The organism is Brevundimonas sediminis (assembly GCF_048799765.1).
GTDB lineage: Bacteria > Pseudomonadota > Alphaproteobacteria > Caulobacterales > Caulobacteraceae > Brevundimonas.
Genome location: NZ_JBLYQK010000001.1, coordinates 217,876 through 273,312 on the forward strand (window position 1 = coordinate 217,876; position 55,437 = coordinate 273,312).

General features: G+C 69.4%; 52 protein-coding genes and 1 tRNA gene (2 of these 53 cut by a window edge). 23 read left to right on the forward strand and 30 right to left on the reverse strand.

Going from position 1 to position 55,437, the window contains the following annotated elements; all coding sequences use genetic code 11:
- The 5 genes from ACLQ7T_RS01170 to ACLQ7T_RS01190 all read right to left on the reverse strand — a co-directional run.
- Positions 1–576 carry the 5' portion of a LytTR family DNA-binding domain-containing protein gene (locus tag ACLQ7T_RS01170; RefSeq protein ID WP_420477741.1) on the reverse strand. 267 nt of this gene lie to the left of the window's left edge, so 576 of the gene's 843 nt are visible here — the first part of the coding sequence; the start codon lies at positions 574–576; its stop codon lies beyond the left edge, outside the window.
- A complete protein-coding gene (locus tag ACLQ7T_RS01175; RefSeq protein WP_420477742.1) occupies positions 576–1,247 on the reverse strand; it encodes a DUF2306 domain-containing protein in 672 nt (223 codons plus the stop codon). The genes ACLQ7T_RS01170 and ACLQ7T_RS01175 overlap by 1 nt, the downstream gene beginning before the upstream one ends.
- Before the next feature lie 84 nt (positions 1,248–1,331).
- Positions 1,332–2,417 (reverse strand): serine hydrolase domain-containing protein, encoded by a 1,086-nt coding sequence (locus ACLQ7T_RS01180; protein ID WP_420477743.1) that lies wholly within the window; start codon positions 2,415–2,417, stop codon positions 1,332–1,334.
- Between the two features lie 60 nt (positions 2,418–2,477).
- On the reverse strand, positions 2,478–3,284 hold the full coding sequence (locus tag ACLQ7T_RS01185; RefSeq protein WP_420477744.1) for an AraC family transcriptional regulator: 807 nt from the start codon (positions 3,282–3,284) through the stop codon (positions 2,478–2,480).
- Between the two features lie 10 nt (positions 3,285–3,294).
- Positions 3,295–4,050, reverse strand: coding sequence for an SDR family NAD(P)-dependent oxidoreductase (locus tag ACLQ7T_RS01190; protein WP_420477745.1), 756 nt, complete (start codon positions 4,048–4,050; stop codon positions 3,295–3,297).
- Between the two features lie 67 nt (positions 4,051–4,117).
- On the opposite strand from ACLQ7T_RS01190, the gene ACLQ7T_RS01195 reads away from it, so the two are divergent.
- Both ACLQ7T_RS01195 and ACLQ7T_RS01200 read left to right on the forward strand, forming a co-directional pair.
- Positions 4,118–4,375, forward strand: a complete 258-nt coding sequence (locus ACLQ7T_RS01195) for a CopG family ribbon-helix-helix protein (protein ID WP_420477746.1) — start codon at positions 4,118–4,120, stop codon at positions 4,373–4,375.
- Positions 4,372–4,689 (forward strand): type II toxin-antitoxin system RelE/ParE family toxin, encoded by a 318-nt coding sequence (locus tag ACLQ7T_RS01200; protein ID WP_420477747.1) that lies wholly within the window; start codon positions 4,372–4,374, stop codon positions 4,687–4,689. The genes ACLQ7T_RS01195 and ACLQ7T_RS01200 overlap by 4 nt, the downstream gene beginning before the upstream one ends.
- On the opposite strand, the gene ACLQ7T_RS01205 is transcribed toward ACLQ7T_RS01200, so the two are convergent.
- The 4 genes from ACLQ7T_RS01205 to radA are packed head-to-tail and all read right to left on the reverse strand — an operon-like array spanning position 4,683 to position 8,565.
- On the reverse strand, positions 4,683–5,027 hold the full coding sequence (locus ACLQ7T_RS01205; protein ID WP_420477748.1) for a VOC family protein: 345 nt from the start codon (positions 5,025–5,027) through the stop codon (positions 4,683–4,685). The genes ACLQ7T_RS01200 and ACLQ7T_RS01205 overlap by 7 nt on opposite strands.
- A 6-nt stretch (positions 5,028–5,033) precedes the next feature.
- A complete protein-coding gene (gene purF / locus ACLQ7T_RS01210) occupies positions 5,034–6,548 on the reverse strand; it encodes an amidophosphoribosyltransferase (protein WP_420477749.1) in 1,515 nt (504 codons plus the stop codon).
- A 28-nt stretch (positions 6,549–6,576) separates the two neighbouring features.
- Complete coding sequence (locus ACLQ7T_RS01215; protein ID WP_420477750.1) at positions 6,577–7,173, reverse strand: CvpA family protein; 597 nt, start codon at positions 7,171–7,173, stop codon at positions 6,577–6,579.
- Between the two features lie 27 nt (positions 7,174–7,200).
- Positions 7,201–8,565, reverse strand: coding sequence for a DNA repair protein RadA (gene radA / locus ACLQ7T_RS01220; RefSeq protein ID WP_420477751.1), 1,365 nt, complete (start codon positions 8,563–8,565; stop codon positions 7,201–7,203).
- 70 nt (positions 8,566–8,635) lie between these two features.
- On the opposite strand from radA, the gene ACLQ7T_RS01225 reads away from it, so the two are divergent.
- Positions 8,636–8,983: a hypothetical protein gene (locus ACLQ7T_RS01225; protein ID WP_420477752.1), complete on the forward strand. Its 348-nt coding sequence runs from the start codon at positions 8,636–8,638 to the stop codon at positions 8,981–8,983.
- A 3-nt stretch (positions 8,984–8,986) separates the two neighbouring features.
- Here the strand turns inward: ACLQ7T_RS01225 and alr are convergent, their stop codons facing one another.
- Both alr and ACLQ7T_RS01235 read right to left on the reverse strand, forming a co-directional pair.
- Complete coding sequence (alr, locus tag ACLQ7T_RS01230) at positions 8,987–10,024, reverse strand: alanine racemase (RefSeq protein WP_420477753.1); 1,038 nt, start codon at positions 10,022–10,024, stop codon at positions 8,987–8,989.
- 47 nt (positions 10,025–10,071) lie between these two features.
- Positions 10,072–11,154 carry an ABC transporter ATP-binding protein gene (locus ACLQ7T_RS01235; RefSeq protein WP_420477754.1) on the reverse strand — a complete coding sequence of 361 codons (1,083 nt, stop codon included), beginning with the start codon at positions 11,152–11,154 and terminating at the stop codon, positions 10,072–10,074.
- A gap of 167 nt (positions 11,155–11,321) precedes the next feature.
- Here ACLQ7T_RS01235 and ACLQ7T_RS01240 point away from each other — a divergent pair, with 167 nt between their 5' ends.
- On the forward strand, positions 11,322–11,861 hold the full coding sequence (locus ACLQ7T_RS01240) for a biliverdin-producing heme oxygenase (RefSeq protein ID WP_420477755.1): 540 nt from the start codon (positions 11,322–11,324) through the stop codon (positions 11,859–11,861).
- Between the two features lie 11 nt (positions 11,862–11,872).
- Positions 11,873–14,017 carry a histidine kinase dimerization/phosphoacceptor domain -containing protein gene (locus ACLQ7T_RS01245; protein ID WP_420477756.1) on the forward strand — a complete coding sequence of 715 codons (2,145 nt, stop codon included), beginning with the start codon at positions 11,873–11,875 and terminating at the stop codon, positions 14,015–14,017.
- On the opposite strand, the gene ACLQ7T_RS01250 is transcribed toward ACLQ7T_RS01245, so the two are convergent.
- Positions 14,018–16,069, reverse strand: a complete 2,052-nt coding sequence (locus tag ACLQ7T_RS01250; RefSeq protein WP_420477757.1) for a DEAD/DEAH box helicase — start codon at positions 16,067–16,069, stop codon at positions 14,018–14,020. It abuts the gene before it with no gap.
- A gap of 192 nt (positions 16,070–16,261) precedes the next feature.
- Here ACLQ7T_RS01250 and ACLQ7T_RS01255 point away from each other — a divergent pair, with 192 nt between their 5' ends.
- Positions 16,262–18,277 (forward strand): pre-peptidase C-terminal domain-containing protein, encoded by a 2,016-nt coding sequence (locus ACLQ7T_RS01255; RefSeq protein ID WP_420477758.1) that lies wholly within the window; start codon positions 16,262–16,264, stop codon positions 18,275–18,277.
- A gap of 12 nt (positions 18,278–18,289) precedes the next feature.
- Here ACLQ7T_RS01255 and ACLQ7T_RS01260 read toward each other — a convergent pair.
- The 3 genes from ACLQ7T_RS01260 to ACLQ7T_RS01270 form a co-directional block, all read right to left on the reverse strand.
- Positions 18,290–18,364, reverse strand: a tRNA-Val gene (locus tag ACLQ7T_RS01260).
- Between the two features lie 74 nt (positions 18,365–18,438).
- Positions 18,439–19,728: a dicarboxylate/amino acid:cation symporter gene (locus ACLQ7T_RS01265; protein ID WP_420469774.1), complete on the reverse strand. Its 1,290-nt coding sequence runs from the start codon at positions 19,726–19,728 to the stop codon at positions 18,439–18,441.
- Positions 19,729–19,820: 92 nt separating this feature from the next.
- Entirely contained in the window at positions 19,821–20,573 is a 753-nt protein-coding gene (locus tag ACLQ7T_RS01270; protein WP_420477759.1) for an SDR family oxidoreductase, read from the reverse strand.
- A 105-nt stretch (positions 20,574–20,678) separates the two neighbouring features.
- On the opposite strand from ACLQ7T_RS01270, the gene ACLQ7T_RS01275 reads away from it, so the two are divergent.
- Positions 20,679–21,086 (forward strand): winged helix-turn-helix transcriptional regulator, encoded by a 408-nt coding sequence (locus ACLQ7T_RS01275; protein ID WP_420477760.1) that lies wholly within the window; start codon positions 20,679–20,681, stop codon positions 21,084–21,086.
- Here ACLQ7T_RS01275 and ACLQ7T_RS01280 read toward each other — a convergent pair.
- A complete protein-coding gene (locus tag ACLQ7T_RS01280) occupies positions 21,053–21,766 on the reverse strand; it encodes an HAD-IA family hydrolase (protein ID WP_420477761.1) in 714 nt (237 codons plus the stop codon). The two genes, ACLQ7T_RS01275 and ACLQ7T_RS01280, sit on opposite strands and share 34 nt — an antisense overlap.
- A 67-nt stretch (positions 21,767–21,833) precedes the next feature.
- On the opposite strand from ACLQ7T_RS01280, the gene glmU reads away from it, so the two are divergent.
- Positions 21,834–23,183, forward strand: coding sequence for a bifunctional UDP-N-acetylglucosamine diphosphorylase/glucosamine-1-phosphate N-acetyltransferase GlmU (gene glmU / locus ACLQ7T_RS01285; RefSeq protein WP_420477762.1), 1,350 nt, complete (start codon positions 21,834–21,836; stop codon positions 23,181–23,183).
- 77 nt (positions 23,184–23,260) lie between these two features.
- The gene (gene rpiA / locus ACLQ7T_RS01290; RefSeq protein ID WP_420477763.1) at positions 23,261–23,944 is read left to right on the forward strand and encodes a ribose-5-phosphate isomerase RpiA; all 684 of its coding nucleotides are present in this window, start codon (positions 23,261–23,263) and stop codon (positions 23,942–23,944) included.
- Here the strand turns inward: rpiA and ACLQ7T_RS01295 are convergent.
- Positions 23,941–24,933, reverse strand: a complete 993-nt coding sequence (locus tag ACLQ7T_RS01295) for a hypothetical protein (RefSeq protein ID WP_420477764.1) — start codon at positions 24,931–24,933, stop codon at positions 23,941–23,943. The two genes, rpiA and ACLQ7T_RS01295, sit on opposite strands and share 4 nt — an antisense overlap.
- A gap of 147 nt (positions 24,934–25,080) precedes the next feature.
- Here ACLQ7T_RS01295 and gor point away from each other — a divergent pair, with 147 nt between their 5' ends.
- A complete protein-coding gene (gene gor, locus ACLQ7T_RS01300; protein ID WP_420477765.1) occupies positions 25,081–26,478 on the forward strand; it encodes a glutathione-disulfide reductase in 1,398 nt (465 codons plus the stop codon).
- Positions 26,479–26,693: 215 nt separating this feature from the next.
- Positions 26,694–28,067 (forward strand): class II 3-deoxy-7-phosphoheptulonate synthase, encoded by a 1,374-nt coding sequence (locus ACLQ7T_RS01305; protein ID WP_420477766.1) that lies wholly within the window; start codon positions 26,694–26,696, stop codon positions 28,065–28,067.
- On the opposite strand, the gene ACLQ7T_RS01310 is transcribed toward ACLQ7T_RS01305, so the two are convergent.
- A complete protein-coding gene (locus tag ACLQ7T_RS01310; RefSeq protein ID WP_420477767.1) occupies positions 28,030–29,277 on the reverse strand; it encodes an FAD-dependent oxidoreductase in 1,248 nt (415 codons plus the stop codon). The genes ACLQ7T_RS01305 and ACLQ7T_RS01310 overlap by 38 nt on opposite strands.
- Positions 29,278–29,411: 134 nt before the next feature.
- Between ACLQ7T_RS01310 and ACLQ7T_RS01315 the strand changes: the two genes are divergently transcribed.
- A complete protein-coding gene (locus ACLQ7T_RS01315; protein ID WP_420469763.1) occupies positions 29,412–29,996 on the forward strand; it encodes a prephenate dehydratase domain-containing protein in 585 nt (194 codons plus the stop codon).
- A 269-nt stretch (positions 29,997–30,265) separates the two neighbouring features.
- Positions 30,266–30,997, forward strand: a complete 732-nt coding sequence (locus tag ACLQ7T_RS01320; RefSeq protein ID WP_420477768.1) for a chorismate mutase — start codon at positions 30,266–30,268, stop codon at positions 30,995–30,997.
- On the opposite strand, the gene ACLQ7T_RS01325 is transcribed toward ACLQ7T_RS01320, so the two are convergent.
- Both ACLQ7T_RS01325 and panC read right to left on the reverse strand, forming a co-directional pair.
- Positions 30,994–31,329 (reverse strand): hypothetical protein, encoded by a 336-nt coding sequence (locus ACLQ7T_RS01325; protein ID WP_420477769.1) that lies wholly within the window; start codon positions 31,327–31,329, stop codon positions 30,994–30,996. The genes ACLQ7T_RS01320 and ACLQ7T_RS01325 overlap by 4 nt on opposite strands.
- Before the next feature lie 2 nt (positions 31,330–31,331).
- Positions 31,332–32,186: a pantoate--beta-alanine ligase gene (gene panC / locus ACLQ7T_RS01330; protein WP_420477770.1), complete on the reverse strand. Its 855-nt coding sequence runs from the start codon at positions 32,184–32,186 to the stop codon at positions 31,332–31,334.
- A gap of 75 nt (positions 32,187–32,261) precedes the next feature.
- On the opposite strand from panC, the gene ACLQ7T_RS01335 reads away from it, so the two are divergent.
- From ACLQ7T_RS01335 to ACLQ7T_RS01345, 3 genes are all read left to right on the forward strand, one after another.
- The gene (locus tag ACLQ7T_RS01335) at positions 32,262–32,918 is read left to right on the forward strand and encodes an SPOR domain-containing protein (protein WP_420477771.1); all 657 of its coding nucleotides are present in this window, start codon (positions 32,262–32,264) and stop codon (positions 32,916–32,918) included.
- Between the two features lie 113 nt (positions 32,919–33,031).
- Positions 33,032–33,871: a division plane positioning ATPase MipZ gene (locus tag ACLQ7T_RS01340; RefSeq protein ID WP_420477772.1), complete on the forward strand. Its 840-nt coding sequence runs from the start codon at positions 33,032–33,034 to the stop codon at positions 33,869–33,871.
- Positions 33,868–34,287, forward strand: coding sequence for a J domain-containing protein (locus tag ACLQ7T_RS01345; protein ID WP_420477773.1), 420 nt, complete (start codon positions 33,868–33,870; stop codon positions 34,285–34,287). Before ACLQ7T_RS01340 ends, ACLQ7T_RS01345 begins: the two co-directional genes overlap by 4 nt.
- 13 nt (positions 34,288–34,300) lie before the next feature.
- Here ACLQ7T_RS01345 and topA read toward each other — a convergent pair whose 3' ends face one another.
- The 7 genes from topA to ruvX all read right to left on the reverse strand — a co-directional run bounded on the left by topA (position 34,301) and on the right by ruvX (position 42,583).
- Positions 34,301–36,922 (reverse strand): type I DNA topoisomerase, encoded by a 2,622-nt coding sequence (gene topA, locus ACLQ7T_RS01350; protein WP_420477774.1) that lies wholly within the window; start codon positions 36,920–36,922, stop codon positions 34,301–34,303.
- A 78-nt stretch (positions 36,923–37,000) separates the two neighbouring features.
- Positions 37,001–38,080, reverse strand: a complete 1,080-nt coding sequence (dprA, locus tag ACLQ7T_RS01355) for a DNA-processing protein DprA (protein ID WP_420477775.1) — start codon at positions 38,078–38,080, stop codon at positions 37,001–37,003.
- Positions 38,077–38,715: a glycerol-3-phosphate 1-O-acyltransferase PlsY gene (gene plsY, locus ACLQ7T_RS01360; protein ID WP_420477799.1), complete on the reverse strand. Its 639-nt coding sequence runs from the start codon at positions 38,713–38,715 to the stop codon at positions 38,077–38,079. The genes dprA and plsY overlap by 4 nt, the downstream gene beginning before the upstream one ends.
- Before the next feature lie 85 nt (positions 38,716–38,800).
- Complete coding sequence (pyrC, locus tag ACLQ7T_RS01365) at positions 38,801–40,087, reverse strand: dihydroorotase (protein WP_420477776.1); 1,287 nt, start codon at positions 40,085–40,087, stop codon at positions 38,801–38,803.
- The gene (locus tag ACLQ7T_RS01370; protein ID WP_420477777.1) at positions 40,084–41,064 is read right to left on the reverse strand and encodes an aspartate carbamoyltransferase catalytic subunit; all 981 of its coding nucleotides are present in this window, start codon (positions 41,062–41,064) and stop codon (positions 40,084–40,086) included. Before ACLQ7T_RS01370 ends, pyrC begins: the two co-directional genes overlap by 4 nt.
- Before the next feature lie 134 nt (positions 41,065–41,198).
- Positions 41,199–42,122, reverse strand: coding sequence for an AEC family transporter (locus tag ACLQ7T_RS01375; RefSeq protein ID WP_420477778.1), 924 nt, complete (start codon positions 42,120–42,122; stop codon positions 41,199–41,201).
- On the reverse strand, positions 42,119–42,583 hold the full coding sequence (gene ruvX / locus ACLQ7T_RS01380; RefSeq protein WP_420470070.1) for a Holliday junction resolvase RuvX: 465 nt from the start codon (positions 42,581–42,583) through the stop codon (positions 42,119–42,121). Before ruvX ends, ACLQ7T_RS01375 begins: the two co-directional genes overlap by 4 nt.
- A gap of 74 nt (positions 42,584–42,657) precedes the next feature.
- Between ruvX and ACLQ7T_RS01385 the strand changes: the two genes are divergently transcribed.
- From ACLQ7T_RS01385 to exaC, 5 genes are all read left to right on the forward strand, one after another.
- Positions 42,658–43,200, forward strand: coding sequence for a hypothetical protein (locus tag ACLQ7T_RS01385; protein WP_420477779.1), 543 nt, complete (start codon positions 42,658–42,660; stop codon positions 43,198–43,200).
- 83 nt (positions 43,201–43,283) lie between these two features.
- Positions 43,284–43,571, forward strand: coding sequence for an Asp-tRNA(Asn)/Glu-tRNA(Gln) amidotransferase subunit GatC (gene gatC / locus ACLQ7T_RS01390; RefSeq protein ID WP_141626729.1), 288 nt, complete (start codon positions 43,284–43,286; stop codon positions 43,569–43,571).
- 4 nt (positions 43,572–43,575) lie between these two features.
- On the forward strand, positions 43,576–45,054 hold the full coding sequence (gene gatA, locus ACLQ7T_RS01395; protein ID WP_420477780.1) for an Asp-tRNA(Asn)/Glu-tRNA(Gln) amidotransferase subunit GatA: 1,479 nt from the start codon (positions 43,576–43,578) through the stop codon (positions 45,052–45,054).
- Between the two features lie 139 nt (positions 45,055–45,193).
- Positions 45,194–46,168 (forward strand): GAF domain-containing protein, encoded by a 975-nt coding sequence (locus tag ACLQ7T_RS01400; protein ID WP_420477781.1) that lies wholly within the window; start codon positions 45,194–45,196, stop codon positions 46,166–46,168.
- A 136-nt stretch (positions 46,169–46,304) separates the two neighbouring features.
- Positions 46,305–47,822, forward strand: coding sequence for an acetaldehyde dehydrogenase ExaC (gene exaC / locus ACLQ7T_RS01405; protein WP_420477782.1), 1,518 nt, complete (start codon positions 46,305–46,307; stop codon positions 47,820–47,822).
- A 123-nt stretch (positions 47,823–47,945) separates the two neighbouring features.
- Here exaC and ACLQ7T_RS01410 read toward each other — a convergent pair whose 3' ends face one another.
- Positions 47,946–49,106, reverse strand: coding sequence for a DUF1501 domain-containing protein (locus tag ACLQ7T_RS01410; protein ID WP_420477783.1), 1,161 nt, complete (start codon positions 49,104–49,106; stop codon positions 47,946–47,948).
- Positions 49,103–50,590 (reverse strand): DUF1800 domain-containing protein, encoded by a 1,488-nt coding sequence (locus tag ACLQ7T_RS01415; RefSeq protein ID WP_420477784.1) that lies wholly within the window; start codon positions 50,588–50,590, stop codon positions 49,103–49,105. The genes ACLQ7T_RS01410 and ACLQ7T_RS01415 overlap by 4 nt, the downstream gene beginning before the upstream one ends.
- Before the next feature lie 110 nt (positions 50,591–50,700).
- On the opposite strand from ACLQ7T_RS01415, the gene gatB reads away from it, so the two are divergent.
- Positions 50,701–52,203: an Asp-tRNA(Asn)/Glu-tRNA(Gln) amidotransferase subunit GatB gene (gatB, locus tag ACLQ7T_RS01420; protein ID WP_420477785.1), complete on the forward strand. Its 1,503-nt coding sequence runs from the start codon at positions 50,701–50,703 to the stop codon at positions 52,201–52,203.
- A gap of 130 nt (positions 52,204–52,333) precedes the next feature.
- Here the strand turns inward: gatB and ACLQ7T_RS01425 are convergent, their stop codons facing one another.
- Positions 52,334–54,571: a TonB-dependent receptor gene (locus tag ACLQ7T_RS01425; RefSeq protein WP_420477786.1), complete on the reverse strand. Its 2,238-nt coding sequence runs from the start codon at positions 54,569–54,571 to the stop codon at positions 52,334–52,336.
- A 195-nt stretch (positions 54,572–54,766) separates the two neighbouring features.
- Here ACLQ7T_RS01425 and ACLQ7T_RS01430 point away from each other — a divergent pair, with 195 nt between their 5' ends.
- A protein-coding gene (locus ACLQ7T_RS01430; RefSeq protein WP_420477787.1) for a carboxylesterase/lipase family protein crosses the window boundary here: on the forward strand, positions 54,767–55,437 show its 5' portion. The gene runs 847 nt beyond the window's last position; 671 of the gene's 1,518 nt are visible here — the first part of the coding sequence; the start codon lies at positions 54,767–54,769; its stop codon lies beyond the right edge, outside the window.

The following is a 55,437-nucleotide window of genomic DNA, read 5'->3' on the forward strand; positions in this document are numbered from 1 at the left end:
GACATAGTTGGCTGCCGAGGCGATCCACTCGACATCGGCCAGATCGACCGGAACCCGGCCTTGCCCCACGCTGACCATCAGCCGCTCGCTGGACGGGGCCTGCGCCCGGCGGGCCTCGGCGAGGGCGGCGGACAGGGCGTCCATCCCGGCCTTCTGGAGCAATGCGCGGCGCCAGTGGGCGGCGGCCAGCCCGGCGGCGCACAGGGCGGTCCAGAGCAGCAGGGCGACGGGCAGGCGGGCGATGATGCGGGCGGCGATCTCGCCTCCCGTCCACTGCGCGCCCCGGAAGGCGCCGTCCACGGCGGTCGAGGCCCATGCGGACAGGGCGATCACCAGCGGCGTGAGGGCGGTCAGCACACCGATGGCCCGCCACTCGGCGCCGAACCGCTTCAGCACCCGCCACACCAGCAGGCCGCTGATCACCGTCGGGGCGTAGAGCAGGGCGGCCCACGCCAGCGATGTTCCGAAGGCGACGTCATGATCCCGGCGCAGGAACCACGCCGCCGAGACGATGGTCGCGCCGTAGCTGTAGGCCGCGAACAGGCCGAGCCCGAGACTGAACGAGATGCGCCGCATCAGGCCGTCCCGACCCGCCGCCGCTTCTGCGCGACCAGAATGGCGATCCAGAGCAGGGTCAGGGTCTGGAACACCAGTGTCGGCCAAAGCGCGCTCCAGGGGGCGGGGACGAAACGGAGGAAGTTGCCGGAGAAGGCGCTCAGCACCGCCGAATACGCGCCCAGCATCTTCCACAGATGCTCGTACCGCCACAACTCGGGACTGAAGGGCCAGTCGGTCGGGCGCAGGAAGCGCCAGATGTCCCAGCCGCTCATGCCCAGCGCCCCGTAGACCAGCGCCAAGGAGATGGCGGCGGGGCCGGCGTTGCGTCCGGTCAGGACCTGCCAGAACACCAGCAGGCCGACGGCGGCGATGCCGAGCGTCACCAGCCAATCCAGAGCGTGCGCCCGATCTGAGCGGTGAAGGTCCGGTCGCTTCCGGCCCAGGACTCGCAGACCGGAGAACAGCGTCAGGGTCGCCGAGGCCGACAGCGCCAGCAGGTAAGAGTTCATCTTCAGGACCGTCATCGCCCATGCGGCGGCGAGGAGGACGGCCATCAGCCCGGCGAAGGCGCGACCGGTCAGGCGGTGGGCGCGCCCGCCCTTGCGGGTCAGGACGGGCGCGATCCCGATGAGGACGGCGCCGAGGCCGCCGGCGATGTGAACAGCGAGGAGGAGCGGATAGATCGACATGGGCCGATCCGACCGGGCCGCTCGCCTGTCCTCAATCGTTCAGGGACGGATCGCGGCTCGCCGGGACGAGCCGCGCCGTCGGGGTCAGAGCAGGGCCGCGAGGGCGTGGGTGCAGATCAGGGTGTCGGCCAGCCCGTGCGGATTGCGCACGCCGTAGTTGGTGGTGGTGACCACGAGGACGACGTTGAGGTCCGGCACGACGACGACCTTGTTGCCGCCGGTCCCGGCCATGGCGAAGGCCTTCAACGGGCGGCCCTCGACTGTATAGGTCGGCAGCCAGGTCAGATAGCCGTAGTCGCCCCGGCCTTCGCCGGCGCCGGCGTGGGGGCTGGTCATGGCGCTGATCCAGTCGGCCGGGAGCACCTGCGTCCCGTTCCAGCGTCCGCCATCCAGCAGGAGCTGGCCCAGCTTCAGCAGGTCGCGGCTGCGCAGGCCCAGACCGCCGCCGCCCTGGGCCAGCCCCATCGGCGAGAACTGCCATTCCTCGCCCTCGATCTGCAGCGGGGCGAACAGGACGTCACGGGCGAAGGTCTGGAGCGGTTGGCCCGTCGCGGACTGGATCGCGGCGCCGAGGGTGGTGACGCCCGCGGTGCAGTAACTGAAGGATCGGCCGTAGGGAGACGCCTCGGGCCTGGGCGCCCATGCCGGGAAACCCCGGATCGGCAGGTCGAAGGCGAATTTCACCCAGTTCTCGATCAGGTACATCCGCTCCTCATTGCCGCGCGAGAAGGAGTTGTCGTCGTCGCACTCCAGCAGGGAGCTCATGGTCAGCAGGTCTTCGACCGTGATCGCGGCCTTGCGCGGATCGGGGTTGTCGAACGGACCCCAGGAGGCGATCAGCGGCTGGACGGGGGTGTCGATGGTCAGATGGCCGCGGGCGACGGCGGCTCCGGCCAGCATGGCGGTCACCGTCTTGGTCGCCGAACGGGTGTTGCGACGGGCCTCGGCGCCGCCGTCGTCGAAATAGGCTTCATGGATCAGGCGGCCGTTCCGGCTGATCAGCACGCTGGTGATCTGCTGGAAGTCGCCGTTGCGAACGGCGGCGTCCATCGCGGTCAGGCGGGCGGCTGCAATGCCCGGCGGCGGGGCAGTCCTCCAGCCGTCATTCTGGGCCCGGACGGGCAGGGCGATCAGCGACAGGACGGCGAGGGCGAGGACGAAAACGCGCACGGAGAGCTCCTTGGGTGGAGACCCGGCGTCTCACGCGCCGGGGCGCGTGTCTTGAACAAATCAAACCCGTCCGTGGATCGCGCCGCGGAAAGCGCCGGGCGTCAGGCCGAAGATGCGGACATATTCCCGGGTCATATGGCTTTGGTCCGCAAAGCCCGCCACGGACGCCGTTTCGGCGAGGTCGCGCCTCGAGGTCAGGGCCTGCATGGCCACGTCGGCCCGGCGGTGACGGATGGCGCTGCCGGGGGATCGACCCAGATGCCGACGCCAGGCGCGGGCCAGATGGACGGGATGCACGCCGATGCGGTCGGCCACGGCGCGGACTTCAAGGCCGGGCGTGCAGGCGAGGTCGGTGATCATCTCGGCGGCGGTTGCGAGCCAGTCCGGCGTATGCCGGGAGCTCTCGATCTCGCCGGCCACGGCCATGCCCAGCGTCAGCGCCGCCTGCTCGACCCGTAGTTCGTCTCCCGGCCTTCCGGACAGGCTGAGCCCCACCAGACGGCGCATCGCCGCCTCGGCCTCGCCGCGCAGGAGGGCGGGATGGGCGACGGCGGTGGGCAGGTCGTCGGGCGCGCTGACCGAAAGGAACAAGCCGCCGGCGACGTCGAAACAGTCGCGGTGCACCACGCCCGGCGGATTGTAGATGGCGCTGCCGCTGCTGAAGACCGCGCGGTCGGTCGCCAGCGGATCACGCGCGAGGCTGCGATAGCCGTCCGCCAGCGGCAGGATGAAATGGGCGTTGTGGTGCGAATGCTCGACCACGGCCTCGGGAGGCAGGGTGGCGACCCGCAGGTCAACGTGAAAACCGCCCGCCTCGACCGAGCGGTTCAACTCTCCCAGAAACTGTCCGTGGGGGAGGCGGCTCATCCGGTCGGGATCAGACCAGCGCCGACGCCTGCGGGCCCGCGTTCCATTCCCTGAAGCTGACCGTCAGCGGGGGCTCGAGGTCCGGGCGGGCCAGTTCGACCACCAGGGGGCCGATGGCCGAGGGGTGGATGTTCTGTTCCGGATCCTCGCCCGGGTAGGCCTGGGCGCGCAGCTGGGTGCGCATGCGGCCGGGATCGAGGATGGCGACGCGGATCGGCATGGATTCGATCTCGTCGGCCCAGCATTTCATCAGGGCCTCGGCGCCCGCCTTGGTCGCCGCATAGGCACCCCAGAAGGCGCGGGGGGCGGTGGCGACGCTGGTGGTCAGATGGATGACCCGCGCGGCGTCGGACGCCTTCAGCAGCGGCTCCAGCGAACGGATCAGGCGATAGACGGCGGTGAAGTTGGTCTTCTCGACCTTGGCGAAGCCGCGCGGGTCCGCGTTCGACACCGGCGTCAGCCCCTCGGCGCCCATGGTGGCGGCGGCGTTGACCCAGATGTCCAGCTTGCCGAAGCGCTCGTACAGGGCGCCGCCCATGCGGTCGATGCCGCCGCCGTCCACGAGGTCGAACGGGATCAGGGTCGCGTGCTGGCCGGTGGCGGCGAAGATGGCGTCATCCAGCTCTTCCAGCGCGCCTTGCGTGCGGGCGGCGGCGATCACGTGAGCGCCGGCCTTCGCCAGGGCGAGAGCACTTTCATAGCCGATGCCGCGCGAGGCCCCGACGACGAGGGCGATGCGGTCTTTCAGGGGGAGGTCGGAAGTCATGGCGGCGTCGTAGGTCTGGCAGCGCGAGGGGTCAACGTGTTACATTGTGTTCTCGTTGGAGATCGGGATGGCCAAGACCGCGACGCTCAATCTGCGTGTCAGCGAGGCGCTGAAGTCCAGGCTCGGCCTGTTCGCGGAGCGGACGCAGCGAACGCCGTCCGCCGTCGCCGAGCGGGCCATGGAGGCCTTTCTGGATCGGGAAATGGAAATGCTCGAGGCGATCGAGCAATCCCGCGAGGATTTCAGCGAAGGTCGGACCGTATCGCATGAGGATGCGATGGCCCGGATCCGCGCGACCCTCGACGGGGGCAGATCAAAGGCGTGAGGGCCGTCCGCTGGTCCGAAACGGCCCTGACCCAGTTCGAGGCCGCCATCTCCTATCTCGCCGAGTGGAATCCGGTCGCGGCAGAGCACCTCGCGGATCGGCTGGAGGAGACCGTCGCTGCGCTCGCGAGGCGTCCGATCGGTCGCCCCGGCTATTGCGAGGGCACCTATGAGAAGTCCGTCGTGAAGACCCCGTACCTGCTCGTCTATTCGCTATTCGGCGGACCCGACGGCGAGCTGCGGATTCACCGGGTCTTCCATACGTCGCAGGACTGGACAGGCTGGACGCCGCATCCGGATGAAGACGCTCAGTAGCCCGCAGCGGGCTTCCACAGGCTGAAGCTGACGCCCTGATCGTCGCAGACGACGACCGAACGGCCCGAGGGGCTGTCGGACGGAATGGCCGCCTTGCCGCCCAGTTCGACCACGCGGGCGCGCAGGGCGTCCACGTCATCGACGCGGAAATACAGGTGGGTGAAGTCCCTGGTCCGCTCGACCTTGGTCAGGCCGAACGCCGGATTGCTGTCGGCGACATGGGCGTAGGCCGGACCCGACGCCGTCTCGTCGAAGCGCCAGCCGAACAGGGCGCCGTAGAAGGCGCGCGCCTTGTCGATGTCGAGGGTGTCGAGCGTGAAGTAGCCGAGCTGGACCATACGGTCCTAAGCGCTCACCAGCAGGGAAAGTTGCCGGGCGCCGTCCTCGCGGCCGCCTTCCTCGATCTCACGGTCCAGCAGACGGGTCGGATAGTCGCCGGTGAAATAGTGGTCCGTGAACTGCGGATTGGCGCTGTCGCGGGCGCCGGCCTCCATCGCCTGGTACAGGCCGTCGACCGACAGGAAGCCGAGCGAATCGACCTCCAGATACTGGCGCATCTCCTCCAGCGTCTTGTTGGCGGCGATCAGCTGGTCGCGTTCGGGCATGTCGATGCCGTAGAAGTCCGGGTACAGGATCGGCGGCGAGGCCGAGCGCAGGTGGACCTCCGTGGCGCCGGCGGCGCGAACGGCGCGCACCAGCTTCACCGAGGTGGTGCCGCGCACGATCGAGTCGTCGATCAGCACGACCCGCTTGCCGGCCAGAACCTCGCGGTTGGGGCTGTGCTTCATACGCACGCCCTTCTGACGGGCGCCCTGGCTCGGCTGGATGAAGGTGCGGCCCAGATAGTGGCTGCGGATGATCCCCATCTCGTAGGGGATGCCGCTCTCCTGGGCGTAGCCGAGGGCGGCGGGGACGCCGGAGTCCGGCACCGGCACGACCACATCGGCCTCGACCGCGTGTTCACGCGCCAGGCCGCGGCCCATGCGCTTGCGCACTTCATAGACAGACTTGCCGTTCACGACGCTGTCGGGGCGCGAGAAGTAGACGTACTCGAACAGGCAGGGCCGCGCGGCCCTGGCCGGGAAGGGCTTCACCGAGCGCAGGCCGTTGTGGTCGATGACGATGACCTCGCCGTTCTCGACATCGCGCTCGAAGGTCGCGCCGATGGTGTCCAGGGCGCAGGTTTCCGAGGCCAGGACCCAGGCGTCGCCCAGACGGCCCAGAACCAGCGGGCGGATGCCCAGGGGATCACGGGCGCCGATCATCTTGGAGCGGGTCTGGCAGACCAGGGCGTAGCCGCCTTCGATCCGGCCCAGGGCGTCGATGAAGCGATCGACGATCTTGGCCTTCCGGCTGCGCGCGATCAGGTGAAGGATGACCTCGGAGTCGGAGGTCGACTGGAAGATGGCGCCTTCCGAAACCAGCTGGCTGTGCAGGTATTTGAAATTGGTCAGGTTGCCGTTGTGGGCGATGGCGATGCCGCCCTGGTCCAGATCGGCGAACATCGGCTGGATGTTGCGCAGGAAGCTTCCGCCGGCGGTGGAGTAGCGGGTGTGGCCCACGGCCGCCGACCCCGGCATGCGCTCCGCCAGATTGGCGCCGCCGAAGGCCTCGCCGACCAGACCCATATGGCGCTCGGTGTGGAAACGGGCGTCATGGACGCTGGCGATGCCGCAGGCTTCCTGGCCGCGGTGCTGCAGGGCGTGCAGGCCCAGGGCGACGATGGAGGAGGCTTCATCCTGATCCGCGCCCCAGACGCCGCAGACCCCGCATTCCAGACGCGGACGGTCGTCGTCGGCGTCGCGGTGATGCTCCCGGTGAACGACCGGGGCGGCGATGGAATGGTCGAGGCGGCTCATCGTGGGACTCCGATGAAGCGGGGGAAGTCTAGCGGGCGGCGGACGCGGGCGAAGTATTGTTTGTTTGGGGCGAGGGCAAGGCTTCTTCTTCGGAAAACCCTTTGCTCACGGACGAAGAGACGACGGGGGTGAGGACGTCGGCGCCCCGGCCGAGGGTCGGCAGGATGATCTGGATCATCCGCGCGGCGCCGGCGGTCAGCGGGCGCAGGGCCGCACCCGTCAGCCAGCCCGGGGTCTTCTCGCCCGGCATGGCCGCGACGATCACGAGGTGGATCGCGCCCAGCAGCACCAGACCCCGCGCCGCGCCGACGAAGACGCCGATGAACCGGTCCACGCCGCCGAGCCGGGGGTGGGCCTGGGCCCGCTTCGACAGGACCGAGCCGAAGATGCGGATGCCGAAATAGATCAGCAGGAAGGAGAGGATGGCCGCGAAGATGGTCCCGGCCCAGTCCGGATTGACCAGGGCCCGGCCCAGGGGCGCGGTCAGCGGCAGGGCCACCAGGGCGATGAAGGCGGCGAGGATGAAGCTGAACAGGGTGATGAGTTCGCGCGTGCCGCCGCGCACCCATCCGGCCGCGGCCGAGGCGATCAGAACCAGAATGGCGACGACGTCGAAACCGTTCATGCGCGCTCTAAACCCGGACGTTCCGCCTCAATAGCGGTTTTGCGAGATTCGTTCGACCGCCTCGCTGAGTCGGTTCAGCGCTGTGACCTTTACGCCCTTGTCCTTTACGGACAGTGCGGGAGACAGGGCCTGGTCGAAGCCGAGCTTCCGGGCCTCGCGCAGGCGGGCCTCGGCGCGGCCGACGGCGCGGACCTCGCCCGACAGGCTGATTTCCCCGAACACCACGCAGCCCTGCGGCAGGGGCATGTCCATCGCAGAGCTGATCAGGGCCGCCGCGGCCGCGAGGTCCGCCGCCGGCTCGTTGATCCGCAGGCCGCCGGCGACGTTCAGATAGACGTCCTGATCGCCGAAGCTGATGCCGCACCGGGCCTCCAGCACCGCCAGGATCATGGCCAGGCGGCCGGTGTCCCAGCCGACGACGGCGCGGCGCGGCGTGCCGTAGGCGGATTTGGAGACGAGGGCCTGAATCTCGACGAGCACGGGCCGCGAGCCCTCGATGCCGGCGAAGACCGCCGCGCCGGGCGCGCGTTCCCTGCCTTCGCCGAGGAAGAGGGCCGACGGATTGCTGACCTCGCGCAGGCCGCCGTCGCCCATTTCGAACACGCCGATCTCGTCGGTGGCGCCGAAGCGGTTCTTGCCCGCGCGCAGGATGCGGAAGGGGTAGCCGCGCTCGCCCTCGAAGCTGAGCACGGCGTCGACCATGTGCTCGACCACGCGCGGACCCGCCACCTGGCCGTCCTTGGTGACGTGGCCGACCAGAATGACCGCCGGGCCGCCCGACTTGGCCAGACGCACCATCTCGCTGGCGCAGGCGCGGACCTGGGTGACCGAGCCGGGGCCGGCCTCATGCACGTCGGACCAAAGGGTCTGGATGGAATCGACGATGACGATGTCGAAGGTTTCGCGCTTCAGCGTGCCGAGGATGTCCCGAAGGGCGGTGGCCGAGGCCAGTTCGACCGGCGCCTTCTCGAAGCCCATGCGTCGGGCGCGGGAGCGGATCTGCTCCACCGCCTCCTCGCCGGAGATATAGGCGACGCGGCGACCGGCGAGGGCGGCCCTGGCGGCCACCTCGAGCAGCAGGGTCGACTTGCCGACGCCGGGATCGCCGCTGAGCAGCAGGGCCGAGCCCGGCACCACGCCGCCGCCGCAGACCCGGTCGAACTCGGTCACGCCGGTGACGATGCGCGGGGGCTCGGGCGTGTCGGACTGCAGGGTTTCGAAGCTGAGGCCGCGCGCCCGGCTGGTCACGGCCGGCTTCAGAGCGCCGGGCGGGGCCGAGCGGCTCTCCGCGACGATGGTGTTCCATTCGCCGCACGCGCTGCATTGCCCGGACCATTTGCCGTGCACCGCCCCGCAGGACTGACAAACATGGATTGCGCCGTCTTTCGCCATGCGGTTGGCTTACAGGAATCGGCGCGGCCGGGGCAGGGGGCCTCGAAAGCCGTACGTCCGAAAATGACGCATGGGCTTCATGGCGCTGACAACCTTTTTCGCCCTGTTCGGAGCGGCATGGCTCAGCGCTGCCCTCTACATCGGCAGCACCCTCATGCTGGACCGGCGGATCAGGGCGCTGAAGGATCTGGGACGAGCGGGGGATGTGCCCAATTCTTCCCTCACGACCGGGAATGTCCTCGATGCCATACGGTATGTTCAATGGCTGTTGAGCGGGCGCTATCAGGACCTGAACGATGAAATCGTGACGCGCTGGTCAGGTCTTGCCCGGGTCTTCTTCCTCGCGACCTTGCCGCTGTTTCTGACCGTGCTGTGTGTGGTGCTGACCCAGAAGGACGCCTTGAACGCCCAGTTCTGACCGTCAGCCGACGTAAAGGCGCGGGACCCGCAGTGTGATCGAGGTCAGCAGCTCGTAGCTGATGGTGCCCGCTGCCGAGGCCGCGTCGTCCAGCAGGCGGTTGGGGCCGAACAGCTCGACCCTGTCGCCGACCGAGACATCCAGGTCCCCGATGTCGACGGCGCAGACGTCCATCGAGACCCGGCCGACGATCGGGCGCAGGGCGCCGCCGACGAAGACCTGTCCCCCGGGGCTGTAGCTGCGCAGGAGGCCGTCAGCATAGCCGGCCGCGCAGGTGGCGATGCGGGTCGGGGCCCCGGCCCGGAAGCCGCGCGAATAGCCGACCGTCTCGCCCGCGGGGACGTCGCGCACCTGCAGCACCTCGGCCTGGAGGGTCGCGACCGCCCGGATGCGGGGATCGGGACGGCCTTCAGGCCCGCCGCCGTAGAGGCAGATGCCGGGACGCAGGGCGTCGAAGGCGTAGTCGGGGCCCAGGAAGACGCCGCCGGAGTTGGCGAACGAGCGCGTGGCGCCCGGATAGCGCTGCGCCGCCGCGGCGAAGGCGTCGCGCTGGCGGGCGTTCATCGGCTCCGCCGGGGCGTCGGAACAGGCCAGGTGGCTGAGGACGAGGGTCAGGCCCTCGAACGGCCCGGGCGCGTCCTCGGGGCGGAAGCCCAGCCGGTTCATGCCGGTGTCGATCTGCAGGCCGCAGGCGCCGCCGTTGGCCGTCCGCCACTCGGCCAGCTGGGCGGGGGTGTTCAGCACCGGCCGCAGATCGGCGGCGATGAGACGGGAGGCGTGACCGGTCAGGCAGCCGTCCAGGACATGGATCACCGGCTCGGGGCCAAGCGCCGTGCGCAGGGCCTCGCCCTCGGCGGCCCGGGCGACAAAGAAGGTGCGGGCTCCCTCGGTCATCAGACGGGCCGCGCAGGCGATGGCGCCGAGGCCATAGCTGTCGGCCTTGACCACGGGGTGCACAGGGGCGCCGCCCACGGCCTGAAGCGTGTGGAAGTTGGCGGCGAGCGCGTTGAGGTCGATGGTCAGCGTGGCCGGGGAGGGCATGGCTCCATCTAGAAGCCTGACCTTGTGCGACGCAACACGCGTTCCGCTCAGAGACGCTCGAAAGCGGCGCCGGAAGCGTCGAAGAGGTGCGCCTGCCCGGCCGGAACCGCCAGCTGGAGGGTGTCGCCGGTCTTCGGCCGGAGGTCGCCGGGCAGTTGCAGCGTCAACGCCGCGTCCCCGTAGGCGACATAGGCGAAGGTGGCGTGACCCAGGGTTTCGGCGAAGGTCACCGTGCCGGTGACGCCGCCCGTCTTGCCGGACGTGGTCAGATGTTCGGGGCGGATGCCGACGGTGACGGCGTCGCCGACGCCGGCGGACGAGGCGTCGACCGCGATCTTCAGGGTGTCGCCCTGCGCCGTCTTCACCGTCGCGCCCCCGGCGTCGGCGGTGACGATCTGCGCCGGGATCAGGTTCATTTTCGGGCTGCCGATGAACTCGGCGACGAACAGGTTGCGGGGGCGCTCGTAGAGCTCCATCGGTGCGCCGACCTGCTCGATGACGCCGCCGTTCAGGACCACGATCCGATCGGCCAGGGTCATGGCCTCGACCTGGTCGTGGGTGACGTAGATCATGGTGGTCTTCAGACGTTCATGCAGGGCGGCGAACTCGTAACGCATGCGCACCCGCAGGGCCGCGTCGAGGTTGGACAGGGGCTCGTCGAACAGGAAGACGGCGGGCTCGCGCACAATGGCCCGGCCGATGGCGACGCGCTGGCGCTGGCCGCCGGACAGGGCCTTGGGCTTGCGTTCCAGGTAGTCGGCGATGTTCAGCGTCTCGGCGGCGGCGCGGACGCGGCGGTCGATCTCCGCCTTATCTGCTTTCGCAAGTTTCAGGCCGAAGGCCATGTTTTCATACACAGTCATGTGCGGGTAGAGCGCATAGGACTGGAACACCATGGCGACGCCGCGGTCCGAAGGCGACAGGGCGTTGACGGCGCGTCCTCCGATGGCGATGTCGCCGCCCGAGGCGTCCTCCAGGCCGGCGATGGTCCGCAGCAGGGTGGATTTGCCGCACCCGGAGGGGCCGACGAAGACGACGAACTCGCCGTCCGCGATGTCGAGGTCGATTCCCTTCAGCACCTCGGTCGTCCCGAACCGCTTGGTTACGCCGGTCAGCCGGACGTCCGCCATGTTTCCTGCCCATGCAACTGATTGACTCGCGGCGTTGATCGCCGTCTGAGCCTTGTGAGGGCAACGTAAACGGTTACACGCCCGGATCAATGGGTTCGGAAAGGGCGTGACACCGCCGCAAGGTCTGTTACGGATAATGCATGTCACTCTCAAAACCTCTCGTCGCCGTGCGCGAAGCGACCGCCGAAATCCACTCCGCGATCGAGGTGGAGGCGGATGTGGAGCGTCGATTGCGCGACCTGACCGAACGCCCGGCGATGGTGGGGCGCTTCCATCGGCTGCATCAGGCGGTCGAGGCCGCCGTCGCCCCGTGGCGGGCGCATTTCGAGGCGGACGGCTATGGCCCGGACCGACGATCGATCCTGATCCTGGCCGGACTCGACGCCCTCGGTGCGCCGACGCCGGCGCCGGTTACGACCCGGGCGCCGGCGTCGTACGGGGAGGCCATGGGGTGGGTCTATGTGGCCGAAGGGTCCATGCTGGGCGGCCGGGTTATGCGCAAGGCCATGGTTCGCGACGGCATCCCACTGACGGGTCTCGATTTTCTTGATCCGTGGGGCGATGAAACCGGATTGCGTTGGCGCGCGTTCTTGAACACGATGGAGTCTGCGTGGACCTCGGGGCGAGCCGCGCAGGACGACATCGTGAAGGGCGGCAAGGACGCGTTCGACCTGGCCTTCGGAGTTCTGGTTCCACCCGCCCGGTAGAGCGTGCCTGTATGTCCGACATCGCGGCCGACCAGCGTCTGAGCCTGAACGACTGCGACCGCGAGCCGATCCACGTTCCCGAAGCGATTCAGCCGCACGGCCTGCTTTTCGTCGTTTCCCCCGAGTCGCTGGCCGTTCGCCGTGAAGCGGGGCGGACGGCGTCGGTGACGGGCCGTGAGAGCTGGCTCGGCGATTCCCTGGAAGCTCTCGTCGGGGCGACCGTCGCCGGACGCCTTCGCCGCGCGGCGGTTGCGGGCGAGTCGGGATTCGTCGGGCGCTGGCGCGGCGAGGACGGGCTGGACTACGACGTCATCGTGCATCGTCGTGACGCGGATCTGGTGGTCGAGATCGAGGAGGGTTCGCCGGCGGCGCAGCCCGGCGTCGAGCTGATCAGCCGGCTGGACGCCGCGGGCATGGCGCTGGAGCGGGCGACGAGCGTCCGCGCGGTGTGCGAGCGGGCGGCGGAGGCCTTCCGTGACCTGACCGGCTTTGACCGGGTGATGATCTACCGCTTCCTCGAGGACGAGGCGGGACAGGTGGTGGCGGAAGCCCGCTCCGCCGGGGTCGAGTCGTTCCAGAACCACCATTTCCCGGCCACGGACATTCCGCGTCAGGCGCGCGCCCTCTATCTCCGCAATCCGGTCCGGGTCATTCCGGACGCCCGCTACACCCCGGAGCCGCTTCGGCCGGCGAGCCCTGACGCGCCGCTGGACATGAGCGATTGCGGCCTGCGCAGCGTGTCGCCGGTCCACCTTCAGTATCTGGCGAACATGGACGTCCGGGCTTCGGCCTCGGTGTCGATCATCGTCGACGGGGAGCTCTGGGGGCTGGTGGCCTGCCACAGCGCCACGCCGCACCGGTTGCCGTTCGAGTTGCGGACCGCCGCGGCGACTCTCGCCCGGGGACTGGCGCGCCAGCTCAAGAGCAAGGGCGACGCCGAGCTCTATCGGGACCGGACGCGACTGCGTCAGCTCGAGGACGAACTGATCGGGCGCCTCCCGATCGACCGCCCGCTGGTCGAGGCCCTGTCGCGCAACGCGCGCGATCTGGCGGACCTCGTGGATGCGGACGGCGTGGCCATTCTGGGCGAGGGCGGCTGGCGCCGGTTCGGCGTGACGCCGCCCGAGGATGCGGTCGAAGGGCTCGCGCGCTGGGTCGCGGACCAGCCGGGTCTGCGGCCGGTCGCTACCCATGCCCTGTCCCAGCGACGGCCGGAAGCGGCTGACTGGACCGCGTCCGGCAGCGGTCTGCTGGCGGTGCATGTCCAGGGGGATCAGCCGCTGACGATCCTCTGGTTCCGGGCCGAGATCATCGAAACGATCCGCTGGGCGGGGGATCCGTCGACGGCGCGCAAGAGCGCCGGCGCCGGCGTCCTGACGCCCCGGAACTCCTTCGAGGCCTGGTCAGAGACGGTGCGGGGGCGGTCCCGGCGCTGGACGCCGGCCCAGATCGAATCCGCCCTTCGCCTGCGGGACGCCCTGATCGACTTCGCGGCGGTAAGCCAGCTGCGGAGCCTCAACCGGTCCCTGCAGGCCTCGTTGAGCGAGCGGGATCTGCGGCTGGAACAGCAGGAGTTCCTGATCCGCGAGGTCAATCACCGGGTCCAGAACAGCCTGACCCTGGTGTCGTCCTTCCTCGGCCTGCAGGCGCGGCAGGCCGACACCGCATCGCAGACCCAGTTGCTGGAGGCCCGGCGGCGGGTGCGGGCGGTGTCCATGGTGCACAGCCGCCTGTACCGGGCGGAGACCGGCTCAACGGTCGATCTGGAGCGCTACTTCGTCGAACTGATCGATGACCTCGGCGCCTCGGTCGGAGCGGACTGGAGCGCCCAGCTCGAACACGATCTGACGCCGGTCGCGATCGAGGCCGGACGGGCGGTGACCCTCGGCCTGATCCTGACCGAACTGATCATCAACGCCCAGAAATACGCCTACGACGGCGCGCCCGGACCGATCCGCGTCCGTCTTGAGGAAGACGGCCACGCGCTCCGCCTTGTGGTGGAGGATTCCGGCAAGGGCGGCCATACCGTCGGCCAGGGCTTCGGCTCGATGATGATCGGCAGTCTGGTCACCCAGCTGAACGGCCGTCTCGACTATCGGTACGGCGCGCCGGGCCTTCACGCGGTGCTGAAGGCTCCGATCGGCGCAGAGACCTGATCAGCCGCGCGGCTTGCCCTTGAAGGGCTTGCCGCCGGGCTTCCTGAACCCGGGCTTGGGCTTGCCGGTCCAGGGGCGGTCGCCACCGGCTGCGGCGCCGTCGGTGCGGGGCTGCCAGGGCTTCTTGTCGCCCTTGGGCTTGTCCACCCACGGCTTTTTGCCTTCCGGGGTCGGCGCGTCCTTGGTGCGCTTCACCCATTTCGGCTTGCCGCCGGCGTCCTCGGCCGGCGCGTCGGCCCGATCCGTGCGCGCGGCCCACGGCTTCTTCGGCGCATCGCCGTCGGCGCGGTCCTCGCGGGCCTTCCACGGCTTCTTCGAGCCTTCGCCGTCGAAACGGGGCTTGCGGAACGGCTTGTCGCCGCGATCCGGACGATCCCCCCCGCGCTCACCCTGCGGCTTGTCCCACCTGCGCAGGCTCTTCTCGCCCGGAGCCGGGGCGACGGCCTCCTGGATGGTCACGCCCTCGTCGTTCGATTGAGCCATCGCCGCGCGGAATTTGGCCTCGGCGTCTGCGGTGATCTCGAACTTGGTCTCGCGGTCGAAGATCTTGATCGAGCCGACGTCGCGCTTGGTGACGTGGCCCAGACGGCAGATCAGCGGCAGCAGCCACTTCGGATCCGCGTTCTTCTCGCGGCCGATGTTGACGCGGAACCAGGTCATGTCGCCGCCGCGGGCGAAGTCGACCAGCGGGCCGTCCTTCTGGCCGCGCTCGTTGCGGCCGGTTTCCTGGGCGCGCTTCATGCGCTCGTCGTCCTGCACGTCCTCGGGCGGGGGCAGCTTCTCGCGGTACAGGCGGATCAGGGCGGCGGCGACGTGCTCGGGCGAGGTCCGCTCCAGCAGCTCCTTGCCGATGGCGATCGACTCCTCGTCGGCCTCGGCCATCAGGATCGGATCGGTGAGCATCCGCTCATGGTCCTTGGCGCGGATGGCGTCGGCGGACGGGGCGCCGGACCATTCCGCCTTGATGGAGGCCGAGTTCAGCATCATCTCGACCTTGCGACGACGCGTGTGGCTGACCATCAGGACCGAGACGCCCTTCTTGCCCGCGCGACCGGTCCGGCCCGAACGGTGCAGCAGGGTGGCCTTGTTGACCGGGATTTCGGCGTGGATGACCAGGCCCAGGTCGGGCAGGTCGAGACCGCGGGCGGCGACGTCGGTGGCGACGCAGACGCGGGCGTGCCCGTCGCGCAGCGCCTGCAGGGCCTCGGAGCGCAGGGACTGGGTCAGTTCGCCCGACAGGCCGACGACCGAGAAGCCGCGCTCACGCAGCGAGGCCGTCAGATGCTTCACCCGTTCACGGGTGTTGGCGAACACCAGGGCGCCGGGGCTTTCGAAATAGCGCAGGACGTTGACGACGCCGTGTTCGATCTCGTGCGGGGCGATGCGGATCGCCTTGTATTCGATATCGCCGTGCGAGGCGTTCTTGACCACGGTGTCGATGCGGAAGGCGTCGCGCTGGTAGGTCTTGGCCAGTTCGGCGATGTCGCGCGCGATGGTGGCCGAGAACAGCAGGGTGCGGCGCTCGACCGGGGCCTGGTCGAGGATGAAGGTCAGGTCTTCCTGGAAGCCCATGTCCAGCATCTCGTCCGCCTCGTCGAGGACGACGACCTTCAGCTCGGACAGGTCCAGGGCGTCGCGCTCGATGTGGTCCTTCAGGCGGCCGGGCGTGCCGACGACGATGGCGGCGCCGCGTTCCAGCACCCGGCGCTCGGCGCGGGGGTCCATGCCGCCGACGCAGGTCGCGATCTTCGCGCCCGTCCGCGCGTACAGCCACTCCAGTTCCTTCGATACCTGCAGCGCAAGCTCGCGGGTCGGGGCGATGACCAGGGCGACCGGGGCGGCGTTGTCCTCGAATCGCTCGGCCTCGCCCAGCAGGGTCGGAGCCATGGCCAGGCCGAAGGCGACGGTCTTGCCCGACCCGGTCTGGGCCGAGACCAGCAGGTCGCGGCCGGATTCGGCCTCCAGCACGGCGGCCTGGACGGCGGTGGGCTCGGCATAGCCGCGTTCGGAAAGCGCGCGGTCGAGCGCGGGATGGCTGGCGGGGAAGGGCATGGGCAGGGTCCGTAGGGCGCCGGAGCGGCGCGCGCCAGCCTTTCCGGCAGGCGAAGGGCGGGGCGTGTGCGCTGCAATAAAGGCGGAAGCGCGGCCCTCATAGCGCCGGTCTGCCGATTTCTGACGGTGTGGCGCATCGGCGCTGACAATCCGCCCGTCCCGGGGCAAGCTGGGCCGGTAGGGGAATTACCGATGCTGCGCACCATACTCGTCGCCACCACAGCCTTGACCGTCCTGACGACGCCCGCGTCGGCGCAGCAGCGTCCGCGGGATACGCCGCCGGTGTCGTCGCCGCGCCAGCCGACCGCGCCCGCGATCCTGCCGGGCCGGTCCGATCAGCCGTCCGCGGCCATCCGGCCGGGGCAGACCGTGCGCGGGCGACTCGAGCGGGGCGACAACACCCTGGACAGCGGCGAGTTCGTTGACCGCTACGTCTTTCAGGCGCGGCGGGGCGAGGTGTTCGAGGCGGCTCTGTCCGGGACGGGGCTGGATCCCTACCTGCTGGTGCGCGGCGCCGGGGGGCTGTCGGAGGACAACGATGACGACGCCGGGTCGCGCGACAGCCGTCTGAGGTTCACCGTCGCGGCCGACGGCGAGGTGACCCTGGGCGCGACCACCTATCAAACCGGCGAGACCGGCAGCTACGCCCTGACCCTGCGGGAAATCGGCGGGCGGGGCGCGGCGCGGGAGGGCGATCCGCGGCGGGACGAACGCTCCGCGAGCCGGGAATCGATCCGGATCGGGCAGACCGTCAGCGGCGCGCTGGCTCCGGGGGACGCGACCCTGAACAGCGGCGAGTTCGTGGACAGCTGGACCTTCGACGGGCGGCGCGGCCAGCGACTGGACATCCAACTGGGCTCCACCGCCTTCGATCCCTATGTGGCGATTACCGGCCCCGGCGGCTTCTCCGAGTTCAATGACGATGACGCGACCCGTTCGGGATCGCGCGACAGTCGCCTGCAGGTCACCTTGCCGGCGGACGGCGAGTACGTGATCTCGGCCACCAGCTACGAGCCGGGAGAGCGGGGCGCGTACCGGCTGTCGGTGGCGGACGGAGAGGGGGCCGGGAAACCGCCCACGCCGCCGGTTCATCCGTCCGAGCAGGCGTCGCCGGGCGGCGAGATCCGGATCGGCCAGACCATCGGCGGCGCCCTTTCGCCGGGCGACGAGACCCTGGACAGCGGCGAGTATTTCGACCGTTACACCTTCACCGGTCGCCGGGGAGAACGGGTGGCGGTGGAGCTGACGTCGGCCGCCTTCGACGCCTACACCATCGTCCGGACGCCGTCGGGCGAGCAGTTCGACAACGATGACGGCGAGGACGGCACCGACAGCCGCCAGCAGCTGATCCTGCCGGAGGACGGGGAGTATGTGGTGCAGGTCACCTCCTACCGGCCCGGTGAGACCGGCTCCTACCGCTTCACCGTCGAGCCCGGGCGCGAATCCGCGCGTCAGGCGTCGGCGCCCGGCGGGCGACGCATCTTCGCCGTCATGGTGGGGGTCTCGGACTATGGCGGGACCCAGAACGACCTGCCGTTCACCGACGAGGACGCCCGCAAGCTGGCCGAGGCCCTGGACGAGGGCGGCGCCCTGAACGAGTCCAGCGTGGTGCTGACCAATGCGCAGGCCACCGTCGGCGGCGTGCGGGACGCCTTCCGCCGGGTGGCGGCGGAGGCCGGGCCGGACGACCTGTTCCTGTTCTTCTTCTCGGGGCACGGCAACCAGACCGAGACGCCGGTCAGCGGCGTCGAGCCCGACGGGCGCAGCGAGACCCTGGTCCTGCGCGACGGCGAGATCAGCGACACCGAATTGGGCGATCTGTTCGGGCGGCTGAACACCCGCCTGTCGTTGCTGGTGATCGACGCCTGCTTCTCGGGCGGATTCGCGCGCAATGTCGTCGACCGTCCCGGCGTCATGGGCCTGTTCAGTTCCGAGGAGGACCTGACCAGCGCGGTGGCCAGCAAATTCCGCGCGGGCGGATACCTGTCGCACTTCCTGCGCGAGGGCATGGTCGGGGGCGCTGATCTGGACGGGGACCGTCTGGTCACGGCGGGCGAGCTGTCCACCTGGCTGCGTCGCCAGTTCCGCGTCGAGGTCGAGGACGTCGAGTCGGAAACCCAGGACGGCCAGCGCAACTACCAGAACCTGGTCATCGACCGCGGCGGCGTGCAGGTGGACGACGTGATCGTCCGTCTGCCGGCGTCATAGGGGGAGGGGAAATGGTGGATGTGACAGGGATTGAACCTGTGACCCCCTCGGTGTGAACGAGGTGCTCTCCCGCTGAGCTACACATCCATCTTTCGGGCCCGAAAGGCCGTTGGCCGACCGGGGAGGCGGGGACATAGCCCGACCTCTCGGATGGTGCAAGCCTAGATGCCCGAAGCTTTCACCGTCTCCGGCGATTCCGCGTCCGGATCACCCGGCAGCCAGGCCACGCGGCCGTCGTAGATGTCGGTGTTGAGGATCTTCTCCTCCCTCGCCACCAGCACCGGCACCAGCATCTGGCCGGTGACGTTGGTCGCCGTGCGCATCATGTCGATGATCCGGTCGATGGCGACGATGTAGCCGATTCCCTCCAGCGGCAGGCCGGCGGTGGCGAGGGTCAGGGTCAGCATGACGATCGAGGTGCCGGGCACGCCCGCCGTGCCCAGGGAGCCGAGAACCGCCGTCAGGCCGATCAGGACGTACTGGGTCAGGCTGAGGTCGATCTTGAAATACTGGGCGATGAAGATGGCCGCGATGGCCGGATAGATGGCCCCGCAGCCGTCCATCTTGACGCTGGCGCCCAGGGGCACGGCGAAGGCGGCGTAGGCCTGGGGCACGCCGAGGCGCTCGACGGTCTGGCGCAGGGTGACGGGCAGGGTGCCCAGCGAGGAGGAGGTGGCGAAGGCTGTCTGCATGGCCGCGAAGGCCCCGCGGAAGAAGCTGGTCGCCTTCAGCCCGTGCAGCTTCAGCAGGCCGGAGTAGACGATCAGGATGTGGAACAGGCAGGCCGCGTAGATGGCGAAGATGAATTTGCCCAGCGGCAGCAGGGCCTCCCAGCCGTAGCCGCCGACGACCGAGCCGATCAGGCCGAACACGCCGATGGGGGTCAGCTGGATCACCCAGCGGGTGATGCGGAAGACGACGGCCGCCCCTTCATCGACCAGCCGACGCACCGTCTGCGCCCGGTCGCCCAGCACGACCAGGGCCGCGCCGACGAGGGCGGAGAAGAAGATGATCTGCAGCACCTTGCCTTCGCTCAGGGCGGCGAAGGGGTTGGTCGGGACCACGCCGATCAGGACTTCCAGCGGGGTCGGGATCACCCGCTCGCGAACCTCGCCCAGAGGCAGGCCGCTCAGGCCCAGGCCCGGATTGACCAGATGGCCGACGGCGAAGCCGACCAGCACAGCCAGCAGGGAGGTGACGGCGAACCAGACCACGGTGCGCACGGCCAGCCGGACGGCGCCCACGCCTTCGCCCAGCCTGGCGATGGAACTGGCGATGGTGAACAGCACCAGGGGCGCGACCACCATGCGGATCAGGTTCAGATAGACGTCGCCGATCGGCGCCAGCCAGACCTCGGCCTGCTCCCTCAGGATCAGGCCCGCGATGATGCCGAGCGCGAAGCCCGCGGCGGTGCGCTGCCAGAGCGGAATGGCGAAGAAGCGACGAAGCATGCGGACGGCCTTGGGGAGGGCAGGGCCGTCCTACATGTTGACGCCGGAGCCGAACCGCAACCGCTTCGGCTGCGATCCGGCGATTTCGGCGGTCAGTGCGTGCCGTCGTTGAGGATCGAATAGACCCTGGCGTAGTCGCCCCGCCCCTCCGCGCCGCGCAGGAATTTCACCCGCTCGACCAGGATTTCGTCCAGGCCGCCGGTCTCGAACAGCGACAGGCTTTCGGCGGTGAAGTCCGCCAGCGGCATGGAGTTGGGGTTCTGCGCATGGCCCGGCATCAGATCGGTGGCCACGGCGGGCGGCGCCCATTCCAGAACCTCGACCGAGGTGTCCTTCAGCTGGGTGCGCAGAGACTGGCTCCACGAGTGGATGGCCGCCTTGGTGGCCGAATAGGTCGGGGTGGCGGTCAGGGGCACGAAGGCCAGGCCCGAGGAGACGGTCACCACGGTCGCCTTCGGTTTCGACTTGAGGTGCGGCAGCAGGGCCGCCGTCAGCCGGATCGGGCCCAGCAGGTTGATGGCGATGGTCTGTTCGGCCACGGCCAGGTCGACCGGATCGGCGGCGAGGTCCTCGGCCACCATGATCCCGGCGTTGTTGATGACGACGTTCAGGTCGGGGTGGGCCGCCACAACGCGCGCGGCGAAGGCGGTCACGTCGGCGGCGTCGGCGACGTCCAGGATCTCGACGGCCATGCCGGGATTGGCGGCGGCGACGGCCTCGAGCGCGTCACGGCGGCGACCGGCGATGATGACCTTCGCCCCGCGCGCCTGCAGGGCCTCGGCCATGGCCTTGCCGATGCCCGAGCCGCCGCCGGTGATCAGGATGGTGTCGTTGCGGGTGTCCATGGGAGTGCTCCTTGGTCTGGAAGTCCGATGGGCGATCATCTATAGCTGACACTCTCCATCAGAAAGTAGGCACCGAAATGTGCCGTACTTACCGAAAGGAAAGTTATGGCTGCCGAAGGCGCTCGGGCCCATAGTCGTCCCGATTATCCGCCGCTCGACCCGCGTGTGGAGGCGCTGGTCAATGACGTCATCGGCCGCGTGGCCGACAAATGGACGATGATCGTGCTGGAGGTGCTGACCGAGCACGGCGAGCTGCGCTTCACCCGGATCGGCGAGCTGAGCGGCGGGATCAGCCAGAAGATGCTGACCCAGACCCTGCGGCAGATGGAGCGGGACGGCCTGCTGATCCGGACGGTCCATCCCGTCGTCCCGCCGCGCGTGGAATACCGGCTGACCGATCTGGGCTTCACCCTGTCGGAGGCCTTCTGCGGCGTCTGGCTGTGGGCCGAGAAGAACCTCGACCGGATCGAGGCGTCGCGTCAGGCGTTCGACGCGGCCAGGGCGGCGGGCTGAGCGGCGAAGGCGGCCACCAGTCCCTCGATCTCGCTGAACCGGTCGATCAGAACCGTGCCGCCCAGGTCGGCGTGCGGGATCGGGCTGTAGCCGAAGGTGCAGACGATGCAGGGCAGGCCCGCGTCGCGCGCCGCGCCCGTGTCGGGCGCCGCATCCCCGACCATGACCGCCCGCTCAGGATCGCCGCCGGCCATCCGCACCGCCTCGATCAGATGGGCGCCGGAGGGTTTGCGGGCGCTGACCCTGTCCGGCCCGACGATGGCGGCGAAATGCCGGGTCAGGTCCAGCTTTTCCAGAAGAATTTCAGACAGGTCCGTCCGCTTGTTCGTCGCCACGCACAGGACGGCGCCGCGCGCCGCCAGCCGTTCCAGCGTCTCCACCACGCCGGGGAAGGGCTTCGAATGGTCGGCGATGTGCGCGACATAGTCGGCCAGGAATTCCTCGAACAGCGCGGGGGCGTGCGCCTCGTCCCAGCTCGCGCCCGCCCGTTCGAACCCGTGCTGCAGCAGGGCCCGCGCCCCGCCGCCGATCAGCTCCGACGCACTCTCCATCGGGGCCTCGGGCAGGCCGTGCCTGACCAGCATCCGGTTCAGCGTCCCGACCAGATCCTGGTGGGTCTCGACCAGCGTCCCGTCGAGGTCGAAGGCCACGGTCCAGCCTTCGAGGTCGCGCGTTGTCATGGCCCTGTCTCCCGTCGCCGGTTTGGATGGTCTAAACCGGGGAACTGACTATCGACCGGACCGATTCATGACCACCCAGACCGAAGCCCGCGCCGCCATCATCCTCGCCGCCGGGCAGGGGACGCGGATGAAGTCGCCGCTGCCCAAGGTGCTGCACCCGGTCGGCGGCCGCGCCATGCTGGACCACGCCATCGACGCCGCCGAGGCCCTGGGCTGCGAGCGGATCGTGGTGGTCGTCGGCTCCCACTCGCCGGAAGTCCGCGCCCATGTGGTCAAGCGTCTGGGCGAGGACGCCATCGCCGTGCAGGACCCGCCGTCGGGCACCGGCCACGCCGTGCGCGCCGCCGAGGCCGTGCTGGGTGACTTCAAGGGACAGGTGGTCATCACCTATGGCGATGTGCCCCTGCTGCGCGCGTCGGACATCGAGCCGGTCTTCGGCGAGAGCGAGGGCGTGCGGGTCATCGGCTTCGAGGCCCGCGACCCCGGCGCCTATGGCCGTCTGGTCATGGACGGCGAGACCCTGACCGCCATCACCGAGGCCAAGGAGGCGTCGGCCGAGGTTCTGGCCATCACGACCTGCAACTCGGGCGTCATGGCCGCGCCGATCGGCCTGCTGTTCGAACTGCTGGCCGAGGTGAAGAACGACAACGCCAAGGGCGAATACTATCTGACCGACGTGGTCGAGCTGGCCCGCAAGCGCGGCGCCCCGACCCGCGCCGTCATGGCGGCCGAGGACTCGGTCATGGGCGTGAACGCCCAGGCTGAACTGGCTGTCGCCGAGGCCCTGTTCCAGAAGGTCCAGCGCGAAACCTTCATGGCGGCGGGCGTGACCCTGCCCGCGCCCGAGACCGTCCACTTCAGCTGGGACACCGAAGTCGGCGGCGGCGCGACCATCGAGCCCTATGTCGTCTTCGGCCCCGGCGCGAAGATCGCGGGCGGCGCGCGCATCCGCAGCTTCAGCCACATCGAGGGCGCGACGGTCGCCGGCGGCGCCGAGGTCGGCCCCTACGCCCGCCTGCGTCCGGGCGCCAAGCTGGCCGAGGGGGTGAAGATCGGCAACTTCGTCGAGGTGAAGAACGTCTCGATGGCCGCCGGCGCCAAGGCCAACCATCTGGCCTATCTGGGCGACGGCGAGGTCGGGGCGAAAGCCAACATCGGCGCCGGGACCATCTTCTGTAACTACGACGGCTTCTTCAAACACCGCACCGTGGTGGGCGAGGGGGCCTTCGTCGGCTCGAACAGCGCGCTGGTCGCCCCGGTCACCATCGGCGCGGGCGCCATGGTCGGCTCCGGTTCGGTGATCACCTCGGATGTCGCCCCTGGCGACCTCGGCCTCGCCCGCGCGCCGCAGACCGCGCGAACCGGCTGGGCGACCAAGTTCATGGACATGATGCGGGCGAAGAAGGCGCGGGGGTAGCCGCAAGGCTTTCCCGCGCGGCCCCGGACCGATAAAGCCCGCCTTGTCCGCGCGAATCCCCAGCCAGCGAGCCGTTCATGTCCGATCTCCAGAAGAAGAACGCCGGTGAAGCCGCCGCCCTGCGGGTCGAGGCCGGGATGGTCGTCGGGCTGGGCACGGGCTCGACAGCGGCCTGGTTCGTCAAGGCGCTGGCCGCGCGCAAGCTGGAAGGGCTGCGTTGCGTTCCGACCTCGGAAGCCACCGCCGAACTGGCCCGCGAACTGGGGCTGACCCTGTCGACGCTCGAGGACACGCCGCGCATCGACCTGACCGTCGACGGCGCCGATGAGGTCGGCCCCGGCCTGGCCCTGATCAAGGGCGGCGGCGCGGCGTTGCTTCGCGAGAAGCTGGTGTGGGAGGCCTCGGCCCGCTGCATCTGCATCGCCGACAAGGCCAAGGTCGTGCCGGTGCTGGGCCAGTTCCCCCTGCCGATCGAGGTCGTCGCCTTCGGCCACAAGACGACGGGCAACCGCATCGCCGACGTGCTGATCGACCACGAGATCGACATGCCCGCCCGCGTCCGCATGGCCGAGCGCGGTCTGGTCCGCACCGACGGCGGCAACCTGATCTATGACGCCAAATGCGGCGCCATCCACGATCCGGTCCGTCTGGCCGACGACCTGAAGCTGATCACCGGCGTGGTCGAGCACGGCCTGTTCCTCGACCTCGCCGACGAAGCCATCATCGGCACGGACGACGGCGTCGAGGTGCTGCTGCCCTAGTCGGCCGTTACGGCTGCCGCCTGCTCCGCGCGCAGGCGCTCGTTGGCGGCGCGGATGGAGCGAACGACCTCGGTCGTGCCGGCCCGGACGTTCGCCTGGTGCCGCTCGGCGCCGTACAGCCCTTCGAGATAGGCCTGATCCCAGTCGGTCAGTCCCGCGCTGGACTGCGGGTCGTCGAAGACGTTGAGGATCGAGGCGTAGCTGCTGGCGTCGGCGTCCGGATCGACCTGGGCGAGGGACACCATGGCGATGTAGTCGGCCAGTTGCAGGATCGAGAGGTTGGCGACCTCATCCACATCGACGATGACGATGGTGCGGTTGAGGTTGTCGACGATCTGCGTTCTCAGGTTCGAGGCCGCGAACACGTGGATCGGGGGCGCAGCGCCCATGGCGGAGCCCCTCGCCGCGCTGCAGAAATAGGAGTCGCAGTCGCCCGGCAGTCGGACGGCGCGCGCACCGGTCGCCGAGTCGATGGGCACGGCGACCTGCCACCAGCGCACGGGACGTTCCGTCTCGACGAAGTCGCGCAGAGCCGCAATGCCCCTGTCCATGCCCGCGCCGCCCGGGCGGAAGGCGCTGCGCCGACGCTGGGTCATCTCCCGCGCCGCGGCCGAGCCGTCCGGGGTGGCGACCACCAGAATATTGGGCTCACAGCCCTCGCGTCCCGCCCGCAGTCCGAGGTCCTCCGCCACTGTCGACACCCGGTCGGCGATGTACTCCGCGGCGTCCGCGCGCAGATTGGCGACGCCGACGCAGACGGACCGGTCCCAGCGCGCCAGGTTGCGGTGGCGGTTGGGTAGGGCGACTTCATCGACGTAGCGGGAAATGAGATCGTCGAGGGTTCGCCCCGTCGCGATCACATCTTCCAGTTGGGTGGCCGGCGTCCGCTCCTGCTGAACGGAAGCGGGCGGCGCGGCGAGGGGAGGCGACTGCAGGGGCGACCCGGGATCCGAAGCGATCGCGAGCGCGGCGACGAGGGAGGCGATCATTGGACTGCTCCTGGCTCAAGTGCCGATTTCTCACGGTAGTTGTGTCCGCGGGCCGCCGTCAACAGCGATCGCTGTTCGCCCGGCGTCCCTCTCTTGCCCTTCCAGACCGGAGCCGCCACATCGGCGCGAGGGTTGAAGGGAACCGACATGGCTGACTACGACTACGACCTCTTCGTCATCGGCGCCGGATCGGGCGGGGTGCGCGCGGCGCGACTGACGTCGCTGGGCGGCAAGCGGGTCGCCATCGCGGAGGAGTACCGGGTCGGCGGAACCTGCGTGATCCAGGGCTGCGTGCCGAAGAAGTTCATGGTCATGGCGTCCGAGGTCAGCCACAGCCTGCACATCGCCGAAGGCTATGGCTGGTCGTTCGACAACGCGAAATTCGACTGGCCGACCTTCCTCGAGGCCAAGGACGTCGAGATCGCCCGGCTGTCGGGCATCTACGCCGCCAACCTGGGCAAGGCGGGCGTCGATCTGGTCCACGGCCGCGCGGTGTTCAAGGACGCCCACACCGTCCAGATCCTGAAGAAGGACGGGGCGGTGGATCGCGAGATCACCGCCGACAGGATCCTGATCGCCACCGGCGGCCGCCCCTGGGTCCCGGAGGACCTGCCCGGGATCGAGCACGCGATCACGTCGGAGGAGGCCTTCCACCTGCCGGAGCTGCCGAAGCGCATCCTGATCGCGGGCGGCGGCTATATCGCGGTGGAGTTCGCGGGCATCTTCGCCGGGCTGGGCGTCGAGACGACCCTGATCTATCGCGGCCCCAACATCCTGCGCGGTTTCGACGACGATGTGCGCGCCCACCTGGCCGCCGAGATCGAGAAGCGCGGGATCAAGGTCATCCTGGGCTGCCAGCACGCCTCCATCGAGAAGACCGGAACCGGTCTGGTGAACCACCTCGAGAACGGCATGACCCTCGAGACCGACGTGGTGATGTTCGCCACCGGCCGGGTCCCCTATGTGAAAGGGCTGGGCGTCGAGAAGGCAGGCGTCGAGCTGACGGAGCAGGGGGCGATCAAGGTCGACGGCTTTTCGAAGACCAGCGCCGACAACATCTGGGCCATCGGGGATGTGACCGACCGGATGAACCTGACCCCGGTCGCGATCCGGGAGGCGGTGGCCTTCCATCAGACGGTGTTCCGGGACAATCCGCAGGCCTTTGACTACGAGGCCGTGGCCACCGCCGTGTTCAGCCAGCCGCCGGTCGGGGTCGTCGGACTGACGGAGAGCGAGGCCCGGCATTCCTGTCCGGGCGAGGTGGACATCTACCTGACCCGCTTCCGCCCGATGAAGTACGCCTTCACCGGTTCCGACGAACGGGTGCTGATGAAGCTGGTCGTCGACGCCGAAAGCCAGAAGGTCGTCGGGGTGCACATCGTCGGCCCCGAGGCGCCGGAAATGATCCAGCTGGCCGCCATCGCCGTGAAGGCCGGCCTGACCAAGGCCCAGTGGGACGCCACCTGCGCGGTCCACCCGACCATGGCCGAGGAACTGGTCACCCTGCGCGAGAAGCAGTCGCCGGCGAATATGTCGGCGGGGTGAGCACCGGACGTGAGGGCCCGAACGTGATTAGTGGCTAGTGATTAGTGGATCGCGGCTTCTCGTGCGGATGTCATCCTGGAACAGGTCGGTCCGCAGCCACCCACTAATCACTAGCCACTAACCACTTCACATCCCCGGTGCTTTCCGGGTCACACGGATCATTTCAGCCAACACGCCGCGTTGTCCCGGCCGATTCATCGGCCTATCTTGCCGGGATGACTACGCGCTGGACCCCCGAGAGCTGGAGACAGAAACCCGTCGTGCAGATGCCGACGGACTATCCCGACATGGCCGAGCTGCGCCGTGTCGAGGATGAACTGCGGGCCATGCCGCCGCTCGTCTTCGCGGGCGAGGCGCGGCGGCTGACATCCAAGCTGGCCGAGGTCGAGGCGGGCAACGCCTTCCTGCTGCAGGGCGGCGACTGCGCCGAGAGCTTCAAGGAGTTCTCGACCGACAACATCCGCGACACCTTCCGCCTGATCCTGCAGATGGCCGTGGTCCTGACCTTCGCGGGCCGCAAGCCCGTGGTGAAGGTCGGCCGGATCGCCGGCCAGTTCGCCAAGCCCCGCTCGTCGGGCGTGGAGCAGATCGACGGCGTCGAGCTGCCCAGCTACCGCGGCGACATCATCAACGGCATGGGCTTCACGCCGGAGGAACGGGTTCCCGATCCCCAGCGCCTACTGAAGGCCTACAACCAGTCGGCCTCGACGCTGAACCTGCTGCGCGCCTTCGCCGGCGGCGGCTACGCCGACCTGTACAATATCCACCGCTGGACCCTCGGCTTCGCGGGCGACAACGCCGCCGGCGCCCAGTACCGCGAGCTGGCCGACAAGATCACCGAGGCCCTGGCCTTCATGGAGGCGGTCGGCGTCACCCCGGAAACGCACCCGGACCTGAGCCGCGTCGAGGTCTTCACCTCGCACGAGGCCCTGCTGCTGAACGTCGAGAGCGCCCTGACGCGTCTGGACGGCGGCTCGGGCGAGTGGTTCGACACCTCGGCCCACATGCTGTGGATCGGCGAGCGGACGCGTCAGCTGGACGGCGCCCACGTCGAGTTCATGCGCGGCATCCGCAACCCCATCGGGGTGAAGTGCGGACCGACCATGACGCCGGACGATCTGCTCCCGCTGATCGACGCCCTGAACCCGGACAACACTCCGGGCCGCCTGACCCTGATCGGCCGCTTCGGCTCGGACAAGGTCGGTGATCGCCTGCCCGCGCTCATGAGCGCGGTGAAGGCGGCGGGCAAGCGGGTCATCTGGTCGATCGACCCGATGCACGGCAACACGCTGAAGGCCGGCAACGGCTACAAGACCCGCCCGTTCGAGCGGATCATGACCGAGGTGCGCACCTTCATCGATGTGGCCGAGGCCGAGGGCGTTCACCCCGGCGGCGTGCACCTTGAGATGACCGGTCAGAACGTGACGGAATGCCTGGGCGGGGCGCAGGCCCTGACCGAGGACGACCTGTCCAGCCGCTATCACACCCACTGCGACCCGCGTCTGAACGCGGATCAGGCGCTGGAGCTGGCCTTCCTCGTCGCCGAACGGCTCAAGTCCGGGCGGCAGTCGCGGTCGAAGGCGGCCTGAGGTCCGGAAACAGCGGGGCGACGACGCCGATCGTCGCCTCGGCCTCCTGACGATCGGGCGTTTCGTCCTCGATCCCGTAGCCGTGCATGTCGCCGCGGGTGCTCTGCACGACGATCCCGTCCGGCCGCGAGATCACGGTCACACCGCGGAAATGCAGGCCGTAGTCGACCTCGGGCTGCGGCGCCAGCCAAGCGATCTGACCGCGGACCGGCGTGATCTCTGCATCATTGAACAGGGCGCGGGCCCCGTAGCCCGTGCAGTTGATCACGACCCGCTCGGGCAGGGCCGCCATCTCCGCCGGTGTCCGGAACTCCCGCGTCTCGATCCGCCCGCCGTTCAGCAGGAACTCGGTCTCCAGCCGGCGCGCCAGTTCGGTGACGTTGAACTGAAGTCCGCTGGTCAGCCGGGTCCCGGCCATCGGGAACGGTGAGGCCGAGGCGGGCAGGGGGATGGAGCGGGGGGACACGCCGGTCAGGGGATTGTCGAAGGTGGCGAACTCGACCTCTGGCGCGCCCGGGGCGCTGACGATCGGCGGTCGCGGGCCGGAGGAGGGTTCATCGCCGGAGAGCAGGTATCGGTCGCGGAACGCCACCGGATCGCCCTCCGTCCCCAGATAGGTCTGGTGGATCGCCCAGCTTTCGCGGGCCATCCGCGCCCACTGGTCCGCGAAATCGGCGGGCATGCGGGAGGCGTCGGCGATCCGGCTGTCCGGGGTCCAGGTCCCCGTGGCGCGCATGGAGCGGGTGAAGGCCGGACGATCCTTCGTGTAGATCACCACCCGGGCTCCGAGCCGCTGAAGGGTCAGGGCGGAGGTCAGGCCGAGGGCGCCCGCGCCGACGACCGCGATCGCGGGCGTCCCGCCGGCCTCGCCGGCCAGGGCCATGGCCTTTCGTCCCGCGATGCCGCTGGATCCCCAGGACAGCGACCAGCCGCTGCCGCCATGCCCGTAGTTGTGCACGATGTGGGTCCCGCCGATCCGCTCGACGTCGAGACGGGGTCCGGATGCGCGGAAGGCGCGGGTGCAGACGGTGATGCGGATGATCCGGTTCGGCAGCATCACAATCGGCGCGATCCGGCGTGGCGCGAACCCGGTCTCAAGGCCGGCGACGGGTCTCGCCGGGGTGGCGCAGGCGGACAGGGCGCCGGCGAACCCGAGACCGCCCAGTCCCGTCAACAGGCGGCGACGGCTCGGCGGGACGGGAAGGGACATCGGACGCCTCGACCGGAAAAGGACCGAAGAAACCCTAGCTTGGCCGTCTTTCAGCCGCCAGCGCGGACCACCACATCCGGGCTTGTCGAGTCGTCGCTGACGGCTCAAATTCCCGTCAGATTCAGGACGACGCCATGGCCGAACAGATCGGACGCCCCGAAACCGACACCGCCCCGGGCCGCTGCGGCTATCAGGGGGCGCCCGGCGCCTTCAGCCATGAGGCCTGCCTGGACCTGCGTCCGTGGGACGAGGCGGTGGCCTATGAGACCTTCGCCGAGGTGCTCGATGCGCTGAAGGCCGGTGAAATCGGGGCGGCCCTGATCCCGGTCGAGAACTCGACCATCGGCCGGGTCGAGCCTGCCGCGACCCTGATCGAGCAATCGACCCTGACCGTGGTGTCGGAGGCCTGGCGTCCGATCCGGCTGGCCCTGATGGCGCCGCACGGGGCGAGCCTGCGGACGGTGAAGACGGCCGAGAGCCACCCGGTCGCCCTGCGCCAGTGTCCGGCCTCGCTGGCGGCGCTGGGCGTGACGGCGGTCGAGGCCTTCGACACCGCCGGGGCCGCCCGCGCCGTGGCGGAGGCCGGCGATCACAGCCGGGCCGCCGTCGCTCCCGCGCGCGCGGCCGAGGTCTATGACCTGTCGATTTTGCGCAACGACATTCAGGATTCCAGCGACAACCGCACACGTTTCGTCCTGTTGAGCGCCGGAATCGCTTGACCGCGCACGATTGTTGCGGCTTTTGACGCTCATGGTCCACTCGCAAGCCATTGCTGCGACGTCTTTCGCCCGCTTCACCGCGGCCGCGGACCTGTATTTCTACGGCTTTCGATACGCCGGCTGAGGCGTCAGGCGCTGCGTCCTGACGGCCTCGCCGGCGACCGTCCCGCCAGGGGCGGCGGCCCGCAAAAGCTTCATGCCGTACTGAAATCGAAAGTCTTCTCCCCGTGTCCCAATCCGCTTCCCTCCAACAGGTCTGGCCGTCCTCGATGACCGATCCCGCCGACCTGTCCCCTGAACACATGGCCCTGGCCGCCCTGCGTCATGAGATCGATCTGATCGACGACGAGCTGCTGGCGCTGTTCGAGCGCCGCCTCGCCATCGCCGCCCGGGTCGGCAAGGCCAAGGACGCCCCCGCCGGTCCCCACGTGAAGCTGCGTCCGGACCGCGAGAAGATGGTGCTGGATCGTCTGATCGCCGACGCTGCGCCGGAGAACCGGGAAGCCGTTGAAAGCCTGTGGCGTCAGATTGTCGGCTGGGGTCTGGCCCGTCAGGGCCGGATGCAGGTGCAGGTCTGGTCGCCGATCGAGCCGACCCGCGCCTTCGACGGCGCCCGCCTGCGCTTCGGCGCCGCCGCCGACATGCGCGCCGTCCGCGATCCGCAGGCCGCGCTGAAGTGGGCCGCCGAGGGCCACGGCGTCGCCGTCCTGGCCATCAACACCGAGGACGCCTGGTGGACGGGCCTGCGTCGCGAGTGGACCGGTCTCAGCGTCTTCGACGGCTTCGGCGGCGACATCCCGACTGCCCTGGCCGTCGGCAAGATCGATCCGGCCGCCCTCCCGAACGGCCGCCGCGTGATCGTCGATGTCGGCGGCGATGCGGGCGACGGCGGCGGCATCCGCCGTCAGGGCCTCGCTACCCACCACGGCTGGACCCTGTCCCTGACCGACGCCAAGGTCAGCGTCGGCGGCGCGGAAGGCTGCGTGGGGGCGGTCGGTTAACGCCTCAGCAGTGTTGCGTCGCCGAGGTCGATCACCCTGAACGGAGCGACGGCTTCCGCGAAACCCGCCTCGGGTCGATAGCCCGGGACCATGACCTCGGTGAGGTCAGGGTGGTGGTCGAGCAAAGTGCCCCAAAGACCGATCAGGACCTCGGCGTCGGACCACCCTTCGGCACGTTTGAAGACGGCGCTGTTGGTGTCGCGCCCGCCTTCGGCCCACAACCGTTCGGCCAGATCCCGATTGGCGGGGGAGGAGACAAGCCAGAAGGCTTCGCCCGTCGGGATGCTTCCCGTATCACCGAACCCTTCCTCCAGGGCGATCGTGACTCGCATGATCAGACCGCCATATTATCGATCAGCCGCGTCCGCCCGATCTTCGCCGCCGCGAGGATTCGGGCGGGGCCGTCCAGAGCGCCCTTGATCACCGACAGGTCGTCTGCCCGGCGGATGGCGACATAGTCCACGCTGTCGAAGCCCGCGGCCTTCAGCGCGCCTTCGGCCCACTGTTCAGCCGCCACGACCGAACCGTCCCGCGCCCTGATCCCGGCCTCGGCCAGCACGCCGTTCAGCTTGCGGGCGATCTCCAGCTCCGCCTCGGACAGGTAGGCGTTGCGGCTGGACAGGGCCAGGCCGTGGCCGTCGCGGGCGGTGGGCAGGCCGACGATCTCGACCGGCATGTCGAGGTCCCGCACCATGCGGCGCACCACCATCAGTTGCTGCCAGTCCTTCTCGCCGAAGACGGCGATGTCCGGCTGGACCTGATGCAGCAGCTTGGACACCACCAGCGCCACCCCGCCGAACATCTGCGGGCGGAAGGCGCCTTCCAGCCCCTCGGCGGGCGCGCCGACGTTGATCGTGGTGGTCACCGCGTCCGGATACATCTCCGCCACCGCAGGCGCATACAGCAGGTCACAGCCCGCGCCCGCCAGCAGCTCGGCGTCGCGGCCCTCCTGCCGGGGATAGGCGTCCAGATCCTCGGTCGGGGCGAACTGGGTCGGGTTGACGAAGACGCTGGCGATCACCTTGTCCGCGCGCCGTCCGGCCTCGCGCACCAGCGACAGGTGGCCGTCGTGCAACGCGCCCATGGTCGGAACGAAGCCGACAGTGAACCCCTGACGCTTCCAGCCGCTTACGGTCTCGCGGAGGTCGGCGATGGTGCGGACGACGGGCAGGGCGGAGGCGTCTGGCATGGTGAATGGATTAACCTTGCGCGTTAGGCGTGTCTGTGAACCGTGCGGCAAAACCTGCCGGGTAAGGTGTGGCTTATGACGCCGAGCCTCCTGATCCGTCCAGTGCTGGCCTTGTTCCTGACCGCGGGCGTCAGCGCCTGCGGCATGGTCGACAGCGATCCGCATCGTTTTGAAACCATGGCGCGCCAGCTGGCCTCCGTGCCGCTGGACGGCGGGGAGCGCGCCGCGCCGGCTCCGGGCCCGGCCCAGGCCGCCCCGCGCCCGAGCCGCGAAAGCACCCTGCGCAAGGCCTTGACCGTCGAGGTCATGGAAGATGTCGAACTCTGGGACGCCCGCTACGGGGTGATGGGCGATCCGGGTCCGGTTGTGGTCGAGGCTGTCGCCGAGGCCGTGGCCGAGCCCGTGCGCGCCCGTCTTCAGCCCGCGATCGACCGCTCCACCCTGCGCCAGCCGGATCTGACCCGCACCGCGACGGCGCCCGCGCCGCGCCGCAGCGGCGGTCTGGTTCAGCTGGGCGCCTTCTCCAGCGAGCAATCCGCCCGCGCGGCCTGGACCCGCCTCAGGGCCGGCGGCGCCGGCTGGGCGCTGGATGGTCTGACGCCGACGTTCGAGGCCGTCTCGGTCAACGGCCGCGATCTGGTTCGCCTGAAGGTGCGCGCCCCGGCCGCCGGCGCCGCCGCCCTGTGCGCCGCCGCGGGGATCGACGATCCCTGGTGCCGCCGCTCGGCATGAGGCCGCATCCACAGCCCTGATCCCGGGGTTCGTTGACGGAGGCTCACGGCGAGCCAATTCTCCCGGTTCAGGGGCTGCGCGTGAGTCGGCGGCCGTTTCGGGATTGAACCTCCATGACTGACCCCACGGTCATCGTCGTCGGCAATGAAAAGGGCGGGGCGGGCAAATCGACCCTGGCCATTCATATCGTCGCCGGCCTGCTCCACGCCGGAAAGCGTGTGGCCATCATCGACCTGGACCTGCGCCAGCGCTCGCTCAGCCGGTTCTTCGCCAACCGCACCGCCTGGGCCGCCGCGAACGGCCAGAGCCTGCCGATGCCGACCGAGCCCGACATGGGCGACGGCAAGGCGCTCGCCCGGGCCGAGGAGACCGAGCAACTGGCCCGCTTCGAGGCCGCCTTCGCCGAGGCGCGGGCGACGGCGGAGGTCATCCTGATCGACACACCGGGCGGCGACACGGCCCTGTCGCGCACCGCCCACGGGCTGGCGGACCAGATCGTCACGCCGATGAACGACAGCTTCGTCGACTTCGACCTGCTGGGCCAGGTCGACCCGGTCACGCTCGATCTGCTCAAGCCCTCCATCTATTCGGAAAGCGTCTGGGAAGCCCGCAAGCATCGGGCGATCACCCAGGGCCGTAACGCGACCATCGACTGGATCGTGGTCACCAACCGCCTCGCCGTGGCCGAGGCCCGCAACCGCCGTCGCCTCGAGGAGCGGATGGAGAAGCTGGCCAAGCGGGTCGGCTTCCGCATGGGGCCGGGCCTGCGGGACCGGGTCATCTATCGCGAGCTCTTCCCCTTCGGCCTGACCGTGGCCGACCTGTCGACCGAGGTGCGCCCGGTCGCGGTCTCCCTGGCCCACGTCGCGGCCCGTCAGGAGCTGCGCAACCTGATGCAGGCGCTCGGCCTTGAGGGCGGGCTGCTCGACAGTCCGCTCGACGCCGCGGCTTGAGCCCGCTCTGGCTGGTCCTGGCGGCCATCGCCGTCTGGGCCCTGATCCGGCTCGGGCGGCAGGGCGAACGCGCCGGGCGCGGCCACTGGCGGGTCACCGCCACCCTGTTCAGCGCCGTCATGATCGCCGGTGGCGTGCTGGCGCTTAGCCGGGGCTCCTGGATGTTCGGCGGCGGTCTGGTCGCGGCGGGTCTGTGGCTGACCGTGGCGTCGCGCCTGCGCCCGGTGGCGCCGCGCGCGGAAGGCATGAGCGACAGCGAGGCCCGCGCCATTCTGGGCGTGTCCGCTGACGCCAGCCGGGCCCAGATCAACGCCGCCTGGAAAAGGGTCATGGCCCGCGCCCACCCCGACCAGGGCGGCACCGCGGGGCTGGCCGCGCGGGTCAACGCCGCGCGGGATCACCTGCTGAAGCGGTAGGACGGGCGGAGGACTAATCCTCCGCCTTCGCCTTCGTCTTCGCCGGAGCCTTCCTGGCGGCCGGCTTTTTCGTCGCGGCCTTCTTCGGCGCGGCAGCCTTCTTCGGGGCCGCCTTCTTCTTCGCCGCCGGCGCCTTGGCCGCGCGCTCGGCCAGCAGCGGGATCGCCGCTTCCAGCGTCATGTCTTCCGGCGCCGTGCCCTTCGGAAGGGTGGCGTTGACCTTGCCCCATTTCACATAGGGGCCGAAGCGGCCGGCCATGACCTGAACGGGCGCCTTGTCCTCTGGGTGTTCGCCCAGTTCCTTGAGTGGGGCGGTGGCCGCCCCGCGGCCCGGACGTCCGGCGCGCTTCTCGGCCAGCAGGGCCACGGCGCGGTTCAGACCGACCTCAAAAACCTCTTCGATGTCAGAGACATTCGCGTAAGTCCCCGCGTGAAGCACGAAGGGCCCGTAGCGGCCCAGACCGGCGGTGATCATCTTGCCGTCTTCCGGGTGGACGCCCACCTCGCGCGGCAGGGCCAGCAGGCGCAGGGCCTGGTCCAGCTCCAGCGACGCCGGGCTCCAGCCCTTGGGCAGGGACGAGCGTTTCGGCTTGTCCGCGTCCAGCGGCATGGTCTCCACATAGGGACCGAAGCGGCCGATCTTCAGCTCGACCGGCTGGCCCGTGGCCGGGTCCGTGCCGAGCGTGCGATCGCCGCCGTCCGCCCCGCCGCCGTCGGCGTCCGGGGCCGCGACCGGGCGGGTGTATTTGCAGTCCGGATAGCGCGAGCAGCCGATGAAGGCGCCGAACCGGCTGGTCTTCAGGCTGAGCTGGCCCTGATGGCACAGCGGGCATTCGCGCGGGTCCGACCCGTCTTCCTTCATCGGGAAGATGTGCGGCCCGAGCGACTCGTTCAGCGCGTCGAGGATGGCCGTGGTGCGCAGTTCGCCCGCAGCCGAGGTGGCCGCGTGGAAGTCGGTCCAGAAGTCGCGCAGCAGCACCTTCCAGTTCAGTTCGCCGGCCGACACCTCGTCGAGGCGGGTCTCCAGCGCGGCGGTGAAATCGTACTCCACCCATTTGCGGAAGAACTGCTCCAGGAAGGCGGTGACCAGCCTGCCCTTGTCCTCTGGATAGAAGCGGTTCTTGTCGACGCGAACGTATTCGCGGTCGCGCAGGGTCGTCAGGATCGAGGCGTAGGTCGACGGGCGGCCGATGCCCAGCTCTTCCAGCTTCTTGACCAGGGTCGCTTCGGAGTAGCGCGGGGGCGGTTCGGTGAAGTGCTGCTCGGTGCGGATGGCCTCGACCCTGGCGGTCGCGCCTTCCTTCAGTGCGGGCAGGCGGGTGGTGTCGTCCTCGTCGTCCTCGCCGGTCTTCTGCTTCTCGTCGCGGCCCTCTTCATAGACGGCCATGAAGCCGTCGAAGGTCACCACCTGACCGGTGGCGCGCAGGGCGGTCTGGCCGCCCGGCTCCTCGATCTCGACCGTCGTGCGGTCCAGCTTGGCGGACTCCATCTGGCTGGCGATGGTGCGCTTCCAGATCAGTTCATAGAGCCGCTGCAGATCGCTTTCGAGACGCAGGGTCTCGGGCGCGCGGGTCATGTTGGTCGGACGAATGGCTTCGTGCGCTTCCTGAGCGTTCTTGGCCTTCGTCTTGTAATATTTGGGTTGTTCCGGAACGTAGGCCGGCCCGTAGCGCTGGGCGATGACCTCCCGCGCCTGGGCGATGCCCTCGGGGCTGACGTACAGGCCGTCGGTCCGCATATAGGTGATCAGGCCGCCCTGATCGTCCACGCCCTCATACAGCTTCTGCGCCGCCTGCATGGTGCGCTGGGCGGTGAAGCCCAGCTTGCGCGAGGCTTCCTGCTGCAGGGTCGAGGTCATGAAGGGCGGGCTGGGCGAACGCCGCACCGGCTTCTTCTCGACGGAGTTGATCGTGAACACCCCGGCGTTGATGGCGTCGCGGGCGGCCGTCGCCATGGCTTCCGAGATGATGTCCAGACGCTGCACCCGCTTGCCGGCGTGCTTGACCAGACGGGCGGTGAAGGGCGGGCTGTCGGCGGCCAGATCGGCCTCGACCGACCAGTATTCCTGCGCCTTGAACTTCTCGATCTCCATCTCGCGATCGACGACGATGCGAAGGGCGACCGACTGCACCCGACCGGCCGAGCGCGCGCCCGGCAGCTTGCGCCACAGCACCGGCGACAGGGTGAAGCCCACCAGATAGTCGAGGGCGCGACGGGCCAGATAGGCCTCGACCAGCTCCATATCCACGTCGCGCGGGGCGGCCATGGCTTCCAGAACAGCGGACTTGGTGATGGCGTTGAAGGTGACGCGCTGGACCTGGGTGTCCTTCAGCGCCTTCTTCTTCTGCAGCACCTCGAGCAGGTGCCAGCTGATCGCTTCCCCTTCGCGATCCGGGTCGGTCGCGAGGATGACGCGGTCGGACTTCTTCGCGATCTCGGCGATCTCGCTCAGGCGCTTGGACGCCTTGGCGTCAACCTCCCAGGTCATGGCGAAGTCGTCGTCGGGCAGAACCGATCCGTCCTTCGACGGCAGGTCGCGGACGTGACCGTAGGAGGCCAGGACCGTGTAGTCCGAACCGAGGTACTTATTGATGGTCTTGGCCTTCGCGGGGCTTTCGACGACGACGAGATTCATAGGGGGAGGCGCCTTTCGGAGGGGCGGGAACGTGGTTGGCGCAAGCCGCGCTGTCAATCGGGAGGCGAACAAACGGGTCTAAAGGGACGCCATTCCGCCTGGCAGAAGTGTCGCACGGCCGGACAGGCTGAGCTCCAGCAGGGCTGCGGCGACGGCGCCGATCGGCGCATTCGCGGCGCGGGCCAGTTCGTCACGCGGGGTAGGGACGGGGGAGAGCAGGGCGGCGACCCGCTCGATCAGGGCGTCGTCCAGGGCGTCGGGTGCGCCTTCGAACGGATTGTCGGGCGGCGGCTCGCGCACCGCCCGCGCCCGACCGAACTCGCGTTCAATGTCGTCCAGCCCCTCGCACAGGATGGCGCCCTGCCGCAGAAGTTCGTTCGGCCCGCGGGCGCGCGGATCCAGCGGCGAGCCCGGCACGGCGAAGACGTCGCGGCCCTGTTCGGCGGCCAGCCGGGCGGTGATCAGCGAGCCGGAGCGGATTTCGGCCTCCACCACAACCACGCCGCGCGACAGGCCGGAGATGATCCGGTTGCGACGGGGAAAGTCCTTCGCCTGCGCCCGGTGACCGACGGGGCTTTCGGAAACGATGCAGCCCTGTCCGACGATCTGCGCATAGAGGTCGGCATTGTCGGGCGGATAGACGTCGTCCACTCCGCCGCCCAGCACCGCCACCGTGCCGGTCGGCAGGGCTCCCGTATGGGCGGCGCCGTCGATGCCGCGGGCCAGCCCCGACACCACCACATGACCGGCCTCGCCCAGTTGCTGCGCGAGCCCGCGGGCGATGCGCTGTCCGCCCGCCGAGGCGATGCGCGCGCCGACAATGGCGATGCAGGGCCGGGCCGTCAGGGCGACGTCGCCCCGCGCCCACAGCACCGGCGGCGGCGGATCGACGGCGGCCAGAAGCTCCGGATAGTCCGCGTCGCCCAGCACGATCCATTGCGCGCCGATCCGGTCGCCGGCGGCGATCTCGTCCTCAATGCGGTCGGTGGAGGGCAGGGCGTAGTCCCCGCCACCCTTGCGGATCAGGTCGGGCAGGGCGTCGACGGCGCGCCCGGCGCTGCCGAAACGGTCCAGCAGCTGGCGGAAGGCGACGGGGCCGATGCGGTCTGTGCGGGCGAGCCGCAGGCGGGCGAAACGCTCGGCCCGCGTCAGGCTCACGCCTTCTTCGCGCCGATCCGGGGCTCGGCCCCCTTGAGGAGGCGGCCGATGTTTTCCGCATGCCGGATCCAGATCAGCAGGGCGGTGAAGATCGCCAGGATGAGGATCGGCGTCGGGGCGGGCAGGCCCAGCGCCGCCAGGGGCAGCAGGGCGTAGGCCGGCGCGGCCGCCGAGGAGACCAGGGCCGACAGGGACGAAATCCGGAACAGGGCTGCGACCACAAGCCAGGTCACGCCCGCCAGCAGGCCCAGGGGCCAGGCGGCGGCCAGCAGCAGGCCGAAGAAGGTCGCCACGCCCTTGCCGCCCTTGAACTTCAGCCAGACGGGGAAGAGATGGCCGAGGAAGGCCGCGCCGCCTGCGACGGCGCCGGCCAGCTCGGACCCGAAGAGGAGGCGCGCGATCAGCAGCGCCGCTGCGCCCTTTCCGGCGTCCAGCAGCAGGGTGGCGAGAGCCAGATCCTTGCGGCCGGTGCGCAGGACGTTGGTCGCCCCGATATTGCCCGAGCCGATATTGCGCACGTCGCCGGCGCCGGCGGCGCGCGTCAGGACCACGCCGAAGGGGACGGAGCCCAGCAGGTAGCCGCCGACCGCCACGAGGGCGAGCGTCCCGAGGGCGGGCCCGACCAGATCCTGCACTTCAATCCCCCAATACAGCCAATGCGTGTGTATCACGACTTCGCGCGTGTTGCAGCGCAGTTTCCGCTGATTCGGGGGTGTCCCGTCAGCGGGTCTCGTAAACCCGGCGTCCGCCGACCAGGGTTCCGTGCACCCTGCCTTGCAGCCGCCGCCCGTCGAACGGCGAGTTCTTGGACTTGGACCGCAGGGCCGCCGCGTCGATCACGACCGGCGCGCCCGGATCGAACAGCACCAGATCGGCCGGCGCGCCGGCCTTCAGCACGCCCGCCTCCAGCCCCAGCAGGGCCGCCGGCCCCGAGGTCAGGGGGCGCAGGACGTCCAGCAGGTCCAGACCGTCCTCGTGATGCAGGGTCAGGGCCGCCGGGAGCAGGGTCTCCAGCCCGACAGCGCCGGGCGCGGCCTCGCTGAACGGCCGGCGCTTGTCCTCGGCCGGGGCCGGAGCGTGGGCGCTGGTGATCACGTCGATCAGACCGTCCCGCACCGCCTCGACCAACGCCTGCCGATCGCTCTCGGCGCGCAGGGGCGGGTCCAGCCGGTAGAAGGTACGGTAGTCGCCGATATCCAGCTCGTTGAAGCAGAGGTGGTTGATCGACACCGAGGCGGCGACCTCCAGCCCCTTGCCGCGCGCCCGCGCCAGGGTTTCCAGCGCGCCCTCGGTCGAGATCTGGTCGACCAGGAAGCGGGCGCCGGTCTGTTCGACCAGGGCCAGGTCGCGCTCCAGCTGGATGCGCTCGGCGATGGCGGGCGCGCCCGACAGGCCCAGACGGGTCGCCAACTCGCCCGAGGTCGCCACCGCACCCTCGCTCAGCCAGGGATCGGCCGGACGGCAGGCGATCAGGGCGTTGAAGGCGGCGGCGTAGCTCATCACCCGCTGCAGGGTGCGGGTGTTAGCGATCACCTTGTCGCCGTCGGTGAAGTAGAGGGCCCCGGCCTCGTCCATCAGGCCGATCTCGGCCATCCGCTGGCCGTCGCGCGCCCGGGTCGCCGCGCCCGCCGCCCGGACGTTGACGAGACCCAGAGCCGCGCCGCGCCGCTGGATGTGGTCAATCATCGCCGGGTCGTCGATGGCGGGATCGGTGTCGGGCTGGACCACGATGGTGGTCACCCCGCCCGCCGCCGCCGCCAGGCTGGCCGATTTCAGCGTCTCCTTGGGCTCGTCGCCGGGCTCGCCGGTCTTGACCCGGATGTCGATCAGGCCCGGCGCGACGCACAGGCCGCCCGCGTCGAGAACCTCGACACCTTCAGGCGCGCTGGCGTGGGACCCGTGGATGACTTCCGTGATCACCCCGTCGATGATCAGCAGGGCGCCGGGGCCGTCATAGTCGGTCGCCGGGTCCAGCAGGCGGGCGTTGAGGATGGCGAGGGCGGTCATGCGAGGCCTCCTTCGCGGCGCACGGACAGGGCGGCCAGCACGGCCATGCGCGCGGCGACCCCCATCTCGACCTGATCCTGGATCAGCGACACCGACAGGTCGTCGGCCACGTCCGAGTCGATCTCCACGCCCCGGTTCATCGGGCCGGGGTGCATGACCCTGGCGCCGGGTTTCGCCCACGCCAGCTTCTCGCGGTCCAGACCCCAGAAGCGGAAATACTCGCGCGTCGAGGGCACCAGCGCGCCCTCCATTCGCTCCAGTTGAAGGCGCAGCATCATCGCGACATCAACGCCTTGCAGCCCATCCTTCATGTCGTGGAAGACCTCGCAGCCCCAGCGGTCGGCATCGCCGGGCACCAGGGTCGGTGGGCCGATCAGACGGACGCGCGCGCCCATCATCGACAGGAGGGCGACATTGGAGCGCGCCACCCGGCTGTGGGCGATGTCGCCGCAGATGGCGACGGTCAGGCCGCCGACATCGCCGAAGGCCCGGCGCAGGCTCAGCAGGTCCAGCAGGGCCTGGGTCGGATGTTCATGCCGCCCGTCGCCGGCGTTGACGACCGCGCAGCCGACCTTCTGCGACAGCAGGGCCGCCGCGCCCGAGGCCGAGTGGCGGACCACCAGCACATCCGGCTTCATGGCGTTCAGGGTGGCGGCGGTGTCGATCAGGGTCTCGCCCTTGGCCACCGAAGATGTCCTGGGCGACAGGGCGGTCACGTCCGCGCCCAGCCGCCTGGCCGCGATCTCGAACGAGGCGCTGGTCCGCGTCGAGTTCTCGAAGAACAGGTTCATCACCGTGCGGCCGCGCATGATGTCCAGCGACTTCGCGCTCTGCCGGTTGAAGTCGACGAAGGCGTCGGCGAGGTCCAGCAGGGGCGGGACGGTCGCGGCGTTCAGATCGCCTGCGGACAGGAAATGATCGCGGGGAAACGGCGCCAGCCGTTCGTGAATCAGGTCGGTGACATCGGGCTGGGTCATCGAGACGCGGCTATAGACCATTTTTGCTTCAGGTCGATCCGACCTGAATCCAAAAAATGGTCCAGTATCAAGCCGAGCGAAATCTAAGCCGCGTTGGACGCAGTCCAACTCGACCGATTTCGCTTAGGGCGAGATCAGATCAAATGGAACAGCACCAGAAGGATCGGGATCGTCAATGCGCTGCCGACCGTGGTCAGGGCCACGATCCCGGCCATCAGCGGGGCGTCGCCGCCCATCTGGCGGGCCAGCAGATAGGCCGCGGCCGCGCCGGGCGCCGCGCCGCACAGCAGGGCCGCGCCCTGCGCCGTCTGATCACCGCCGTAGAGCAGGCACAGGCCCCACATCAGCGGCGGCATGATCCCCAGCTTGACGAAGGTCACCGCCGCGATAGTTCCCTTGCGTCGCGCCACCTCGGCGAAGCTCAGCCCCGCGCCCGCCACGATCAGGCCCAGCGGCAGGGCCGCGGCGCCCAGCAGCTCCAGGGTGTCGGAGACGCCCGGGATCGGCGGGACTTTCAGGACGTTCAGCGCCAGGCCGGTCAAACAGGCGACGAGGATCGGATTGGCCAGCATGGCCTTGGTCAGGGCCAGCGGCGAGACGCCCCTCTGGTCCGCGCCCCAGCGGGCCAGGACGGCGACGCAGGCGATGTTGGTCACCGGAATGATGCTGGCGATCATCACCGCCGCCAGCGCCAGCCCCTCGGCGCCGAACACGGCCTGGATGACCGGCAGGAAGACGAAGCTGTTCCAGCGGATCACCCCCTGGAAGACGCTGGTGTAGGCCGGGCCCTCGATCTTCAGGAAGGGCTTAGCCAGCAGGGCGCAGGTCCCGACGATGATCACCGCCGTCACCGCCGCGCCCGCAGCGGCTCCCGCGCCGCCGCCCGACAGGTCCGCCCCCCAGATCGCGGGGATCAGGAAGCCCGGATAGAGCAGGTTGATCGACAGCTTCTCGATCGGCCGCCAGGTGGCGTCGGGCAGGAAGTTCGATTTCCGCAGGCCGTAGCCAATGGCGATCAGGCAGAAGACCGGCACGATGCCGGCGAGCAATCCGATCATCCGCGCAGGCGGTCCAGCGCGCCCTGCAGGATCCAGGCGGCGGCGGTGCGGTCCACCACATCCGCCCGGCGCTTGCGGGTCAGGTCCAGCTCATCGATCAGGAAGCGCTCAACCGCCGTGGTCGACAGCCGCTCGTCCTGGAAGGTCACCGGCACCTCGCGCAGCCGCTGCAGGTTGCGGGCGAAGGCGCGACAGGACTGGGCGCGCGGACCCTCGGTGCCGTCCATGTTGAGCGGCAGGCCGATCACCAGCCCCGAAGCCTTGCGGCTGTCCATCAGCTTCAGCACGCGATTGGCGTCGTCGGTGAACTTCGTCTTGCGGATCAGCTCCATTGGGCTGGCGATGATCCGGGTGGCGTCCGAGGCGGCCACGCCGATGGTCTTTTCGCCCAGGTCCAGCCCCAGCCACGGGGTTCCGGGCGGCGTCTGGGCGGCGAGTTCTTCGAGGGTCAGGACGGTCACGGTGTCGCGGTAGGGCTGGCCGGGGCCGGAGTCAAAGTGCAATGCTGCCCGGATCGCCGAAACGGGAGGGTTTGATGACGCGCCTCATTCTGTCCGCCGCCGTTCTGCTGGGCCTGGCGGCCTGTGATTCCGGAGCGCCCGCCGCGCCGCCCGCCGATGCGCCCGCGACCGCGCCGGAGACCTCTTCGGGGGCCGGCCCCGCTCCGTCCGCGCCGCTGGTCACCGCCGGGCCTTCGGTCAATGTCCCGCCGTCGACCGACGCGGCGATCCAGCAGGCGGCGGCCGTGGTGAAGCTGGACCCGTTGGCCGGGCAGGGCGGGGCGACCGTCAAGCTGTTCGGCACGGGGGGCGGCGATCCGGCGATGAACGGCCTCTACGTCGACCTCGCCTTCTTTGAGTCTCCGGCCGAGGGCTGGCGCGTGTTCCGCATCGGCGACGTGCTCGACTACACCGTCCTGTCCGAAGCGCCGGGCCGGGTCGATCTGAAGGTCGAGGAAAGCGTGATGGACGAGACGACCGGCCAGATCGGCAGCCGCGAGCGCCGCCTGATCGTCGCCTGGACTCCCGGCGCCGACGGGGCTCCGCCCGCCGCGATCACCGTGACGCCCGCACAATAGGCGGCGAGCCGTGTCGGAATCCTTGTGAATCCGGGCCGGGACCGCTAATCCCGCCCGCTCAGGTTTCGCATTTGGAGGGCCGCATGGCCGTCGACGTCGCGACCGTGCGCAAGGTGGCGCACCTCGCTCGCATCAAGACCCCCGAAGAGCGGCTGGAGCCGCTGGCCCAGGAGCTGAACGGCATTCTGGCGTGGATCGAACAGCTGAATGAGGTCGACGTCGACGGCGTCGAGCCCATGACCTCGAACGTGGCCCAGCCCCTGCGCCTGCGCGACGACGTCGTCACCGACGGCGCCAAGGTGGACGCGGTCCTGTCCAACGCCCCGAAGTCGGCGGACGGCTTCTTCGTCGTGCCCAAGGTGGTCGAGTAAGAACATGACCGACCTGACCAAACTGACCCTCAAAGGCGCGCTGGACGGCCTCAAGGCCCGCGACTTTTCCTCGGAAGAAATCACCAGGGCCTTCGTCGCCAACATCGACGCCGCCAATCCCAAGCTGAACGCCTACGTTGTCCAGACGACCGACAAGGCGCTGGAGATGGCCCGGGCCTCGGACGCCCGTCTGGCGAAAGGCGAGGGCGGGGCGCTGGAAGGCGCGCCGCTGGGCATCAAGGACCTGTTCTGCACCGACGGCGTCCAGACGACTGCCGGCTCCAACATGCTCAAGGGCTTTGTCCCGCCGTATGAATCGACCGTCACCGCCAATCTGTGGGCGGACGGCGCGGTCATGCTGGGCAAGCTGAACATGGACGAGTTCGCCATGGGCTCGTCCAACGAGACCTCGGCCTACGGCTCGGTCGTCAATCCGTGGAAGTCGGCCAGCTCGAACGCCGAACTGACCCCGGGCGGCTCGTCGGGCGGGTCGGCCTCGGCCGTCGCCGGCGATCTGTGTCTGGCGGCCACCGCGTCCGACACCGGCGGTTCGATCCGCCAGCCCGCCGCCTTCACCGGCACCGTGGGCATCAAGCCGACCTACGGCCGCGCCAGCCGCTTCGGCATGGTCGCCTTCGCCTCGTCGCTGGATCAGGCCGGGCCGATCACCAAGACCGTGGAAGACGCCGCCATCCTGCTGCGCTCGATGTGCTCGTTCGATCTGAAGGACTCGACCAGCCTCGACGTCGAGACCCCGGACTGGACGCAGTCGCTCGGCAAGGGCGTGAAGGGCCTGCGCATCGGCGTGCCCAAGGAATACGTCGTCGACGGCATGCCCGCCGAGATTCAGGCCCTCTGGGATCAGGGCGTCCAGTGGCTGAAGGCCGCCGGCGCCGAGATCGTCGAGATCAGCCTGCCGCACACCAAATACGCCCTGCCGACCTACTACATCGTCGCTCCGGCCGAAGCCTCCTCGAACCTAGCGCGCTACGACGGCATGCGCTTCGGCCACCGCGCCGAAGAGGCCCGGTCGCTGACCGACCTGTACGAGACCTCGCGCGCCGAAGGCTTCGGCAAGGAAGTCCAGCGTCGCCTGACCATCGGGGCCTACGTCCTGTCGGCGGGCTTCTATGACGCCTACTACGTCAAGGCCCTGAAGGTGCGCCGCCGCATCGCCCAGGACTTCGACAACGTCTGGGACCGCGTCGACGCCATCCTGACGCCGTCGACCCCGTCGGCCGCCTTCGCGCTCGGCGACAAGCAGATCGATCCGGTGACGATGTACCTGAACGACGTCTTCACGGTGACCGCCAACCTCGCCGGCCTGCCGGGCATCTCGGTGCCCGCGGGGCTGGACTCGGGGGGGCTGCCGCTCGGCCTGCAGGTCATCGGCAAGGCGCTGGACGAAGCCACCGTCTTCCAGGTCGCCGACGTTCTCGAACAGGCCGCCGGGTTTACCGCGCGGCCGAACAAGTGGTGGTGATTTAAGGACCCTCTCCCTCAGGGAGAGGGGCTCAAACGCCGCCCCGTCCCCGAAGTGTGCCCGCCCGTCTTCCGTCCGTGATTTGACCTCGCGTCAATCCGGGCGTCCTATCGCCTCCGGATACCGCTCGGAGAGACCCGTGGGCGAACGGCGAGGACATGATCACGGCAGCCTGATCAAACAGGTGCTGGACGACGGGGCGGGGCCGGCCCGGTCGGCGTTGGCGGCGTCCTGGCGACGATCGCTGACCCTGCACGGTCTCGATCCGGAGAGCCGCGGCGGGGTTCAGACCCTGACCGAGCAGCAGTTGCTCGAGGCCAGACAGGCGATGGAGCCGATGACCCGCGCCGCCCAGCCGGTGCTGGATCGCCTGTTCCTGGCCGTCGGCGACACCGGCTGCTGCGTCCTGCTGACCAATGCCGACGGCGTGCCGGTCGAACGGCGCGGCGCCGCCGTGGATGACGAGACCTTCCGGGCCTGGGGCCTGTGGCCCGGCGCTGTCTGGTCCGAGGCGGTCGAGGGCACCAACGGCATCGGCACGGCCCTGGCCGAGCACCGCCCGCTGACCATTCACCGCGACCAGCATTTCCATAGCCGCAACACCGCGCTGAGCTGCACCAGCCATCCGATCCATGATCCGCGCGGGCGACTCGCCGGCCTGCTGGACGTCTCCTCGGCCCGGGCGGATGCGACCGAAGGGATGCTGGGCCTGATCGCCGCCGCCGTGGCCGACGCCGCGCGCGCCATCGAGGCCCAGACCTTCCGCCAGGCCTTCGCCGAGGCCCGGATCGTGCTGGCCGGGGACGCGGCGGAGCGGAATACGGCCGCCCTGCTGGCCGTGGATCGGGACGATCTGGTCATCGGCGCCACGCGCGCCGCCCGTCTGGCCCTGTCGATCACCGACGAGCGGATCGCGGGTCAGCTCGCGGCGTCCGAGGTGCTGGGCGCCGGATCGGTCGAGGCCGATCTGCTGGAGGCCGAGCGGGGCGCCGTTCGCCGGGCCCTGGCCCTGAACGGCGGCAATGTCTCCGCCGCCGCCCGGGCGCTGGGCGTCAGCCGCGCGACCCTGCACCGCAAGCTGAACCGGCTGGGACTGGGCGGCGATCACCACTGACGGCGGGCCTGTCGCAACCTTGCGACACGTGTGCGCTGCACCATGATTTCAGGCTCTGGCGGCTTTCCGCGCCGGGGCCAAGTCTCCGCTCCAACGACGCCGACTAACCGGCGCCCGAGGAAACAAGGAGGCTCCTGTGACCAAGCCCGAATTCATCCGCGCCGTGACCCCGAAGTTCAAGGCGCGCTACGACAACTTCATCGGCGGCCAGTGGGTGCCGCCGGTCAACGGCCGCTATTTCGAGAACACCTCCCCGGTGAATGGCCGCGTCCTGTGCGAGGTGGCTCGCTCGGACGCGGCCGACGTCGAGCTGGCGCTGGACGCCGCCCACGCCGCGAAAGACAGCTGGGGCAAGACCTCGGTCGCCCAGCGCGCTGTGATCCTGAACAGGATCGCCGACGTCATCGAGACCAACCTGCAGGCCATCGCCGAGGCCGAGACCTGGGACAACGGCAAGCCGGTCCGCGAGACCCTGGCCGCCGACATCCCGCTGGCCGTCGACCATTTCCGCTATTTCGCCGGCTGCATCCGCGCGCAGGAAGGCGGTATTTCCGAGCTGGATAACGACACTGTCGCCTATCACTTCCACGAGCCGCTGGGCGTCGTCGGCCAGATCATCCCGTGGAACTTCCCCATCCTGATGGCGGCCTGGAAGATCGCGCCGGCGCTGGCGGCGGGGAACTGCATCGTGCTCAAGCCCGCCGAGCAGACCCCGGCCTCGATCCTGCTGGTGACCGAGCTGATCCAGGACCTGCTCCCGGCCGGCGTGCTGAACATCGTCTCGGGCACGGGCGTCGAGGTCGGCGAGCCGCTGGCCACCAACCCGCGCATCGCCAAGATCGCCTTCACCGGTTCGACCGCCGTCGGCCAGAAGATCATGGAATACGCGACGCAAAACATCATCCCGGTCACCCTGGAGCTGGGCGGCAAGTCGCCGAACATCTTCTTCAAGGACGTGATGGATGAGGACGACGCCTTCCTCGACAAGGCGCTGGAAGGCTTCGCCATGTTCGCCCTCAACCAGGGCGAGGTCTGCACCTGCCCCAGCCGCGCGCTGGTGCATGAGGACATCTATGAGGCCTTCATCAAGAAGGCGATCGAGCGGGTCGAGGCGATCCGTCAGGGCGATCCGCTGGACCCGAACACCCAGGTCGGCGCCCAGGCCTCGAACCAGCAGCTCAACAAGATTCTCGGCTACCTCCAGCTCGGCAAGGACGAGGGCGCCGAAGTCCTGACCGGCGGCGAACAGGCGGTGCTGCAGGACGACCTGTCGGGCGGCTATTACGTCAAGCCGACGGTCTTCAAGGGCCGCAACGACATGCGCATCTTCCAGGAGGAGATCTTCGGCCCGGTGCTCGCCGTGACCACCTTCAAGACCCTCGAGGAAGCCATCGAGATCGCCAATGACACCGAGTACGGCCTCGGCGCCGGCGTCTGGACCCGCGACATGAACACCGCCTATCGCGCCGGTCGCGCCATCCAGGCCGGTCGCGTCTGGACCAACTGCTATCACCAGTACCCGGCCCACGCGGCCTTCGGCGGTTACAAGAAGTCCGGGATCGGTCGCGAGAACCATCGGATGATGCTGGATCACTACCAACAGACCAAGAACCTGCTGATCAGCTACAGCCCGGACAAACTCGGCTTCTTCTGATCTGCATCAAGGAGGGCCGGCTCCCGACCGGCCATCCTGCCCTTGCTCCGCGTACTACTCCCCGAGAGCAACGACCTCGAAAGGGGCGGCCGGTTCCTGCTTTCCGGCCGCCCCGTTTTTCGTTCAGACCAGTCCGTCCAGCGTCGGCGCCTCGGCCGCGCTGCCGGGAAAGACCCGGTTGTCCAGCGCGGCCCGGTCCACCCCCAGATGGTCGCGCAGCACCCCCTTGAAGACCGAACGCACGTCGATCGTCGGGGCCAGATCCCGGCCTTCGAACAGCCGGTTCTCCGCCAGGGTCGGCCAGTCGCCGATCATTCCGCCGGGTTTCAGTGCACCGCCCGCCACCAGCAGGGACGAACCCGTGCCATGGTCGGTGCCCTGGGTCCCGTTGGCGCGCGCCGTACGGCCGAACTCGGTCGCGACCACCACCAGGGTGTTCGCCCACTGCTCGCCGAGACCGTCGTGCAGGCCGCCGATGACCTGGTCCAGCCCGGTCAGCCGGGTCTGAAGCTGGCCAGTCTGGCGGGCGTGGGTGTCCCAGCCGTCGATACTCAGGGCCACCACGTCCGCGCCGTTGTCGCCGGTCATCAGCCGGGCCACCGTCTGGCCCAGACCGTTCACATCATTGCGGCGCAGGGTGGTTCCGCCCGCCTCGGCGGCCATGGCCTCGGTCTCCAGCCCCCGCGCCAGATTGCCCTGCAGCAGCGGATCGTAGACGTAGAGGTCCTGCAGCAGGGAGGCGATGCGGTCCTCGCCCTTGACCTCGCCGCCCGGCGCCCAGCTGGAGGTCTCCGCCGGTCCCCGCAGGATCAGCGGCGTCTGCGCGCCCACCGACAGCCCCCTGAAGGACCCTCCGCCCGCGGCGGCGAGCGCCCGGTTCAGCCAGCCGTCGGTCTGCTCGCGCAGGCTTTCGCCGCCGTTCTCCAGAACGTCCTGGGCGTCGAAATGCGACCGCACCCGCACCGGGATCGCGGCCGCCGGGGCGAAGCGCAGCTGGCCCGCGTCATACATCGCCTTGAGGCCGGGCAGGGCGGGATGAAGACCGAAGCCGTCCCGCATCGCCAGGGCGTTGTCGATCGCCAGTCCGCCGCGCAGGGCGCGGTAGTTCGGGTCGCCCGTCGGCACGGTCACGGACAGGCCGTCCATGGCGCCGCGCGCGATCACCACCACCAGCTTGGGCCGGGGTCCGCGCGCCTGCGCCCGCGTCTGCCCGGCGAAGGCCAGGCCGATCCCGGCCATGGAGCCGCCCAGCAGCAGGCGGCGGTTCATCATCAGATCGGTCATCGGCGCTGGAACTCCGGCGACATGAGGAAGAGGGTGACGGCCTCGGCCCGGCTCTCCGCCCGGGCGATGAACTGCCGGCTGCGATCACTCAGCCGCGCACCGAGGGCGCCGTCGGCGAGGGCGACCGCGTCCGGGACCGTCGCCATGTCGCCGACCGTCTTGGCCCAGTTCAGTCGCTTGACCAGCGCATCGGGGCCCGCCCAGTCCGCGGCCGTGTCGGGCCAGCCCTCGGGGGAAGGCGCGGCCCAGGCCGGCTGCCCCATCTGCACCAGCGCCTGCTGGAGCTGCGGAACCCGGCGCGGCTGCGTCCCCATCGCCCGGTGCGCCGAGACCATGAACTCATAGGGCGTCTTCATCTTGACCGCCTCGGGCGCCCAGCTGGCCGGATGGGTGACCAGGGCCCTGGCCACGACCGCGAGGTCCCCGCGGGAGCCGGTCCAGGCCCGCTCCAGTGCGGTGACGAGGTCGTCGGACGGCGCGTCGGCGACGAAATGGGTCGCGATCCGCCGCGCCAGCCGCCTCGCCGTCTCCGGCCGGTTCGCCAGGTCCGACAGGATGGCGCGGCCCTGATCGACCCCGCCCGCCGGATAGCGACGCCCCATCACCGTGCGCTCACCGGGCTCGTGCACGACCGGCAGGAAGCTGAAGCCGTTCTCGCCGCGCTGCCCCGCGCGCATCGCCGCGCGACGCCCCCGTCCCTGCGCCGACCGCTCGGGGCGGGGGAGGGACCAGCCGGTCAGGGCCCGGGCGAACTCGGTGACGTCGGCCTGGCTGTAGCCGCCGTCAGCGCCGACGGTGTGCAGTTCGAGAATCTCCCGGGCCAGGTTCTCGTTCAGCCCCGCCTCCCGCCGTTCCCCGGCCACGCTGTTCGGCCCGACCGACTGGGCCTGGTCCAGATACAGCAGCATGGCGGGATGGCTTTCGGCGGCCTGCGCCAGATCCTCGAAGCGGCCGAACACATGGGGGCGGATCGCCTCCCGTTCGTACTGCCCCAGGAACACCGCCGTCTGGAATTTGGTCGCCGAGGCGGTGAAGGCGTTGGCCCAGAACAGACTCCAGCGCTCGGCGAAGCCCGCATCGGTCGTCGCGCCGAGGCGGGCCCGCGCGAGGAATTCCTCGGCGGTCTCGCGGGTCAGTTCGCGCCGGGCGTCGAAGGCGGCCTGGGCGCGCGAATCCGCCAGCTCGTTTCCCGGCGACGAAGGGGGCGTCATTGCGGGAGCCGGAGACGCGTCCCGGCGAACCCTGCGGGCCTCGGACGCCTCGACCAGATAGGTCTGATAGCGCGCCACGCGCTGGTCCGAGGTCTCGAACTCCCCCGCCGGAACCGGCGCGCCGCCCGGCCGGGCCTGAGCCTCCAGCCAGCCCCGGGGGTCCGGCGTGATCGCCGCGATCTCCCCCGGCTTCGCCCCCATGCCGAAACGGGTCAGGGCCAGGGCGGCGTCCAGCGGTCCGGAGCGGGTCATGGCGGCCTCGATGCGGTTCACGACAAACAATGAACGTGACAGACCCCGCGATCCGTCGAAAGCCATGTCACACGGTGATTTCAGCCCGTCGATTTCTTGACCGCGCCCGGCCGGTAGGCCATCTGGACCGCATGACCGACACTGTTTCGACCACGAAGACCATCAAGGGCCGCACCGGCGACTGGGAAATCGTCATGGGGCTGGAAATCCACGCCCAGGTGGCCTCGAAGGCCAAGTTGTTTTCCGGCGCCGCCGTCGGCTTCGGCGCGGGTCCGAACGAGCAGGTGTCGCTGGTCGACGCCGGCTTCCCCGGCATGCTGCCGACGCTGAACAAACACTGCGTCGAACAGGCGGTGAAGTCGGGCCTGGGCCTGAAGGCGCAGATCAACCTGCGCAGCCAGTTCGACCGCAAGAACTACTTCTATCCCGACCTGCCCACCGGCTATCAGATCAGCCAGCTCTTCTACCCGATCGTCGGCGAGGGCGTGGTCGAGGTCGAGGCCGAGGACGGCAGCTTCTTCAACGTCGGCATCGAGCGCCTGCACCTGGAACAGGACGCGGGCAAGCTGATCCACGACCTGTCGCCGACCGAATCCTTCGTCGACCTGAACCGCGCGGGCACCGCCCTGATGGAGATCGTCTCGCGTCCGGACATCCGTTCGCCCGAAGAGGCCGTCGCCTACGTCAAGAAGATCCGCACCATCCTGATGTACCTGGGCACCTGCGACGGGGACATGGAGAAGGGCAACCTGCGCGCCGACGTGAACGTCTCGGTCTGCCGCGCGGGCAACTACGACAGGTTCAAGGAAACCGGCGACTTCAGCTTCCTGGGCACCCGCTGCGAGATCAAGAACGTCAACTCGTTCCGCTTCATCTCGCAGGCCATCCAGTATGAGGCGCGCCGCCAGATCGAGATCATCGAGGACGGCGGCAAGATCGATCAGGAGACCCGCCTCTACGATCCGACCGCCGGCGAGACCCGCTCGATGCGCTCCAAGGAAGAGGCGATGGACTATCGCTACTTCCCAGACCCCGACCTGCTGCCGCTCGAGCTGGAACAGGCGTGGATCGACGAGATCAAGGCCAACCTGCCGGAACTGCCGGACGAGAAGCGCCGTCGCCTGATGAGCCAGTACGGTCTGTCGCAATACGACGCCGTGGTGCTGATCTCGGATCAGGCCAAGGCCGACTATTTCGAGGAAGCCGCCAAGGGGCGTGACGCCAAGCTGGTGTCCAACTGGGTGACCAACGAGCTGTCGGCCCGTCTGGCCGCTGACGGCAAGGAGTTCAGCGAGAACCCGTTGCCCGCCGCCCATGTGAACCAACTGGTCGAGCTGATCGAGACCAGTGTCATCTCGTCCAAGATCGCCAAGGAAGTCTTCGACCACGTCTGGAACGGCGAGGGCAGCCCTGCCGAGGTCGTCGAGAAGCACGGCCTCAAGCAGGTCACCGACACCGGCGCCATCGAGAAGGCCGTCGACGAGATCATCGCGGCCAACCCGGACAAGGCCGCCGCCGTCGCCGAGAAGCCCCAGGCCATCGGCTGGTTCGTCGGTCAGGTCATGAAGGCGACCGGCGGCAAGGCCAACCCGGCCGCGGTCAACGACATCCTGAAGGCCAAGCTGGGCCTCTGATCTTCGGCTTAAATCACACAAGCCAAAGGCCCGTCCGGATCGCTCCGGGCGGGCCTTTTGTCTGATCATCGTCTGAAAACAGGACGCCGGGGCCGCTTTCGCAACCCCGGCGCAGTTTGGACCTGACCGCTCAGAAGGAGGCGGTCAGGCTCAGGGTTACGGTGCGGGGCGCGCCGTAGAAACCGATGACAGAGTCGCCGGTGATCGCGCCCGGGAAGTTGTAGCCGCCGGCGCGATAGCGCTCGTCGCCGAGGTTCCGGCCGGCCAGGCTGACGCGGTAACGGCCATCGGCCGCCGTCCACATCAGGGTCGCGTCGTAGAGCCAGTACGAACCCTGATCGAGCAGCGGGATGGCCGTCTCGAACATCTGGGTCGCGCCGCGATACGAGGCGGTCGGCGTGAAGATGATCGATCCGCTTTCGCCCAGATCGACGCTGTAGGGCAGGGCCACCGAGGCGGTCCAGTCCGGCGTGTTCTGGAATTCGCGCTGGTCGGCCATGTTCTCGCGCAGGCCGGTCAGCGGGTTGAAGGTCACGAAGTCATTGAACTGCGCGTCCAGGTACCCCAGCGTCAGGCGCGGGATGAAGTTGTCGGTGATCCGGGCGCTGGCTTCCAGCTCCCAGCCCCAGATCTCGCTCGAACCGGCGTTGTCGACGAAGCTGACGACCGAGGCGGGCGGGATGAAGAACTGCGAGGTGATCTGCTGGTCGGTGTACTCCGACTTGAACAGGGCCGAGGCGAAGTTGATGCGACGGTCGAACAGCGAGCCCTTCAGGCCGATTTCATAGGTGTCGACCAGCTCCGGCTGGTAGCCGTTGATGGTGTCCGGATACAGAGAGGCGTCGCCGCGCATGTCGAAGCCGCCCGACTTGAAGCCGCGTCCGTACGAGACATAACCGGTCAGCTCGGGCGTGAATTTGTAGCTGGCGCTGACCCGCGGGGTGAACTCCGAATAGCTGTCCGAAGCGCTGTAGTTGGTCGACGGCGGACCAGCCGGAATGGCGCCCGCGTTTCCGAAGACCGGGCTGCGGACGCCCAGATAGTTCTGGCGAAGCTGGGTCACGCTCTTTTCGTCACGCGTCCAGCGCCCGCCGACCGAGACCGACAGCTGGTCGGTGATTTCGTAGCTGAAGTCGGCGAACACGGCGAAGCTCTCGGTGTCGACCTTGCCGCCGGTATAGGTGGTCAGACCCGACGGCAGCCCGGGCCCGAGGCTGGGATACAGGCCGATGACGGTGTCGAACGCGCCTTCGGCCGAGGCGTCCATGTAGAAGACGCCGGCCACGCCGTTCCAGCGATCGCCCTGGAACAGCAGTTGGAACTCCTGGGTGAACTGGCTGTCGGCGTAGTAGCCGGGGATGTCGAGGATCGGCTGCGGCAGGCCGTCGAAGTCGATGCCGTCGCCCTTGGTGTCGCCGTCACGCCAGGCGGTCACCGACTTGAAGGTCAGGTTGTCGGTGGCCTGCCACTCGCCGGTGAACGACAGGCCGCGCGTGCGGACATAGCCCTCGTCGCCGATGCCGGCGCGGGTGTCGTAGACGCTGTCCGGAGACGGCGCGACGATACGGTAGCCGTGACGGGCGTTGGACTCGTCCTCGGTGATGTCGCCGGCGAGGCGGAAGAACAGGGTGTCGGTCGGCGTCCACTCCAGGCTCACGCGGGCCGCGGTGACGTCCTTGTTGTAGTGCTCGGCGCCCGTGGTCAGGTTCGTGCCGTAACCGTCGCGGGTGTATCGGGCCAACGCGCCGCCGATCCGCAGGCTGTCGGTGATCGGGGTCGAGCCCGAGGCGATCAGGTCGACCTGGTTGTAGCTGCCGTAGGCCCCGCGCAGGGTCAGTTCCGGTTCCTGCGACAGCCGCTTGGTCACGTACTTGATCGCGCCGCCGATGGTGTTGCGGCCGTACAGGGTGCCTTGCGGCCCGCGCAGAACCTCCAGCCGCTGGATGTCGAAGATGTCCAGCACCGCGCCCTGCGGACGGGCGATGTAGATGTCGTCGACATACAGCCCAACGCCCGGCTCGAAGCCCCACAGCGGGTCCTGCTGGCCGACGCCGCGGATGAAGGTGGTCAGGGTCGAATTGGTGCCGCGCGCGACCTGCACGGTGGCGTTCGGCGTCTGTTGCTGCAGCGCCGTAATGTCCACGGAGCCGGTCTGCTCCAGACGCTCGGCGCTGACCGCGGTCACGGCGACCGGCACGTCCTTCAGCGTTTCCTCCCGGCGACGGGCCGTAACGACGAGTTCGCCGAGGTCGGAGGCCTGGGGCTGCTCGCTCGCCGCGTCCTGGGCCTGGGCGGGGGCCGCGAAGAGCGGCGCCGCCAGAAAGACGCTGCTCATCAGCGCCAGACGCAATTGTCCTGTCTTCCGCATCGGTCTGTTTCCTCATCCATGCGCGGTCGTTGATCGCCGCTGGTCTGGTTGAGGGGACGGTGACCACGAACAGCCACGCTGTCAACATTCTTCATTTTCGCATGAATGATGTTTGCAAACCGGTTTTGCGGGGTCACAGTGTGAAGGTCATTGAAGGGCTTGAGCGCGACGCAGATCGCGCCGGGATGGAAACAGATGGACCCGATCAACACCGGCGAAGCCTCGCCCGTCGTGCGCGTACAGGCCGGAGCCCTGCGGGGACGGCGCGAGGGTGCGGCCCATGTCTGGCGCGGCGTACCCTATGCCCGCCCCCCGGTCGGAGATCTGCGCTGGCGGGCGCCGCGCCCCTGTCTCGCATGGGACGGCGAGCGTGACGCTGCGACCTTCGGCCTCGCCCCGCCGCAGGCCGGGCCGTCCGACGTCGCCGACATCGTCAGCATCGGTGGCGCGCCCGAGCCGACGTCCGAAGACTGCCTGACCCTGAATCTCTGGGCGCCCATCGCGGCGCGCGGCGCGCCCGTGATGGTCTGGCTGCATGGCGGGTCGAACCGGATGGGGGCGGGGTCGCTGCCCTTCTATGACGGCGCCGCCTTCGCCCGCGACGGCGTGGTGCTGGTCACGGCAAACTACCGTCTGGGCCAGCTCGGCTTCTTCGCCCATCCGGCCCTGACGGCCGCGACGCCCGCCGATGAGCCGCTGGGTGCGCCGGGCCTGCTGGACCAGATCGCGGTGCTGGAATGGGTGCGCGACAACATCGCCGTCTTCGGCGGCGACCCCGCCAACGTCACCCTGTTCGGCGAGTCCGCCGGCGGCATCGACATTCTGGCGCTGATGACGGCCGGACGGGCGAGGGGGCTGTTCCACAA

What these genes read in the sequence shown, in the direction of transcription:
- ACLQ7T_RS01315 (WP_420469763.1), top strand. Translation starts at nt 29,412, where the DNA reads ATGGCCGAACAGATCGGACGCCCCGAAACCGACACCGCCCCGGGCCGC.
- ACLQ7T_RS01235 (WP_420477754.1), bottom strand. Translation starts at nt 11,154, where the DNA reads ATGGCGGACGTCCGGCTGACCGGCGTAACCAAGCGGTTCGGGACGACC.
- ACLQ7T_RS01275 (WP_420477760.1), top strand. Translation starts at nt 20,679, where the DNA reads ATGGCTGCCGAAGGCGCTCGGGCCCATAGTCGTCCCGATTATCCGCCG.
- ACLQ7T_RS01195 (WP_420477746.1), top strand. Translation starts at nt 4,118, where the DNA reads ATGGCCAAGACCGCGACGCTCAATCTGCGTGTCAGCGAGGCGCTGAAG.
- pyrC (WP_420477776.1), bottom strand. Translation starts at nt 40,087, where the DNA reads ATGACCGCCCTCGCCATCCTCAACGCCCGCCTGCTGGACCCGGCGACC.
- ACLQ7T_RS01410 (WP_420477783.1), bottom strand. Translation starts at nt 49,106, where the DNA reads ATGACCGATCTGATGATGAACCGCCGCCTGCTGCTGGGCGGCTCCATG.
- ACLQ7T_RS01310 (WP_420477767.1), bottom strand. Translation starts at nt 29,277, where the DNA reads ATGTCCCTTCCCGTCCCGCCGAGCCGTCGCCGCCTGTTGACGGGACTG.
- gor (WP_420477765.1), top strand. Translation starts at nt 25,081, where the DNA reads ATGGCTGACTACGACTACGACCTCTTCGTCATCGGCGCCGGATCGGGC.
- gatB (WP_420477785.1), top strand. Translation starts at nt 50,701, where the DNA reads ATGACCGACACTGTTTCGACCACGAAGACCATCAAGGGCCGCACCGGC.
- ACLQ7T_RS01225 (WP_420477752.1), top strand. Translation starts at nt 8,636, where the DNA reads ATGGGCTTCATGGCGCTGACAACCTTTTTCGCCCTGTTCGGAGCGGCA.
- ACLQ7T_RS01370 (WP_420477777.1), bottom strand. Translation starts at nt 41,064, where the DNA reads ATGACCCAGCCCGATGTCACCGACCTGATTCACGAACGGCTGGCGCCG.
- purF (WP_420477749.1), bottom strand. Translation starts at nt 6,548, where the DNA reads ATGAGCCGCCTCGACCATTCCATCGCCGCCCCGGTCGTTCACCGGGAG.
- gatC (WP_141626729.1), top strand. Translation starts at nt 43,284, where the DNA reads ATGGCCGTCGACGTCGCGACCGTGCGCAAGGTGGCGCACCTCGCTCGC.
- ACLQ7T_RS01375 (WP_420477778.1), bottom strand. Translation starts at nt 42,122, where the DNA reads ATGATCGGATTGCTCGCCGGCATCGTGCCGGTCTTCTGCCTGATCGCC.
- ACLQ7T_RS01305 (WP_420477766.1), top strand. Translation starts at nt 26,694, where the DNA reads ATGACTACGCGCTGGACCCCCGAGAGCTGGAGACAGAAACCCGTCGTG.
- rpiA (WP_420477763.1), top strand. Translation starts at nt 23,261, where the DNA reads ATGTCCGATCTCCAGAAGAAGAACGCCGGTGAAGCCGCCGCCCTGCGG.
- ACLQ7T_RS01340 (WP_420477772.1), top strand. Translation starts at nt 33,032, where the DNA reads ATGACTGACCCCACGGTCATCGTCGTCGGCAATGAAAAGGGCGGGGCG.
- alr (WP_420477753.1), bottom strand. Translation starts at nt 10,024, where the DNA reads ATGCCCTCCCCGGCCACGCTGACCATCGACCTCAACGCGCTCGCCGCC.
- ACLQ7T_RS01190 (WP_420477745.1), bottom strand. Translation starts at nt 4,050, where the DNA reads ATGACTTCCGACCTCCCCCTGAAAGACCGCATCGCCCTCGTCGTCGGG.
- radA (WP_420477751.1), bottom strand. Translation starts at nt 8,565, where the DNA reads ATGGCGAAAGACGGCGCAATCCATGTTTGTCAGTCCTGCGGGGCGGTG.
- ACLQ7T_RS01185 (WP_420477744.1), bottom strand. Translation starts at nt 3,284, where the DNA reads ATGAGCCGCCTCCCCCACGGACAGTTTCTGGGAGAGTTGAACCGCTCG.
- ACLQ7T_RS01250 (WP_420477757.1), bottom strand. Translation starts at nt 16,069, where the DNA reads ATGCCCTTCCCCGCCAGCCATCCCGCGCTCGACCGCGCGCTTTCCGAA.
- ACLQ7T_RS01320 (WP_420477768.1), top strand. Translation starts at nt 30,266, where the DNA reads ATGACCGATCCCGCCGACCTGTCCCCTGAACACATGGCCCTGGCCGCC.
- ACLQ7T_RS01245 (WP_420477756.1), top strand. Translation starts at nt 11,873, where the DNA reads ATGTCCGACATCGCGGCCGACCAGCGTCTGAGCCTGAACGACTGCGAC.
- gatA (WP_420477780.1), top strand. Translation starts at nt 43,576, where the DNA reads ATGACCGACCTGACCAAACTGACCCTCAAAGGCGCGCTGGACGGCCTC.
- ACLQ7T_RS01205 (WP_420477748.1), bottom strand. Translation starts at nt 5,027, where the DNA reads ATGGTCCAGCTCGGCTACTTCACGCTCGACACCCTCGACATCGACAAG.
- ACLQ7T_RS01270 (WP_420477759.1), bottom strand. Translation starts at nt 20,573, where the DNA reads ATGGACACCCGCAACGACACCATCCTGATCACCGGCGGCGGCTCGGGC.
- ACLQ7T_RS01325 (WP_420477769.1), bottom strand. Translation starts at nt 31,329, where the DNA reads ATGCGAGTCACGATCGCCCTGGAGGAAGGGTTCGGTGATACGGGAAGC.
- ACLQ7T_RS01265 (WP_420469774.1), bottom strand. Translation starts at nt 19,728, where the DNA reads ATGCTTCGTCGCTTCTTCGCCATTCCGCTCTGGCAGCGCACCGCCGCG.
- ACLQ7T_RS01215 (WP_420477750.1), bottom strand. Translation starts at nt 7,173, where the DNA reads ATGAACGGTTTCGACGTCGTCGCCATTCTGGTTCTGATCGCCTCGGCC.
- ACLQ7T_RS01335 (WP_420477771.1), top strand. Translation starts at nt 32,262, where the DNA reads ATGACGCCGAGCCTCCTGATCCGTCCAGTGCTGGCCTTGTTCCTGACC.
- panC (WP_420477770.1), bottom strand. Translation starts at nt 32,186, where the DNA reads ATGCCAGACGCCTCCGCCCTGCCCGTCGTCCGCACCATCGCCGACCTC.
- ACLQ7T_RS01255 (WP_420477758.1), top strand. Translation starts at nt 16,262, where the DNA reads ATGCTGCGCACCATACTCGTCGCCACCACAGCCTTGACCGTCCTGACG.
- ACLQ7T_RS01280 (WP_420477761.1), bottom strand. Translation starts at nt 21,766, where the DNA reads ATGACAACGCGCGACCTCGAAGGCTGGACCGTGGCCTTCGACCTCGAC.
- ACLQ7T_RS01295 (WP_420477764.1), bottom strand. Translation starts at nt 24,933, where the DNA reads ATGATCGCCTCCCTCGTCGCCGCGCTCGCGATCGCTTCGGATCCCGGG.
- ACLQ7T_RS01425 (WP_420477786.1), bottom strand. Translation starts at nt 54,571, where the DNA reads ATGCGGAAGACAGGACAATTGCGTCTGGCGCTGATGAGCAGCGTCTTT.
- glmU (WP_420477762.1), top strand. Translation starts at nt 21,834, where the DNA reads ATGACCACCCAGACCGAAGCCCGCGCCGCCATCATCCTCGCCGCCGGG.
- ACLQ7T_RS01385 (WP_420477779.1), top strand. Translation starts at nt 42,658, where the DNA reads ATGACGCGCCTCATTCTGTCCGCCGCCGTTCTGCTGGGCCTGGCGGCC.
- ACLQ7T_RS01175 (WP_420477742.1), bottom strand. Translation starts at nt 1,247, where the DNA reads ATGTCGATCTATCCGCTCCTCCTCGCTGTTCACATCGCCGGCGGCCTC.
- topA (WP_420477774.1), bottom strand. Translation starts at nt 36,922, where the DNA reads ATGAATCTCGTCGTCGTCGAAAGCCCCGCGAAGGCCAAGACCATCAAT.